The organism is Dickeya dadantii NCPPB 898 (assembly GCF_000406145.1).
Classification (GTDB): Bacteria; Pseudomonadota; Gammaproteobacteria; order Enterobacterales; family Enterobacteriaceae; genus Dickeya; species Dickeya dadantii.
Genome location: NZ_CM001976.1, coordinates 128528 through 184595, shown reverse-complemented (window position 1 = coordinate 184595; position 56068 = coordinate 128528). Strand labels below are relative to the sequence as shown.

57 protein-coding genes and 1 pseudogene (1 of these 58 only partly in view) are annotated in these 56068 nt (G+C 55.9%); 22 read left to right on the top strand and 36 right to left on the bottom strand.

All coding sequences use genetic code 11. The features are described 5' to 3' along the window. The 12 genes from DDA898_RS21855 to DDA898_RS01210 all read right to left on the bottom strand — a co-directional run. Nucleotides 1–8 carry the start of a hypothetical protein gene (locus DDA898_RS21855; RefSeq protein WP_071604486.1) on the bottom strand. Its footprint begins 634 nt before the window's first position, so 8 of the gene's 642 nt are visible here — the first part of the coding sequence; it begins with the start codon at nucleotides 6–8; its stop codon lies off the left edge, out of view. Nucleotides 9–11: 3 nt separating this feature from the next. After that, nucleotides 12–1010 (bottom strand): ImmA/IrrE family metallo-endopeptidase, encoded by a 999-nt coding sequence (locus tag DDA898_RS01245; RefSeq protein WP_038909951.1) that lies wholly within the window; start codon nucleotides 1008–1010, stop codon nucleotides 12–14. 433 nt (nucleotides 1011–1443) lie between these two features. Beyond that, nucleotides 1444–3498 (bottom strand): replication endonuclease, encoded by a 2055-nt coding sequence (locus tag DDA898_RS01240; protein WP_038909949.1) that lies wholly within the window; start codon nucleotides 3496–3498, stop codon nucleotides 1444–1446. Beyond that, nucleotides 3495–3782, bottom strand: a complete 288-nt coding sequence (locus tag DDA898_RS01235) for a hypothetical protein (RefSeq protein ID WP_038909947.1) — start codon at nucleotides 3780–3782, stop codon at nucleotides 3495–3497. The genes DDA898_RS01240 and DDA898_RS01235 overlap by 4 nt, the downstream gene beginning before the upstream one ends. Beyond that, entirely contained in the window at nucleotides 3779–4693 is a 915-nt protein-coding gene (locus tag DDA898_RS21850) for a DNA cytosine methyltransferase (protein WP_071604485.1), read from the bottom strand. The genes DDA898_RS01235 and DDA898_RS21850 overlap by 4 nt, the downstream gene beginning before the upstream one ends. After that, nucleotides 4693–5529 (bottom strand): DNA adenine methylase, encoded by an 837-nt coding sequence (locus DDA898_RS01230; RefSeq protein WP_050570150.1) that lies wholly within the window; start codon nucleotides 5527–5529, stop codon nucleotides 4693–4695. Before DDA898_RS01230 ends, DDA898_RS21850 begins: the two co-directional genes overlap by 1 nt. Then, nucleotides 5526–5750, bottom strand: a complete 225-nt coding sequence (locus tag DDA898_RS01225; RefSeq protein ID WP_038909946.1) for a TraR/DksA family transcriptional regulator — start codon at nucleotides 5748–5750, stop codon at nucleotides 5526–5528. Before DDA898_RS01225 ends, DDA898_RS01230 begins: the two co-directional genes overlap by 4 nt. Beyond that, on the bottom strand, nucleotides 5750–5980 hold the full coding sequence (locus DDA898_RS01220) for a DUF2732 family protein (protein ID WP_038909945.1): 231 nt from the start codon (nucleotides 5978–5980) through the stop codon (nucleotides 5750–5752). The genes DDA898_RS01225 and DDA898_RS01220 overlap by 1 nt, the downstream gene beginning before the upstream one ends. A 71-nt stretch (nucleotides 5981–6051) precedes the next feature. Further along, entirely contained in the window at nucleotides 6052–6381 is a 330-nt protein-coding gene (locus DDA898_RS01215; protein WP_038909944.1) for a hypothetical protein, read from the bottom strand. A 12-nt stretch (nucleotides 6382–6393) separates the two neighbouring features. After that, complete coding sequence (locus DDA898_RS23420; RefSeq protein ID WP_015855488.1) at nucleotides 6394–6549, bottom strand: hypothetical protein; 156 nt, start codon at nucleotides 6547–6549, stop codon at nucleotides 6394–6396. Nucleotides 6550–6662: 113 nt separating this feature from the next. Next, nucleotides 6663–6869, bottom strand: coding sequence for a hypothetical protein (locus DDA898_RS21845; RefSeq protein ID WP_071604484.1), 207 nt, complete (start codon nucleotides 6867–6869; stop codon nucleotides 6663–6665). Between the two features lie 10 nt (nucleotides 6870–6879). Continuing rightward, entirely contained in the window at nucleotides 6880–7152 is a 273-nt protein-coding gene (locus DDA898_RS01210; RefSeq protein WP_015855490.1) for a Cox family DNA-binding protein, read from the bottom strand. Between the two features lie 254 nt (nucleotides 7153–7406). On the opposite strand from DDA898_RS01210, the gene DDA898_RS01205 reads away from it, so the two are divergent. The 4 genes from DDA898_RS01205 (at nucleotide 7407) to DDA898_RS01190 (ending at nucleotide 9836) form a co-directional block, all read left to right on the top strand. Then, entirely contained in the window at nucleotides 7407–7871 is a 465-nt protein-coding gene (locus tag DDA898_RS01205; protein ID WP_038909942.1) for a hypothetical protein, read from the top strand. A gap of 133 nt (nucleotides 7872–8004) precedes the next feature. Then, on the top strand, nucleotides 8005–8232 hold the full coding sequence (locus DDA898_RS22965; protein WP_107768417.1) for a hypothetical protein: 228 nt from the start codon (nucleotides 8005–8007) through the stop codon (nucleotides 8230–8232). 260 nt (nucleotides 8233–8492) lie between these two features. Then, complete coding sequence (locus DDA898_RS01195) at nucleotides 8493–8786, top strand: helix-turn-helix domain-containing protein (RefSeq protein WP_038912374.1); 294 nt, start codon at nucleotides 8493–8495, stop codon at nucleotides 8784–8786. A 66-nt stretch (nucleotides 8787–8852) separates the two neighbouring features. After that, a complete protein-coding gene (locus tag DDA898_RS01190; protein WP_038909940.1) occupies nucleotides 8853–9836 on the top strand; it encodes a phage integrase in 984 nt (327 codons plus the stop codon). Nucleotides 9837–10111: 275 nt separating this feature from the next. Here the strand turns inward: DDA898_RS01190 and cpxP are convergent, their stop codons facing one another. Beyond that, nucleotides 10112–10672 carry a cell-envelope stress modulator CpxP gene (gene cpxP / locus DDA898_RS01185; protein WP_038909939.1) on the bottom strand — a complete coding sequence of 187 codons (561 nt, stop codon included), beginning with the start codon at nucleotides 10670–10672 and terminating at the stop codon, nucleotides 10112–10114. A gap of 210 nt (nucleotides 10673–10882) precedes the next feature. Here cpxP and cpxR point away from each other — a divergent pair, with 210 nt between their 5' ends. The 4 genes from cpxR to DDA898_RS01165 all read left to right on the top strand — a co-directional run bounded on the left by cpxR (nucleotide 10883) and on the right by DDA898_RS01165 (nucleotide 16152). Beyond that, a complete protein-coding gene (gene cpxR / locus DDA898_RS01180) occupies nucleotides 10883–11581 on the top strand; it encodes an envelope stress response regulator transcription factor CpxR (protein WP_013315868.1) in 699 nt (232 codons plus the stop codon). 16 nt (nucleotides 11582–11597) lie between these two features. Then, nucleotides 11598–12971: an envelope stress sensor histidine kinase CpxA gene (gene cpxA, locus DDA898_RS01175; protein ID WP_013315867.1), complete on the top strand. Its 1374-nt coding sequence runs from the start codon at nucleotides 11598–11600 to the stop codon at nucleotides 12969–12971. 236 nt (nucleotides 12972–13207) lie between these two features. Continuing rightward, on the top strand, nucleotides 13208–15409 hold the full coding sequence (locus tag DDA898_RS01170) for a PA5441 family protein (protein ID WP_038909937.1): 2202 nt from the start codon (nucleotides 13208–13210) through the stop codon (nucleotides 15407–15409). Then, nucleotides 15379–16152, top strand: a complete 774-nt coding sequence (locus DDA898_RS01165) for a DUF3142 domain-containing protein (protein WP_038909936.1) — start codon at nucleotides 15379–15381, stop codon at nucleotides 16150–16152. The genes DDA898_RS01170 and DDA898_RS01165 overlap by 31 nt, the downstream gene beginning before the upstream one ends. A gap of 35 nt (nucleotides 16153–16187) precedes the next feature. Here the strand turns inward: DDA898_RS01165 and DDA898_RS01160 are convergent, their stop codons facing one another. Both DDA898_RS01160 and DDA898_RS01155 read right to left on the bottom strand, forming a co-directional pair. Next, on the bottom strand, nucleotides 16188–16760 hold the full coding sequence (locus DDA898_RS01160; protein ID WP_038909934.1) for a P-loop NTPase family protein: 573 nt from the start codon (nucleotides 16758–16760) through the stop codon (nucleotides 16188–16190). 54 nt (nucleotides 16761–16814) lie between these two features. Beyond that, entirely contained in the window at nucleotides 16815–17279 is a 465-nt protein-coding gene (locus tag DDA898_RS01155) for a tRNA (cytidine(34)-2'-O)-methyltransferase (protein WP_013315863.1), read from the bottom strand. A 170-nt stretch (nucleotides 17280–17449) separates the two neighbouring features. On the opposite strand from DDA898_RS01155, the gene DDA898_RS01150 reads away from it, so the two are divergent. Next, the gene (locus tag DDA898_RS01150; RefSeq protein ID WP_038899995.1) at nucleotides 17450–17734 is read left to right on the top strand and encodes a DUF2756 domain-containing protein; all 285 of its coding nucleotides are present in this window, start codon (nucleotides 17450–17452) and stop codon (nucleotides 17732–17734) included. Nucleotides 17735–17807: 73 nt separating this feature from the next. Here the strand turns inward: DDA898_RS01150 and DDA898_RS01145 are convergent, their stop codons facing one another. The 7 genes and pseudogenes from DDA898_RS01145 to DDA898_RS23530 form a co-directional block, all read right to left on the bottom strand. Beyond that, nucleotides 17808–18764: an AEC family transporter gene (locus DDA898_RS01145; RefSeq protein ID WP_013315861.1), complete on the bottom strand. Its 957-nt coding sequence runs from the start codon at nucleotides 18762–18764 to the stop codon at nucleotides 17808–17810. Between the two features lie 205 nt (nucleotides 18765–18969). Next, the gene (gene ugpQ, locus DDA898_RS01140; protein ID WP_038909933.1) at nucleotides 18970–19719 is read right to left on the bottom strand and encodes a glycerophosphodiester phosphodiesterase; all 750 of its coding nucleotides are present in this window, start codon (nucleotides 19717–19719) and stop codon (nucleotides 18970–18972) included. After that, on the bottom strand, nucleotides 19716–20792 hold the full coding sequence (locus tag DDA898_RS01135) for a sn-glycerol-3-phosphate import ATP-binding protein UgpC (RefSeq protein ID WP_038899993.1): 1077 nt from the start codon (nucleotides 20790–20792) through the stop codon (nucleotides 19716–19718). The genes ugpQ and DDA898_RS01135 overlap by 4 nt, the downstream gene beginning before the upstream one ends. Before the next feature lie 6 nt (nucleotides 20793–20798). Further along, nucleotides 20799–21647, bottom strand: a complete 849-nt coding sequence (gene ugpE, locus DDA898_RS01130; RefSeq protein ID WP_013315858.1) for a sn-glycerol-3-phosphate ABC transporter permease UgpE — start codon at nucleotides 21645–21647, stop codon at nucleotides 20799–20801. Between the two features lie 41 nt (nucleotides 21648–21688). Next, nucleotides 21689–22576: a sn-glycerol-3-phosphate ABC transporter permease UgpA gene (gene ugpA, locus DDA898_RS01125; RefSeq protein ID WP_013315857.1), complete on the bottom strand. Its 888-nt coding sequence runs from the start codon at nucleotides 22574–22576 to the stop codon at nucleotides 21689–21691. Between the two features lie 99 nt (nucleotides 22577–22675). Further along, nucleotides 22676–23995, bottom strand: coding sequence for a sn-glycerol-3-phosphate ABC transporter substrate-binding protein UgpB (gene ugpB / locus DDA898_RS01120; protein ID WP_038909932.1), 1320 nt, complete (start codon nucleotides 23993–23995; stop codon nucleotides 22676–22678). 352 nt (nucleotides 23996–24347) lie between these two features. Continuing rightward, a pseudogene (locus DDA898_RS23530) lies at nucleotides 24348–24485 on the bottom strand (serine hydrolase domain-containing protein); the annotation flags it as partial. A 553-nt stretch (nucleotides 24486–25038) separates the two neighbouring features. Between DDA898_RS23530 and DDA898_RS01115 the strand changes: the two are divergent. The 4 genes from DDA898_RS01115 to DDA898_RS01100 all read left to right on the top strand — a co-directional run bounded on the left by DDA898_RS01115 (nucleotide 25039) and on the right by DDA898_RS01100 (nucleotide 33485). Then, the gene (locus DDA898_RS01115; protein ID WP_038899991.1) at nucleotides 25039–26721 is read left to right on the top strand and encodes a methyl-accepting chemotaxis protein; all 1683 of its coding nucleotides are present in this window, start codon (nucleotides 25039–25041) and stop codon (nucleotides 26719–26721) included. Nucleotides 26722–27187: 466 nt separating this feature from the next. Beyond that, the gene (locus tag DDA898_RS01110; RefSeq protein WP_038909931.1) at nucleotides 27188–28849 is read left to right on the top strand and encodes a methyl-accepting chemotaxis protein; all 1662 of its coding nucleotides are present in this window, start codon (nucleotides 27188–27190) and stop codon (nucleotides 28847–28849) included. 823 nt (nucleotides 28850–29672) lie between these two features. Continuing rightward, the gene (locus DDA898_RS01105) at nucleotides 29673–31301 is read left to right on the top strand and encodes a methyl-accepting chemotaxis protein (protein ID WP_038909929.1); all 1629 of its coding nucleotides are present in this window, start codon (nucleotides 29673–29675) and stop codon (nucleotides 31299–31301) included. 564 nt (nucleotides 31302–31865) lie between these two features. Further along, nucleotides 31866–33485: a methyl-accepting chemotaxis protein gene (locus tag DDA898_RS01100; protein ID WP_038909928.1), complete on the top strand. Its 1620-nt coding sequence runs from the start codon at nucleotides 31866–31868 to the stop codon at nucleotides 33483–33485. 98 nt (nucleotides 33486–33583) lie between these two features. Here the strand turns inward: DDA898_RS01100 and DDA898_RS01095 are convergent, their stop codons facing one another. Beyond that, nucleotides 33584–34501 carry a hypothetical protein gene (locus DDA898_RS01095; RefSeq protein WP_038909927.1) on the bottom strand — a complete coding sequence of 306 codons (918 nt, stop codon included), beginning with the start codon at nucleotides 34499–34501 and terminating at the stop codon, nucleotides 33584–33586. A 759-nt stretch (nucleotides 34502–35260) separates the two neighbouring features. Here DDA898_RS01095 and DDA898_RS01090 point away from each other — a divergent pair. After that, on the top strand, nucleotides 35261–36898 hold the full coding sequence (locus DDA898_RS01090; protein WP_038909925.1) for a methyl-accepting chemotaxis protein: 1638 nt from the start codon (nucleotides 35261–35263) through the stop codon (nucleotides 36896–36898). Between the two features lie 130 nt (nucleotides 36899–37028). Here the strand turns inward: DDA898_RS01090 and DDA898_RS01085 are convergent, their stop codons facing one another. The 6 genes from DDA898_RS01085 to DDA898_RS01060 form a co-directional block, all read right to left on the bottom strand. Then, a complete protein-coding gene (locus DDA898_RS01085) occupies nucleotides 37029–38213 on the bottom strand; it encodes an aminotransferase-like domain-containing protein (protein ID WP_038909924.1) in 1185 nt (394 codons plus the stop codon). Between the two features lie 70 nt (nucleotides 38214–38283). After that, nucleotides 38284–38985 (bottom strand): high-affinity branched-chain amino acid ABC transporter ATP-binding protein LivF, encoded by a 702-nt coding sequence (gene livF, locus DDA898_RS01080; RefSeq protein ID WP_013315848.1) that lies wholly within the window; start codon nucleotides 38983–38985, stop codon nucleotides 38284–38286. A gap of 6 nt (nucleotides 38986–38991) precedes the next feature. Then, a complete protein-coding gene (gene livG / locus DDA898_RS01075; protein WP_013315847.1) occupies nucleotides 38992–39762 on the bottom strand; it encodes a high-affinity branched-chain amino acid ABC transporter ATP-binding protein LivG in 771 nt (256 codons plus the stop codon). Further along, nucleotides 39759–41033: a high-affinity branched-chain amino acid ABC transporter permease LivM gene (locus DDA898_RS01070; RefSeq protein WP_013315846.1), complete on the bottom strand. Its 1275-nt coding sequence runs from the start codon at nucleotides 41031–41033 to the stop codon at nucleotides 39759–39761. Before DDA898_RS01070 ends, livG begins: the two co-directional genes overlap by 4 nt. Further along, nucleotides 41030–41956, bottom strand: a complete 927-nt coding sequence (livH, locus tag DDA898_RS01065; protein ID WP_013315845.1) for a high-affinity branched-chain amino acid ABC transporter permease LivH — start codon at nucleotides 41954–41956, stop codon at nucleotides 41030–41032. The genes DDA898_RS01070 and livH overlap by 4 nt, the downstream gene beginning before the upstream one ends. 78 nt (nucleotides 41957–42034) lie before the next feature. Beyond that, nucleotides 42035–43147: a branched-chain amino acid ABC transporter substrate-binding protein gene (locus DDA898_RS01060; protein ID WP_038899982.1), complete on the bottom strand. Its 1113-nt coding sequence runs from the start codon at nucleotides 43145–43147 to the stop codon at nucleotides 42035–42037. Between the two features lie 403 nt (nucleotides 43148–43550). On the opposite strand from DDA898_RS01060, the gene panM reads away from it, so the two are divergent. Next, on the top strand, nucleotides 43551–43988 hold the full coding sequence (gene panM / locus DDA898_RS01055; RefSeq protein ID WP_013315843.1) for an aspartate 1-decarboxylase autocleavage activator PanM: 438 nt from the start codon (nucleotides 43551–43553) through the stop codon (nucleotides 43986–43988). Between the two features lie 118 nt (nucleotides 43989–44106). Here the strand turns inward: panM and rpoH are convergent, their stop codons facing one another. The 4 genes from rpoH to ftsY all read right to left on the bottom strand — a co-directional run bounded on the left by rpoH (nucleotide 44107) and on the right by ftsY (nucleotide 48315). Beyond that, entirely contained in the window at nucleotides 44107–44964 is an 858-nt protein-coding gene (gene rpoH, locus DDA898_RS01050) for an RNA polymerase sigma factor RpoH (protein ID WP_013315842.1), read from the bottom strand. 360 nt (nucleotides 44965–45324) lie between these two features. Next, complete coding sequence (ftsX, locus tag DDA898_RS01045; RefSeq protein WP_038909923.1) at nucleotides 45325–46296, bottom strand: permease-like cell division protein FtsX; 972 nt, start codon at nucleotides 46294–46296, stop codon at nucleotides 45325–45327. After that, the gene (gene ftsE, locus DDA898_RS01040) at nucleotides 46286–46954 is read right to left on the bottom strand and encodes a cell division ATP-binding protein FtsE (RefSeq protein WP_013315840.1); all 669 of its coding nucleotides are present in this window, start codon (nucleotides 46952–46954) and stop codon (nucleotides 46286–46288) included. The genes ftsX and ftsE overlap by 11 nt, the downstream gene beginning before the upstream one ends. A 5-nt stretch (nucleotides 46955–46959) precedes the next feature. Continuing rightward, nucleotides 46960–48315, bottom strand: coding sequence for a signal recognition particle-docking protein FtsY (ftsY, locus tag DDA898_RS01035; protein WP_038909921.1), 1356 nt, complete (start codon nucleotides 48313–48315; stop codon nucleotides 46960–46962). 310 nt (nucleotides 48316–48625) lie between these two features. Between ftsY and rsmD the strand changes: the two genes are divergently transcribed. After that, entirely contained in the window at nucleotides 48626–49249 is a 624-nt protein-coding gene (rsmD, locus tag DDA898_RS01030) for a 16S rRNA (guanine(966)-N(2))-methyltransferase (RefSeq protein WP_013315838.1), read from the top strand. Further along, complete coding sequence (locus tag DDA898_RS01025) at nucleotides 49239–49520, top strand: DUF1145 family protein (protein ID WP_038912373.1); 282 nt, start codon at nucleotides 49239–49241, stop codon at nucleotides 49518–49520. The genes rsmD and DDA898_RS01025 overlap by 11 nt, the downstream gene beginning before the upstream one ends. 60 nt (nucleotides 49521–49580) lie before the next feature. On the opposite strand, the gene DDA898_RS01020 is transcribed toward DDA898_RS01025, so the two are convergent. Beyond that, a complete protein-coding gene (locus DDA898_RS01020) occupies nucleotides 49581–49907 on the bottom strand; it encodes a DUF1820 family protein (protein ID WP_038909920.1) in 327 nt (108 codons plus the stop codon). A 271-nt stretch (nucleotides 49908–50178) separates the two neighbouring features. Here DDA898_RS01020 and DDA898_RS01015 point away from each other — a divergent pair, with 271 nt between their 5' ends. After that, nucleotides 50179–50808, top strand: a complete 630-nt coding sequence (locus DDA898_RS01015; RefSeq protein WP_038909919.1) for a lysoplasmalogenase — start codon at nucleotides 50179–50181, stop codon at nucleotides 50806–50808. Nucleotides 50809–50890: 82 nt separating this feature from the next. Here DDA898_RS01015 and tusA read toward each other — a convergent pair whose 3' ends face one another. Further along, nucleotides 50891–51136, bottom strand: a complete 246-nt coding sequence (gene tusA, locus DDA898_RS01010; protein ID WP_013315834.1) for a sulfurtransferase TusA — start codon at nucleotides 51134–51136, stop codon at nucleotides 50891–50893. Nucleotides 51137–51745: 609 nt separating this feature from the next. Between tusA and DDA898_RS01005 the strand changes: the two genes are divergently transcribed. Together DDA898_RS01005 and DDA898_RS01000 are read left to right on the top strand one after the other, a co-directional pair. Then, nucleotides 51746–52417 (top strand): 7-cyano-7-deazaguanine/7-aminomethyl-7-deazaguanine transporter, encoded by a 672-nt coding sequence (locus tag DDA898_RS01005; RefSeq protein WP_038909917.1) that lies wholly within the window; start codon nucleotides 51746–51748, stop codon nucleotides 52415–52417. Nucleotides 52418–52602: 185 nt separating this feature from the next. Beyond that, the gene (locus tag DDA898_RS01000) at nucleotides 52603–53166 is read left to right on the top strand and encodes a DcrB family lipoprotein (protein WP_033111504.1); all 564 of its coding nucleotides are present in this window, start codon (nucleotides 52603–52605) and stop codon (nucleotides 53164–53166) included. 55 nt (nucleotides 53167–53221) lie between these two features. Here the strand turns inward: DDA898_RS01000 and DDA898_RS00995 are convergent, their stop codons facing one another. Further along, on the bottom strand, nucleotides 53222–54445 hold the full coding sequence (locus tag DDA898_RS00995; RefSeq protein ID WP_038909916.1) for an MFS transporter: 1224 nt from the start codon (nucleotides 54443–54445) through the stop codon (nucleotides 53222–53224). Nucleotides 54446–54650: 205 nt separating this feature from the next. Between DDA898_RS00995 and yhjD the strand changes: the two genes are divergently transcribed. Further along, on the top strand, nucleotides 54651–55637 hold the full coding sequence (gene yhjD / locus DDA898_RS00990; RefSeq protein WP_038909915.1) for an inner membrane protein YhjD: 987 nt from the start codon (nucleotides 54651–54653) through the stop codon (nucleotides 55635–55637). Nucleotides 55638–55682: 45 nt separating this feature from the next. Then, nucleotides 55683–55886, top strand: coding sequence for a 2-hydroxymuconate tautomerase family protein (locus DDA898_RS00985; RefSeq protein ID WP_038909913.1), 204 nt, complete (start codon nucleotides 55683–55685; stop codon nucleotides 55884–55886). Nucleotides 55887–56068: the final 182 nt, after the last annotated feature.

Here is a 56068-nt window from a genome sequence, read left to right as displayed (position 1 = left end):
ACAATCACGTATCATTCCCCGATAAGATTTTCCAGAATATTTAGATCATCTTCATTGATGCTTTCTAAATCTATTCCCTTTTTCATCATATCCTTGATGAAGTTCTGATCGGTGGGGTGTCCGTTACAAATAGCCTTCACGGCATTTACTGCCACCCCCCAGTGTCCCATAACAAAACCGTAATTCAAGGCAATATGGGTAGGGTCAACACCTCTTTCGCTGCCAAATTTTTTTGCCGCATTTGCCAGTTGAGGCGCTTTTAAAAAGCGTCCTGTAGGTACAATGCGAAGAGATTTTTGTCCAGAAAGGACTTGAAACGCAAACTCATTAGCTTCTTTTTCAATATCACTAGTTGAGGCTGACTCAATCTTCTCATCCACATGACATTGTCCATTTTCAGCATTTAAATGCCCTTTCGCAATATGCCCCAACTCATGCGCCAAATCAAAAAGCATATACCCATACTTTTGAGGTTGGGTTAATATAATTACTGGTCTTCCGCAACTCATTAAAGCTAAACCAGCCATTTTCTTAGCACCACGAGGGAATTTCTTAAGATATATAACAGGAATTCCCACTGAGTGACAATATTCAACCAAATTCCCAAGTGAAACCCATGGATTACTTTCCATCGTATCTTTTCTGATTAGTTCTGGATCTAGAACTATCTGCGGGTCATATGGTTTTTTAAAATTCGATGCAACAATTTTTGCAGCAGTATAAGCAATTGCAGTCGCTATATCTAAATCATCATCAGCAACATTATTCCGATGCTTAAATTTATGATTTCCACCAAAATTAAAACAAATCCCTTCGCTCTCATCCTTAAGGCTTTCAGGTAAAATACTAAACATTCGAGCCAAGTGCAGGCTTGCGTACTGACGCCCCGAAGGGGTATCAGCCAATCGCTCATCCCACCATTCAGGCAATAAGCTCCTGATGTACGACAGGTTGAAACCAGCGCTTTGGAATTTATTATATATGCTTCTCATATGATTAGTATCGTTCATGAGAGCCTCCAGACTACATGTGTGTGAACAAAATGCCATAATGTCTTACCTATATTTATGGCATAAAAATCGTGCGTACTATAGGGAAAAAAGATCGAAAACGCATCTTTTTTTGTTCTAAGGTACGTATACAATCAAAGGGAAAAACAAAGAACCATCAGATCTCATTCACTTAGTAACCACAAGAGTACCCTGTACTTCTATCTCACCCCCAACACTCCATGCTCCTTGCTTACCAGTCATAGTACTGAGATAAAAATATATTAATATTTTCAGTTACTTACATACGTCCTCGCAAAATCAGTCGATTGCCTAACCAGTAATAATCAAATAAACATTTTATTTAGTCAGCTAACTTTTACTAAAAAATAATATTAATATTTTTAATAAATAATCATACTATTCAAATATATCACCAGCATTCAATAAATTATTACTCCCAATTCCACCCCGGCCACAGCTCGCAATCCCCTGTCTGGCCTACTTCCTCCAGCCTACCGTTAACCATTTTCAGCGCCCTGCCCTCGCTTATTGCCAGATTGCAGCCACGAATCAGCACATCGACCAGCCCCGGATCAGGCGGAAAACCGCGTAAGCGCAACAGTTCCGATAATCGCCGCCGTAGGCCCGACGTACAGTTATTGACAGAACTCCAAGCGGCGGCGGGGCCGCCAGAAACCCCGGCCCCCGCTGACGCGGCGGCCTGTTTCGGGACAATCTTCCATTCCACCGTTCGAGTGATGATCGCGGAGCGCTCCCCTAATAATGGCGAGTACACCCCCTGAACCTTTTGCACGTCTTCGGCGTACTGATTGGCACGCTCGGTCACTTCATAAGACAGGCGCACCACCAACTCATCACGCGAGACTAACGGCCCGCCCTGCGCCTGTGTGTATGCCGCCCAGTCGCCTACATCTGCCGCCGCCAGTACCGCATCCATCGCCGCGTTATCCAGTTGCTTATCACCCAGGCGACGCAACTCGCGGTAAACCGTCACCGGCGCGCCACCGATTTGCTGAAATTGCCGGATACGCCAGCGCGACGCCCAGGCAGATACCGCCTTTGCCATGTCGCGCAGGTTTTCCCCGGTTTCCTCGTCGGCCTCGCCATCCAGTGCGTAACCGTCGATATTCTTGCTGATGTACTTGGCGATATAACCCGTAGCACTGCCTTTTTCCGGGTCAATCGGTTCATAGTGGAAGCGGGCTTTTTGCGCCTTTTCACTGTTCAGCTCGCCGGAGTCTTCCCGGCGGGCGTGATACGCCATGATGTCACGCACCTGTTCAATGTGCTCCGGGCGCATGAATAACAACAAATGCCAGTGCGGCGTACCGTCGTGATGCGGTTCGACGACACGGAAGCCGAACACGCTAATCTCTTCGCGTGACAGCTCCGCCCGGATACGCGCCCACACACCGCACAGGTATTTCTGTGTGTCGCGTGGGCTGGCACCGCTCCACTGCTCAACGAACCCGCCGCCACTGTGTACAGCGTGATACCGTGACGGCGCGGTGATGGTGTAAAACTCTCCGGCGCAGCCCATTTCCTGCGCCAAATCCTCAAAGCCGCGCATTCTCACCATCAGCTCACAACGGCGGATTGCCGGGTTGGCGTTGCTGGCATTAACCATGTCATCCAGAGAAACACGGTTACCCTCTTCATCTTCCAGATCAAACGCCTTGAAAAACTCCCGGTTACGCCGTTTCTGCTCTTTCCATTCATCCAGCGTGGAGCGGGAAACATAGGGTGACGCCGCCTTTTGCACCTGGCCGACCGCGATAGCCATATGCTCCCGCTGGATATCGCGGCGGCGTTTTAGTCGCGCCCGCCACCACTCCGGTGACATCATGCGTAACAGGCCGGATTCGGCTTTCTCGGTGGATAACGGGCGGCGGCCTTTGGTGAATTGCGCCCAGTAAGGCGGTTGTGTTCCGGCCTGCAAGGTCAGCAAGCCAAGGTGGCGAAACGACAGCAGGGTAATATACCTGTCCGTCAGATTTCCAGTGTTTCTGATGCGGTTTTCGGTGTAGTCACGTAACGATGCGGCCATAAAGTCGGCAACCTGTTGCGATAAGGCGCGGATGTTGTCACGGTCATAAACCGGCATCTTTTCCAGATCATCGCAGAACGGGAACGGCAGATCTCCCGCCGCACGCTGTTGCGTCTGGTATCGTTCGGTAACGGTGCGCAGGCGTGGCAATACGCTTTTCCCCAGGGTACGGAGTAAAAACGTATTGGCCCGGCGGCGGCCGGTGTGCTCATCAGATTTAAACAGCTTTTCATAACGCTGGCCGAAATACTTCGCCAGATAATCCGGCATTCCGGCCAGGTACTGCTGACGCCAATAATGATCAACCTTATTCAGGTGCCACAGGCTGCGCTCAACGAAACTCAGCCCGGCAGGCTCGCCGGGGGAAAACTGCTCACGCTGCCATTCCCTGACAGCGTGATACGCGCCGTTATGTTCAGGGACATGTAAATCAATCACTCACAAACCCCAGCACCGATCCGTATAGCAAACACGTTTACCGGTTTATCGCCAAAATGCGGATGTGTGATCGTCTGCATTTCATAGCCAAGCCAGGGCAGGATCAGGCGGCGTGACATATCAGAACGAGCCGGATAGCCCCATGTAATCACCAGTTGCTCATAATCCCGACCAATGAGCCGACGCCGCCAGTAGGCATTGTCCAACCGGTATTCAAATGGCTTCATCCCAGCCTTCATTGCGGCGAAATATTCCCCCATCACCGCGAGTTGCAGAATGCTCACAGACAACCCCCTATGGCCTCAACAACCCGGCACATAGCAACGGGGGGTACAGCATTACCCGCCATATTGACTGTCAGGCGGTGGCTGTCTGGCGTGATATACGATGACGAAAAAGACATTGCGGCCAATACCTCGCGCTTTGTCACCATCCGCATACGATCACCATCCACCACTGCCCATCTATCGCGGGTTGTAATTGTGCCTATCGGCCTGTCAATTGAGCGGCCCGATTTTGTATTTCCGTAGTAGCTGAAAATGAATCGTTCACCGAACTGACGGCGACCGTTTTCGATGCGTGCTAGCGTCGATATTGCACGACCCGGACGGTTTATCTGTGACCATCTTCCGTCATCAAAATCAATGAATGTGGTGGCAGGGACGTGACTGAGGCGAGGCAGGTCGAGCGAAAGTGGGGAGCGACTGCGAGTGCAGATCAGAAACAATCGGACGCGATTCTGAGGAACACCCAGATCGGCACAATCAACAACATGTGGCGATAACGCATAACCCAACGCCGCCATTGCCGCCGCCCATGCTGGATACAACGCCCAATTTAGAAATTCAGGCACATTCTCAACAATCACTGCTGAGGGCTTGTGATATTCGGCTGCGGACACAACAGCCCACGCTGTCGAGCGACTCGCATCATGCTGCGGATCACCCGCTGTTTTTCCGCGTGCCCGGCTATGCCCCTGGCAGCAAGGGGAAGCCATCATCAGGTCATGTGCCGGGACAGAACTCCAGTCAGCCTGATGCAAGTCCTGACAAACGTGGATTGCATCGGGATGGTTTAAACGATGATATTCAACGGCAGCGGGCCAGTGATTAGCAGCCCATACCACATGCGCTCCTGCCATACGCGCGCCGGTTGATGAGCCGCCGAATCCAGCGAAGAGATCGATAGCCCTCATTATGCGGCACCTCGCTGCCCATGCACCGGCAGACGCTTAGCAATAATTTCCCCAGCTTGTTTGCTTTCCCCAGCCGCAACGCCGACGCTACGCGGTGCGGTGAAGCGGCAGATATCAAACCGGTGGTAAAGGCTGTGCGCGTGGTGAGTGTCGCTGTTTGATGCGATGACAGGGATCCCGCGCTCGGCCAGGCGTGATAACGCGCTGCACAGGTCATACTGATCGTTGTGGGTGAAACCATCGGTGTGATAACTGGTGAAGCTGGCCGTTGGCGTTTGCGGGATGTATGGCGGATCGCAGTACACCACATCGCCGGGGTGAATCAGTTGCAGCGTTTCGCCAAACGCGGCGCAGATGAATTTTGCACGGCGGGCTTTTTCGGCAAATGCCTGAATCTCGGCCAGTGGAAAATAAGGCGATGCATAATGCCCGTAAGGAACGTTAAACCCACCGGCGCGGTTATAGCGACAAACGCCCCGGTAACCGTGCCGGTTCAGATAAAGAAACAGTGCTGCTGAGGTGGTGCGATTCTCTTTGCTACGATTAAATACCTGCCGGAAGCGGTAATAGCTTTCTGCTGTATTCGCAGTGCGAAACAGACCTTCGGCGGTATCAATAAAATCCTTCACATCCTCTTTGATGACCTGATACAGGTTAATCAGGTCGGGATTGATATCGGCGATCAGGTATTCCGGGTAATCGGTATTCATCATGACCGCACAAGACCCGGCGAACGGTTCCACCAGACGGTCGCCGGCCGGTAAATGCTCGCGCAGGATATGCATCACGCGGGCCTTGCTGCCGACCCATTTCAGCGGTGTGGCGATAGTGCTCATAAAGCCCCCCGATAGTGTTTGTTTTTCAGTTCAGCATCACCCTGGCAGTACACGCACAGACGCACACCCGGAACGGCCACGCGGCGGGCTTCGGGGGGCGGTGCGTCACAGCTTTCACAGACGGATGCAGAAACGGCATAGCCCGACTGTTGCCGGGCCTTCTGGATTTGCGTTTCGCGGATGAACGTTTCGCGCTCTTGAGCTATGTCCATTGAGTCCATCAGCTCAGCCCCTGAGCGGAGTGCTCAAAACGTTCTGATTCCTGGCGTATAAGTTCCACCACTTCGGCGGCAGAGAGGTCGCGTTGTTGAGCGCGGACAGCAAGCGCAGCAAGGCGCAGTGAGAAGGAAAAATGCTGGTCTTTGCGTTCCTCCAATCGGGCCTTTTTCAGCAGCTCGACCAGTGCGCCATCAGCGGCGACGGTCATAGTTTTTACTTCGGCATTTTTCATTACGGTTTCCTTTTTTCAGGTAATACGAATCCCTGCCCGATAAAGGGCATTTATTCGTTGTTATGGGTTAATTAATGAATAGGTGACTGGCTCGGCTTATTGGGTGTGCCGTTTTGATTACTGGTTTTCAGAAAATCATCCGGGCCAAATAGCGCAGTTTCATCGCAAATAGACCGGATGCGCTTAATTGCCCCCCAAATAGCGGCGCGCTCTTCCGCCGTAAACTGATGCCATGAGTAATTGACATGGCGCGACTTCAGCTTTGGCTTTGCGGAAAAAAGGATAATCTCACGCGTTTCCAGTGCAGCACGCTCCCAAAATGACTGAGCGCGGGATTCACCTTTAAACACGATATCCCTGCAACGCTGTATCCATTTCTGATGATCGACAGATTGAGACATGCTCCCTCCTGATTACCGATTAAACGCCCCTTTCGGCGGGTTCCAACGGCGGCCATCCGGCCGAATAATGATGCCTTGCTTGCCCTCTCCGTGGCGTATTTCTGGTTTGATACGGCTTTCTGTCTGTTGCTGCCAGAGGAAAGGCGCAATTGAGATTGGTTTTTGCATTGATCCTCCTATTGGTAACCGCCCACAGATAGACGGTTGCAAATAGGTGCCGGGATATTTAGCCACGCCCGGCCGTGGTTTCTCTGGTGTTGTTTTTATTCTTTATCGCTGCACTATTGATATACGCTGTTATGTAAGCTGTCGATATAACCGGTAGCTAATGCCAGCGCATCAAATAAACCGTAAGACTGCCCTTCCCTGCTAACGCGATATCGCTTAATTGAGTTTGTGATTGTTCTTGGATATTCAACAACTGAAAAGCCACGATATATACTGGTGTGCTTACTCAGGCGAATAACAGCAAATTCCTTTTTAACCATAATTATTCACCTATAACCCCAGCCATAATAACCATGCGTCACGCTGTTCTTTCGGCCTGTTCATAAAGGCATCGCGCATAGCACGGTTAAATTCCGGGATATAAACCCAATTTTCACCGCGACGAGGATTAGGGTTTTCAGGATTCACCCACGGAATAAGCGGCAATTTTCCATTATCAACCATGCCTTTCACTGCCGCTTCCGACTTACCGATCAATTCCGCAAATTTCTGATACGGAACAGCATCAACCGGATAGCGAACCTCATAAACGCGTTCACTCATCACAACCCTCGCTTTTCATTTTGCGTTATTGAATATGTACCGGGATTTTTAGCCACGCCCGGCGCGTGCGCTGTGGTATCCTCGCTACGCCCACACGTTCCAGCCAGAACGGGCATAACACCAACTACAGAGGACGAGTCATCATGCTTAGCACTGCATCTTCCGCAGAACAGGACACCGACAATTTTCACGTTCCACCCCGTCCCGCCCCGAAGCCTACAAAGAAGGGCGGATACCAATAGCCAGGAGTCCATATGAACGAGCAACAAATTCACAATATTCGTTTCGAACTTGCCTATAGTTACCAGCTTGAAAAAATTACAGAGGTTTTTAATCGACGTATCGATAAGCTGCTCTGCCTTATTCAGTTTTTCCTCGGTAGCGCTGTTGTAACTGAACACGGTTCCGGTTTGTTGCTCGGCATCTTAATTGCAATCATTTCGGCGCTACTTTTTACACTCAAGCCCGGAGAAATAACCGGAGGTGCGAAACAGCAGGCACAAAAATATCGAATTCTCCTTGATGATCTCGACACCAGTGATATTGAAATCATTAAGCAGAAAAAGTATGTAATAGAACAAACCGATAGCCCACACCCCTATTCACTATGTGGCCCCGCCTATCATCGGGCAGCTGTTATGCTTGGCCTTCCGGCTAATAGCAAATTGACGCCTATGGAAAAGCTATTTTCTTTCTTTTGCGGCGGCATCCCTCGTTAACCACCCGCAGAAACTATTAGCCATTTATCTATTTTAATTAAATTCATGCCGGGATATTTCACCACGCCCGGCGCGTGGTTTTTGTGGTAGATTTCAAGTGCCAACAATCAACCAACCACACAAGGAAAATAACGTGACAAAGAAACGTACCGTCATTCCCACCTATAAAGTGCGCTGCAATACCTTTGATAATCTTATTGAGATTGAATTTTCTGTTCCTGATGACCAGATTGTTGCGATTCGGCTAAATGCCAATCAATCGCGCGAGCTGATTGCTCAACTAAATCATCATTTAGATGAATCAATGATTTGTTCTTTCGTGTATCCAACAAAAAAGAACGTACTGGCGCTGCGGGTCTGAGTAGCGCCTTCGCTAACCCTCGCCTTTATCTCAAGAGTTACGGCATACGTATTAATTACGGGTGATTCCGCTGTAACTTCAGCTTCCCGCACATCGTCTTCCTTCATCCTCTCCCCCTCACCGTGATACTCTCTTTCGATCACCAACCGCTTACATCTGCTTTCAGTTGCTTATGTTCGCGGTTGGTTTTTCGCGCCTCAAAAGGTTTTCAACTGAATACCTTTTGAGTGGAATATAGTCTTCACATGGGAACCATGTCAATGGATATAGCTCAAAAAATCAAATTGATAAGAAAGGCTGAGGGACTTACACAAATAAAATTTTGTGAAATCAGTGGTATAGCGTTAAGCACTCTAAAAAACTACGAAGGCGGCCATAGGGAACCTGGACTGCAAGTGGTGTTACAAATAACAAATACAAAGCAGTTCCAAAAATACACACTGTGGTTGATGACGGATAAAACAGCACCGGAAGCTGGTCAGATCGCACCGGCCCTCGCACACATTGGGCCAGACGAAACAAAATCTCACCAATCAAACCAGAATATTGGGTAAATATTTACATAAGTTACATCTTTGATATTGCGTATCAGGATGATGACTACATCGGAGAGTGTTCTTATGGCAGTTAAGAAACTCGATGATGGTCGCTATGAAGTGGACATTCGCCCGATCGGACGTAACGGAAAACGCATCCGGCGGCGGTTTGAAAAAAAGACAGAAGCGGTAGCCTTCGAACGCTACACGCTGTCCAGAGCGGACAAAAAAGAGTGGCAGCACGGTTATGGCGTTGAACATCGCCAGCTCAGTGAACTGGTTGAATTGTGGTGGCTTTACTACGGCCAGAATTTGAAGAATGGTTTGATAGAAAAGCGTCATCTGAAACGGACAGCGGCCCAGATGGACGACCCGGAGATATGCCGGATAAACAAGCGCTCAATTCTGGAGTTCCGTACCCGGCGATTATACGACGGTATCAGCTCTTCAACGGTCAACCGAGACATCTATCGGCTTTCCGGAATGTTTTCGGCACTGATAAAGCTGGAGATCTACACTGGCGAGAATCCCTTAAAGGAATTGCCACCATTGCCAGAAAAGCAGCCAACAGTCACCTTCCTGACGGAATCGGAGATTGCGCGCCTGCTGGATACAATGGAAGACGATCAGTACCGGTTGGCTGTGCTGTGCCTGAGCACCGGCGCAAGGTGGGGAGAAGCCAGCACATTACGGGCTGAACAGGTGATGCATAACCGGGTGACGTTTACCGAAACCAAGAACGGTAAAAACAGAACCATTCCGATATCGGAAGAGGTTACGCGGATCATCAAAACCCGCGAAACCGGAAAGCTGTTTAAAGTGGACTACTCGGCATTTTGCGAGCAAATCAAAGCGGTAAAGCCCGATATTCCGAAAGGCCAGGCATCACACATACTGCGGCACACATTTGCCAGTCATTTTGTGATGAACGGGGGAAATCTGGTGGCATTACAGCAGATTTTAGGTCATGCCAGCATTCAGCAAACCATGACTTACGCGCATCTTGCACCGGACTATCTGCAAAACGCTATAACACTCAACCCATTACGGGGGAAAATAGCGGTTTAGGATCGTCCACATAGTGTCCACACTTGCGGAAATTGGCCCGTTTTTGACCACTTTTTAACCGCTTGCAGTTGCTTGTGATTGCTTAACATGCAGTTGTTTTTAAAGGATTTTCCAGAAATTCCGCAAAAAAAAGCCCTCCATCAAGGAGGGCGAAAGACAGGGATGGTGTCTATGGCAAGGAAAACAGGTTACTTCTTTACACACTACTCTCAGCACTACTCTCACTACTCGGAAAAACGCGCATTACTCGGTACTATCATTACTCGGTACTATCATTACTCAGTACTATCATCCTGCCCCTGACGGGACAGTTCAAAATTCTGGCTACGTGATCCTGACGTCGACATCTGCTGCCGCACGCTCTGCATCGCCTGTTCATGTTTCTGGTCCAGAATCGATTTCTGCTCCGGCGTCAGCATGTTGTACATCTGGTTGCTCACCCGGGCTATCTCCACCTGGCGCGCAATCTGTGCCTGAACCATTCTGGCGACTTGCGCCTGCACCGCCGGAGCGTCGAATTTTTCCGCCGTCACCAGCCGATGCATAATTTCCACATCGTTTGTGTCATAGACTGGTTGCTCATGGCGAACTTGCCGCATCAGGTCACGCATTTGCTGGCGCTGATGTTCAGTCAACTTCACACCGTCAAACATACCCTGCTGACTCTCTTCGCGTTTCATGGCAGAGTCATCGCGATAACAGTTCCCCAACTCGGGGGCCTTGTTTTCGGCGGATAAATTATTTTCGCCGGGTAAACTGTTTTCGGTCGCCACCACGGTGCCGGTTACCAACATCAGCAGTGAAGCAAAAGATAACGTGATGATGGTGCCCCGCATCAATGACTCCTTTGTGTTCACATACTGTATTCACATACTGTACTCACGTACGTCTTGTGTTTGCGTACGGTGTGACGTGTACTGTTTGGCGAATCGATGGACTTAGTCTAATTGCCTTGCTGCAAACATGCGTCAGACGATGTAAAACTACGTAAAGTCATGGAATAACGGCGATCTATGACGTATTTTGCCCGTGGAGGTAGGTAAATCATGAATAAAATCCTGTTGGTTGATGACGATCGCGAGCTGACATCCCTGTTGCGGGAATTGCTCGAAATGGAAGGCTTTAACGTCGTTGTCGCCCATGACGGCGAACAGGCGTTAAGCGTGCTGGATGATTCGGTTGACCTGTTATTGCTGGATATCATGATGCCGAAGAAAAACGGCATCGATACACTCAAGGAAGTGCGTCAGCGCTACCAGACGCCGGTGATCATGCTTACCGCCCGCGGCAGCGAGCTGGACCGCGTGCTCGGCCTGGAGTTAGGCGCGGATGACTATCTGCCTAAACCCTTCAACGATCGCGAGCTGGTCGCCCGTATCCGCGCCATTCTGCGTCGCTCCAACTGGACCGACCAACAACAGGCAGGCGAAGCCAGCGCACCGACTATCGAGGTGGATGCACTGCGGCTTAATCCGGGCCGTCAGGAAGCCAGCTTCGACGATGAGGTGCTGGATCTGACCGGCACCGAATTCACGCTGCTCTATCTGCTGGCGCAGCGTCTGGGTCAGGTGGTATCGCGCGAACACCTCAGCCAGGAAGTGCTGGGCAAGCGCCTGACGCCGTTCGATCGCGCCATCGACATGCATATCTCCAACCTGCGGCGCAAATTACCTGAGCGCAAGGATGGGCTGCCCTGGTTTAAAACCTTGCGCGGCAGAGGATATCTGATGGTTTCCACCGCATGATTCGGGTTGCCGCTGTATGATCAACAGTCTTACCGCCCGAATCTTCGCCATTTTCTGGCTGACGCTGGCACTGGTGCTGATGCTGGTGCTGATGTTGCCCAAGCTGGACTCCCGGCAGCTCACGCCCTTGCTGGAAAACGAACAACGGCAGGGGCTGATGCTGGAGCAGCACATTGAAGCCGAGCTGGCGAGCGACCCGGCCAACGATTTGTTATGGTGGCGGCGTCTGTTTCGCGTCATCGAAAAATGGGCGCCGCCCGGCCAACGCCTGCTGCTGGTTACCAGCGAAGGGCGCGTAATTGGCGCCCAGCGCAATGAAATGCAAATGGTGCGTAACTTCATCGGCCAATCCGACAGCGCCGATTTCCCGCAGAAGAAAAAATACGGCCGGCTGGAATTGCTGGGGCCATTTTCCGTACGCGACGGCGAAGACAGCTACCTGATGTACATGCTGCGCCCCGCCAGCAGTCCGCAATCCGATTTTATCAACCTGCTGTTCGACCGTCCGCTGTTGCTGCTGATCGTCACCATGCTTACCAGCTCGCCGCTGTTGTTGTGGCTGGCCTGGAGTCTGGCGAAACCGGCACGCAAGCTGAAAAACGCCGCCGACGAAGTGGCGCGCGGTAACCTGAAACAACATCCGGAATTGGAGTCCGGCCCGCAGGAATTCCGGGCGACCGGCTCCAGCTTTAACCAGATGGTGAGCGCGCTGGAGCGGATGGTGACGGCGCAGCAGCGTCTGTTGTCCGACATTTCCCATGAGCTGCGCACCCCGCTGACCCGTCTGCAACTGGCGACCGCGCTATTACGCCGCCGTCAGGGCGAAGGCAACGAACTGAACCGCATCGAAACCGAAACCCAACGGCTCGACGGCATGATCAACGACCTGCTGGTGCTGTCGCGCAACCAGCACAAACATGAGCTATCGCGGGAAGAACTACAGGCGGATGAACTGTGGAACGATGTGCTGGACGACGCGCGCTTTGAAGCTGAGCAGATGGGTAAGACGCTGGAGGTGTTATCCCCTCCGGGCCCCTGGCCGTTGTTCGGCAACCCAACCGCGCTCGACAGTGCGCTGGAAAACGTGGTGCGCAATGCGCTGCGTTACTCGCACAGCCGTATCGCCGTGTCATTCTCGGTCGATGCGCAGGGCGTCACCATTGTCGTTGGCGACGATGGCCCCGGCGTCAGCCCGGAGGATCGGGAGCAGATTTTCCGGCCGTTCTATCGCACGGATGAAGCGCGCGATCGCGAGTCCGGCGGTACCGGTCTGGGGCTGGCGATAGTCGAAACCGCCATTTCCCAGCATCGGGGCTGGGCCAAAGCCGATGAAAGCCCGCTGGGCGGTTTGCAGCTCACGCTCTGGCTGCCGCTCTATCAACGCAGATAGTCTGTCTTTTCGGGCGCGGCCCTCCGCGCCCGCCGTCACATCCATGCCGTCAACCGATTGAGTTTTTTCCCTGCTCGGGTAGAGTGTGAACCTGTGCCGCAGGGCGAATGGCCGCGAGAAATCGTGCGCGCAGCCTCGCCGGCAAAAGAAATTATCCCTTCAGTCATGCATGAACCTGCACATGCCTGATGGAATAAGTTCTTGATGTTGCCTGACACACTGCACAGGAAAAGGACATGAAAGGATTAGCCTTACTGGCTGGATTCATCGCTACGCTGGTACAGATGCCGGCATACGCTTCCGGCGATGGCGTATGCGGTTTTTCCGATGCCGATTGCGGTATGCCCGCGCTTCCCTACCTTCTGCCGGATAACGACACCCGCACTAATCTGGTGCTGCTGCAAAGCAGCCGTAATCATATTCCTCTGCCGATCCCCCAGCCGGAGCCGGACCAAACCCGTTCCCGCGTCGACCCGTTCACCGCTTACCGTGTGATGGGGCTGGCCGCCACCGAAGATAACAGCGCCAGCGCGAAAACCGACACGCCGGCCGACCCCAGCGCGCCTTCAGACGACAAAGCCGACGAGGAGAACACCTCGCTGCTGCAAAAAGCCACCCAGTTGCATTTTCCGGATGCCGAACTGGGCAAGCTGCGCGACCTGACGCCGGTTGATCTGGACGGACGCTGGGTTTCCAACGATCTCACCACGCTGGAGAGCTTTTTCGATCTGCTGCTGGCGGACAAGGAACTCAACGATGCCCAGCGCACCCAATTAGCGTTGGTGCGGATGAGAATACTGTCCAGCGAATACGGCGTCAGCGACGCCAATACCGATCTCGCCGGCGTACCGGACGCAGGCCACGCCGGCGAGCTGCGCCGCTACCTCGCCAGCGCGGTGGCATTTTATGAAGGGCAGTTGGATCAAGCGGACAAAGGCTTCCAGCAGTTGTTGTCGGCCAGCCAGCCGTGGGTGGCGGAAACCGCCCGTTATATGCTGATTCGGGTATCGATTAATCAGGCGATGAAAGACGCGCAGGACGAATACAACATGTTCGACCCTCGCAAGATGGACAAGGCCGCCGGGAAACAGGCGGCTCAGCGTGTCGATGAGTACCTGAAGCAGTATCCGCGGGGAAAATACGCCGACTCGGCCGAAGGCCTGTACCGTCGTGCCGAGTGGATCAGCGGCGACACCGTCGCGTTAGCCAGTCACTTTAGCCAGGTGCTGGCATCCGCCAAAAGCGTGGATCAGTTGCAAGCCATCGGCAATGAAATCGACAACAAGCTACTGGAAGACAACCAGTTTGTGAGCTCGGCCGATACGCCGATCCTGATGCTGGTACAGGACATCAAACGCCTGCGCAGCCCTGACGGCTGGATGACGCTACCTGCCCTGACGCAGGAGGAAATCACCCGTCAGCAACCGTTGTTTGAAAAAGCGGGTATGCAGGAAGAGTTTCGCTATCTGCAGGCGGCGTTTCAGTATTATCAGCAGCGGGACTATGCCGCGGTGTTGAAAACCCTGCCGATGACGACGGCGGAAGACATCACCAACGTCACCGCCTTCAGCAGTCAGGTACTGCGCGGGCTAGCGATGCAACGGCAAAAACAGTGGGACGACGCGGAAGCGCACTGGCGCCATCTGCTGATGTTGAAAACCACCTATACCCAGCAACAGTTCCTGCAACTGATGCTGGCGCAAACGCTGGTGGACAGCGGCCAGCCGGGACGGGTCTTCACGCCGGAAAGCCCGGTCAAAAACCTGCGTTTTCGCTCCGCCATACTGAAAGTCAGCGCCGATGCCGATCTGTTGCACCGGCAGACCGGCCCTCAGCAAACGCATGAAGAACGCGCCATCGCCTTGCACACATTACTGACCAAACAGCTGACGCACCGCGATTACGCCGGTTTTCTCAAAGACAGCGCATTGCTGAAAACCATCGCGCCGCTGAACAGCACTGAGAACATGAGCTGGAACGAGGAAGACCTGACCGTATTCGGTTGGGACGGCAGCGACACCGAAGAGGGGTATGAATGCCCAACCCTTCAGGAAACGGTCACGACGCTGAACCAGAACGCCAATGACGCCCACGCCCTCAACTGTCTGGGCGAGTTCGTCCTGCGTACCGGCAACGGCGTCGGATTCGACTGGGGCGAAAGCAATATGCTCAACGGCCTGACGGATGCCGCCTCCTACTATCCGGGCAAGGAATCCAATCGCCTCGACAACTACATGCAAGTGATCGCCGACGCGAAAGCTCCGCCGGAAGACAAGAGTTACGCGCTTTACCGCGCCATCTACTGTTATGCGCCAAGCGGTTACAACGACTGCGGTTCGCAGGATATCAGCAAGGAAACGCGCAAGGCGTGGTTCCGGCAGCTCAAAGCGGACTTTAAAGGCAGCCAATGGGCGCGACAGCTCAAATACTACTGGTAGTCCGTTATACCGTTGTACTGACGAGCCTGTTGTGCCTGAGCGTTACGGCGCACAGCGCCACCGTTAACGCCGCCCGCTATCACGCCTTCTGGCTGTGGGCGGCAGTGCAACCGCAACCGGTGCTGTCTCAGGCCGATACGCTTTACCTGCATCAGGGGGAAATCGCCCGTCGCGGCGGCCAGGTCGTGTTTCTGCGCCAGGGGATCCCGGTCAGCGCGCTGCCGGTCAGGCATCTCTGGCTGTCGTTTCGGGTTTCCGAACTGCGCCTTGGCGAACCGGAACTACGGCGCCTGCTGCAACTGCGGCAGCGCTGGGCCGCCGCCGGCAACCGGGTCGACGGCATCCAGATCGATTTCGACGCCAAAAGCTACCACCTGTCGCACTATGTCGCCTTTCTGCAAATGCTCCGCCAACGGTTGCCGCCCGACTGTCGTCTGAGCGTTACCGGGCTGCTGGACTGGGCTAAAACCGGCGACGTCCGGCAACTCAATCGTCTGGATGGGGTAGTGGATGAACTGGTGGTGCAGACTTATCAGGGGCGGCGTACGGTGGAAAATTACGCCGCGTATCTGCCGGCGCTAATGAACCTGACGCTGCCGTTTCGTCTCGGGCTGGTGCAACACGGTAAGTGGGATGAACGGTGGCAGCGGCGGCTGGCGGCGTCGCCGTTCTACCGGGGCGAGGTGGTGTTCCTGCTCAATCCGATAGCGGCACGCCGCTCCCCCATCCTGCAACAACGTTAATGCTCTGCAACAGCGTGATGCCGTGCGCCGGATGGTCAGTCGTCCGACAAAATCCCGGCCATAAAACGCTCGATGTCCTCACGGCTGTGCAGCATTATGCGCTGTGGTACCACCATGCGCTGTGACACCACCATGCGCTGCGATGGTGCCTCTGGAACGCACTGCTCAAACACCCGCTGATGCCCGCTGAACGAACTGTTGCTCTGGCGCTCCCGGTACTCGCCCGCCCAGCGCAGCAACTCGGCCAACGCCGCTTCATCGCCGCCCCGGCGCAGCCCGCGCTGACGAATATTGTTCAGGCATTCATCCACCGGAATATCCAGCCAGATCAACGCCGTAGCCTGCTGCACCACTTCCTGCATCAACCAGCCGTAAACCCCTTCCATGATCCAGCATTCGGCCTGCGCCAGTTCCCGTGCTTCGGCTTTAACCAGCTCCCGCTCGCGCGCTTTGCCATAGCCGCCCGGTTCCCAGTTGATCAGATCCAGGTCGATGGCGGGAGCCTGTAGCCGGGCCGCCAGTTGTTCCGCCAGCCAGCTCTTTCCCGAACCGCTGTTGCCCATGATCAGGGTGCGTCGCAGCGCAGAAGCAGGTATCGAACGGGTCATCACATGCTCTCCTGTTGGTCGTTCCGATGGGTTGATCATGACAGGCGTGGCGCGTCAGCGCCGGCCGCCGAATCCATTCTGCCGCCAGGCCTCGTAACTGATGATCGCCACCGAGTTGGACAGATTCAAACTGCGGCAGTTGGGCTCCATCGGGATGCGGATACGGCATTCCGGCGCGAAGCCGTTGCGAATATCATCCGGCAGACCAGCGGTTTCAGAGCCGAACAGCAACACATCGCCCGGCTGGTAGTCGGGTTCGTCGTAAGGGCGGCTGCCTTTGGTGGTGCAGGCGAAAATCCGACGCCCCGCCACCGCCTGCAGAAAATCCTGATAGTTGCGATGACGGCTGACGCTCGCCAGATCGTGATAGTCCAGCCCGGCGCGGCGCAGCTTTTTTTCCTCGAAATCGAAGCCCAGCGGCTCGATCAAGTGCAACGAACAGCCATTGTTGGCCGCCAGACGGATAATATTGCCGGTGTTGGGCGCAATCTGTGGCTCATAGAGCGCGATATGAAACATGATAAGGTCAGGTACGAAAAAAGGTGGGCGCCAGTATAGCCTATTCCGCCCCCGCGCCCCAGCCACGGTCGGCGCTGCGAATCATCCGATGTGTGGACGCAGGCCGGGACGACGCCCCGATTAACCGCTAGAATAAAGCCATATCCGACAGCCGTTTCCCCGGAGGAATCATGAAAATAATATCTCCCCTGATGTTGCTCCTGAGCCTGCCTTTACTGGCGCAGGCCGCCACACAGCAGATATCGCCCCAGCAGCAACAGTTTGAAAACGGCATCAGCAGCCAGAAGCGGCTATTGCAGGACATGCAGCAAAACCAGGCGCTGCAACAACAGCAACTGAATAGCGACATCCAGCAGCGCAGCCGTGAACAACAGCGCCAGTTACAACAGCAACTGGAACAGAATCGCCAGCGCATCCAGCAATCCGCGCCGGGCAATACCAACCGAAGTTACTGATTTAGCGACTGTCGCCGAACGTCTGGCTTATGCCCCTCAGTCATGGAGCAAGGGCTGACGGGGTTTGGATAGGCTATACCCTCACGCCCATCAGCGTCAGAATCAGCGGCGTGGTAACCGCCGCCAGCGCGGTCGACATCAACAGGCTGGCGGCGACCGGGCCGCCCAACACATTGAATTGCCGTGACATCAGGTAAATATTGACGCCCACCGCCATCGATCCCAGCAGCACCACCACCCGTGTTTCCATCTCCGGCAGGCCCAGCGCGACCGCCAGCACCCACACCACCAACGGCTGCACCACCAGCTTGATGAGACAAATAGCGACGCTGATTTGCCAACCGTCGCGAATACGGTATTCCGCCAGCCCCATGCCCAGCGCCACCAGCGACAGCGGCACGCCGATCTGGCTCAGCATACCGATAGGCTTATCGATGCTATCCGGCAGCGGCAGCCCGGTGAGGCTGTAAAACGTACCGGACAGAATGCCGATGATCAGCGGGTTTTTCAGCACGCCGAGCGCGGTTTTGGTGAACCCCTGCATCGACAGCGAACCGTTGCGCGCCCACTCTACCGAGACGGTGACCAGCGTCCACAGAATCAGGCCGTTGAACACCAGCACCAGCGCCACGGACGGAATCGCCTGCGGGCCGAGCATCAGGGTGGCGATCGGCAGACCAAGCATCACGTTGTTGGAGAAAATCCCGCTGAGCGAGAACACCGAACCGGAGACGCCATCCAGCCGAAACACCCGGCTGGCGACAATCCGACCAAGCACGAACACGATGAGACAGCTGCCAAAGAAGGCGATCAGCAGCCGGGCGTCCACCGCCGGCCGTTTGGAGAAATCGCACATCATACGGAACAGCATGGCGGGCAACGCCACTGAAAACACGAATTTGGTCAGCGCATCGGTCACCGTGGACGGCCAGCGGCCAAAGCGGATCAGGGCATACCCCAACGCAATCAACACAAACAGCGGCAATGAAAGAAAAATCTGGTGCCAGAGAGAAAGAATAAACGTGGGCATCGCCCTTCCTTAAAAAAACGCGCAGATCACCGGGCGAAGGCTGATGGCTTGTCACGGCGGCGGGGCAAAGCCCCGTCGGGAGCGGGCCGAACGGCCCAAGGTCATACAGGAAACGCCTGACGAAACACGCCGGTTATCGGCCGGCGTGGCGCGTTTGTCGGAACAGACGACATTCAGCCGGCGCTAAGTTTAATTAGCATTAATTTCAACTCGCATTAAATTGCGGTCCAATCAAATCTATCCGGTCCGTACAGATGCAGTCAACGCCCCACAGCAACAGGTTGCGAGCGCGATCGGGTTGATTGACGGTATACACCAGAATGCGCAGCCCGGCGTCTTTCAGCAGCCTGACGCGCGCCTCATCCAGCAGTTGGTGATTAAGGTGAATCGACACGCAGCCAAGGCGTGCGGTCAGGGTGCGCCAGTCGTCATCCCACTCATCCAGCAGCAGACCGCGCGGCAATTCCGGCGCGGCCTGTTGCGCCGCTTCCAGTGCCGCAACCGAAAACGACGACAGCAGCGGCGCGACAGGATGGTTCTGCCACAGCGCGCGCGCGGCCAGCGCCACCACGCGGCCGGTCTGATCCTCACAGCCGGTGGTCGGTTTGATCTCTATATTGGCCGCCATGCCATACTGCGCGCAGCGCTTCGCCACTTCAGACAGCAGCGGCAGACGCTCGCCGCGGAACTGCCGGCTGTACCAACTGCCGACGTCCAACCCGACCAGTTTGTCCCACGGCAGGTCACCCGCCACGCCCCAGCCGTTGCTGGTGCGTTCAAGCGTGTCGTCGTGCAGCAGGAAAATCTGCCCGTCCTGCGACAGCTTGGCGTCGAACTCGATCATCCGGTGACCGTGGTGCGCGCCGACATCAATCGCCGCCAGCGTGTTTTCCGGTGCCAGAGAACCGCCGCCGCGGTGGGCGACGATAGCGGGATAAGGCCAGTTCGGGGTCATGCTTCCATCCGTAATCCGCTTTGCGAATCAAATATATGCCAGGACGCGGCCGGCAGAGTGAGCCACAGGGTTTCCCCCACCGCCGGACAATGCTCGTGCGACAGACGCACCACGATATTCTGCCCCGCCCATTTGCCGTGCGCCAGATTATCCGCACCCAGCAGTTCCAGCGTCTCCACCACCAGCGGCACGCCGCCGGCGTCGGCGGTGGACTGCAAAATGTGCTCCGGGCGCATACCCAGCGTCACCGCGCGCCCCTGCCATTCTGGTTTGGCGACCGGCAGCGGCAGCGAGAAATCCGCCGAAAGCGCGACCCGGCTGCCGTCCATGCTCACCTGCCCGGCCCACAGATTCATGGCCGGCGAGCCGATGAAGCTGGCGACGAACAGCGACGCCGGTTTGCGGTAAATCTCCGCCGGCGCGCCGATCTGCTCGGCCACGCCTTTGTTCATCACGATCACCCGGTGGGCCAGCGTCATCGCTTCCACCTGGTCGTGAGTGACGTACAGACTGGTGGTTTTCAGTCGCTTGTGCAGCTGTTGCAGTTCAAGGCGCATCTGCACCCGCAGCTTAGCGTCAAGGTTCGACAGCGGCTCGTCAAACAGGAACACAGCCGGCTCGCGCACAATGGCGCGACCCATCGCCACGCGCTGGCGCTGACCACCGGACAGCTCGCGCGGCTTGCGATTGAGCAACGGTTGCAACTCCAGAATCCGCGCCGCTTCTTCCACCCGCTGGCGAATCTGCGCTTTGCCGAAGCCGCGAATTTTCAGGCCGTAAGCCATGTTGTCGTAAACGCTCATGTGCGGGTAGAGCGCGTAGTTCTGGAACACCATCGCAATACCGCGATCTTTCGGTTCCTTGTCGGTGACGCGTTCGTCGCCGATATAGATATCGCCGCTGGTGGTTTGCTCCAGGCCCGCCACCATGCGCAGCAATGTAGATTTGCCGCAGCCGGACGGACCGACCATCACCACGAATTCGCCGTCCGCCACGTCGAGATCAATCGGCTGAATCACCTGAGTCTTGCCGTCATAGGATTTGGTGACGGCCTGAAGTTTTAAACATGCCATAAGATTTTATTTCTCACTATCAACCAGACCGCGAACAAACCAGCGCTGCATCAGCAGCACAATCAACAGAGGCGGCAGCATCGTCATCAGCATCGCCGCCATCACCTGATGCCAGGGCGTAGCGGTGTCGCCGGTGGCGATCATGCTCTGAATCCCGGCTACCGCCGTGCCCAGATTGGGGTCGTTGACGATCAACAGCGGCCACAGATACTGGTTCCAACCGTAGATAAAGGTGATGACAAACAGCGCCGCCAGATTGGTTTTGGACAACGGCAGCACCATGTCGAAGAAAAAGCGCATCGGGCCGGCGCCGTCGATACGCGCCGCCTCCAGCAGTTCGTCCGGCAGCGTCATGAAGAACTGGCGGAACAGAAAAGTGGCGGTGGCGGACGCCATCACCGGCAGCGTCAACCCGACATAGCTGTTGGTCATGCTGAGATGGGAAATCACCTCGACCGTCGGAAAAATTCGCACTTCCACCGGCAGCATCAGGGTGGAGAAAATCATCCAGAAGAACAGGTTGCGGCACGGAAAACGGAAATAGACGATGGCGAAAGCCGACAGCATCGAGACGCTGATTTTGCCGACGGTGATCGCCAGCGCCATCACGAAGCTGTTGAACAGCATCAGGCCGAACGGCGCGCTGTTGTTGTCGCCCACGCCGTGCCGCCAGATATAGGTCATGTTTTCCCACAGGTGCCCGCCGGGGATCAGCGACATCGGCACCTGCGACATCTGCTCCTGACTCAGGGTGGCGGCGATGAACGCCACGTACAGCGGGAACAGCACCGCCAGAATGGCGACCACCAGCATGGCGTGGCTGAATATATCCAGCCCGCGTCGATTCTCAATCATTCGGTTCCCTGTCATTGTGAACTTGCTCATTGTGAACTTGCTCATTGATAGTTCACCTTACGCTCGACAAAGCGGAACTGAATTACCGTCAACACGGTCACCACCAGCATCAGCACCACCGACTGCGCCGCCGAACTGGAGAGATCCAAACCGGCGAAACCTTCGCGGTAAATCTTGTAGATAAGCGTAGTGGTGGCCTGCACCGGCCCACCGCCGGTGGCGGCGTCGATCACCGGGAAGGTGTCGAAGAAGGCGTAGGTCAGGTTGACCACCAGCAGGAAAAAACTCACCGGCGAAATCAGCGGCAACACCAGATTGAAGAACCGGCGCACCGGCCCGGCGCCGTCAATCGCCGCCGCTTCGATCAACGAGCGGGGAATAGACTGCAACGCGGCCAGAAAAAACAGGAAGTTGTAGCTGATCTGCTTCCATACCGACGCCAGCACCACCAAAAACATCGCCTGACCGCTGTGCTGGGCGTGGTTCCAGTCGTAACCCCACTGGTGCAGCAACCAGGTGATCAACCCCAGGCCGGGGTTAAACAGAAACATCCACAGCACCGCCGCCACGGCGGGCGCCACCGCGTAAGGCAGAATCAGCAGCGTCTGGTACAGGCGGCTGAAACGCAGGGTGTAATCCACCAGCGCGGCCAGAAACAGCGACACGATCAGCCCCGACGCCGCCACCAAAAAACTGAACAACAGCGTGGTGTAAAACGAGCCGAGGTAATAGCTGTCGTGAAACAGGTTGGTGAAGTTGTCCAACCCGACAAACTGACTGGAAAGACCGAACGGGTCTACGCTCTGCACCGAGTACCAAAGCGCCTGCCCGGCGGGCCAGAGGAAGAAGATCACCGTGATGGTCAGTTGCGGCAGCACCAGCAGATAAGGCAGCAGGCTGCGGCCAAAAACAGGACGGGAAGCAGTCATGCAAAATGCTCTCAGAAAACAGGATTCTCAGAAAACAGTCCTCTGAGAAAACAGAGTTCTCAGAAAGGGGTGGCCGAATCCCTTCGGCCCGGAATACGGTTACTTGTTCGCTTGTTCGAAGCGGCGCAGCAGCGCGTTGCCGCGTTCCACAGCGGCATCCAGCGCCTGCTGCGGGGTTTTCTTGCCGGTCCAGACGCTTTCCAGCTCTTCGTCCACGATGGTGCGAATCTGCGGCATGTTGCCCAGACGCAGCCCCTTGGTGAACGGCAGCGGTTCTTTGTTCAGCATCTGACGGGTGGCGATGTCGGCGCCGGGGTTCTTGTCATAGAAACCCTGCTGTTTCGTCAGCTCGTAAGCGGCGGTGGTGATCGGCAGATAACCGGTCTTCTGGTGCCACTCGGCGGCGATTTCCGGCGTAGACAGGAACTGCATAAACTCAGCCACGCCTTTGTAGGTGGCGGCGTCTTTGCCGTTCATCACCCACAGGCTGGCGCCGCCGATAATGGCGTTCTGCGGCGCGCCTTTCACGTCGGCGTCATACGGCATCATGGCTACACCGTAGTTGAACTTGGCGTACTGACGAATATTCGCCAGCGAACCGGATGACGCGGTGGTCATGGCGCAGTCGCCGTTATAGAACTTCTCGGTCGGCTCGTCTTTGCGGCCGTAGTAGGTGAAGTCCCCTTTCTTGTTCATGTCTTCCAGCATCTGAATATGCTTGACCTGAACCGGTTTGTTGAACTCCAGCACCGCATCAAGACCGTCGAAACCGTTGTTTTTGGTGGCGATCGGCAGGCCGTGCCAGGCGCTGAAGTTTTCAATCTGAATCCAGCCCTGCCAGCCGCTGGCGTAACCGCACTTCATGCCGGACGCGCGCAGTTTGGCGGTGTATTCGGCCATCTGCTGCCAGGTTTTCGGTGGCTGCTCCGGGTCCAGACCCGCTTTTTTGAAGGCGTCTTTGTTGTAGTACAGCACCGGCGTAGAGCTGTTGAACGGCTGAGACAGCAGGTGGCCGGTCTTGGCATCAGAGTAGTAACCGGAAACGGTCGGCACGAAAATTTTCTCATCGTACGGCACGCCGGCGTCTTTAAAGACCTGATACACCGGTTTGATCGCCTTGCTGGCCATCATGGTGGCGGTGCCCACTTCATACACCTGCAGGATAGCCGGCGCATTACCGCTGCGGAACGCCGCAATCCCGGCCGCCAGACTCTGCTCGTAGTTGCCTTTGTACACCGGCACGATTTTGACGTCGCTGTGTGTCTGGTTGAAACGGTCAGCCAGAGAATTGACAGTCTTACCCAGTTCCCCTTCCATCGAATGCCAGAACGGGATTTCGGTAACGGCCTGCGCCTGTGCGCTGGCGGCTAAGGCCATAATGACAACGGCGGCGGTTTTACGGATAGCGTGCTGAAACATGCTGTCTCCTGAGATCATGTGGGTGCTGATCATTGCGGATGCTGATCATTGTGGGCGCGATGAGCGAAAAAGCGCGTTTTATGTTCGGCAGGTAACATGACACGCCCGGATGACAGAAAAATAACTGCATCATGACAACCAGATGACAAGTGCATACGATTGCAGCGAACAGAAAAACCCGCCGCAAGTCGATACGATATGTGATTATTTTTTATAAAATAATCATGACGTTATAAAAAAAGAAAAGCCGTATTGCGCCAGGATGATAGCCGGAATAAATAGACGGGAACGCCCACAAAAATACGGACTGCACATCAGCGCCGTACCCGATGCATGTTGTTCCCACCGTCGGTCAGTCTCTCTTCGCTAAATCCGTGAGTAGCGCAATCCCCAAATAGTTACTCCAGTTAAAGGCGTTTTGCAGTACGGCAATCGCATTGCCATTTTGCTTATCAAAGCCGATAAAGCTGGCATACCCGCCGATATATCCCGGCGCCGTGCATCCCGCAGGAACCCTTTGCCATAGCAAACCGCAGCGTAATCGGTACTATTCGCGCCGTCCGCTCGCTTCGGCGGATTAGTTTGTCTCTGTGCGCTTGTCGGCGTTTCTGCGCATTCCGGCGTGATGATGGATTATCCGGCTATCACCATCCCCCTTACGGCAAAAATGCGATCGTAATTGCAGAAATACCACCGAAAATTATTCTTTTGATGCTTTATCTGAAAAGTTTATATATTGCATTCGACAAACCAATTTCTATTCCTTACTCTTATTAGCCACTACGCTCCACTGTAAATTTCAATTACTTTCTTATCTTAATTATTGGAGTTAACTATTCTTGTTATCGGTTTATATAAGACTATTACCTCTCTATCTATTTACAAAATAATCGTAATAAACAGGAGATCTATCGGCTGACCAGCAAAATTTATTCACATGAAATAGAACTAACCCAAATTATACACACATAGAGCTATTTTCATTTTACCTCCTGGATGAGGTCCCGAATGAACGCATGGAATACACGACGTTAAGGACATCTATGAACGCGCTGAAAAAAACCAAACTGGGCACCATGCTGAGTGCCGGATTCGCCCTGGTCATCGTGATCGGCCTGCTGGTAGCAACATTCGGCCGAACCCAACTGGCAGGACTGGGGGACGACATCGACCACCTCTCCACCACCACGCTCACCAATATGATGTTGATTCAGGAAGCCAAAACCGGCTTCGATACCAATTCCCGTCTGGTGCGTAATATTGCGCTCAGTAACGACCCTGAACGCATCGCGCGTGAAAAGCAGTTGATCGACCGGCAAATCGCCCGCAACACCGAGGTGCTCAAACAGCTGTCGGAGCGGCTTGATACGCCGGAAACCCGCGACCAGCTGAACCAGCTGACGCTGGCGCGCCCCGCTTACCTGAAGGCATTCAATAATGCGGTTCAATTGGGTATTTCCGGCCAGTCAGAGCAGCGCGAGCAAGCTCGCGAACTGATTCTCAACGACATGCAAACCGCTCAGAACGGCGTGTTCAAAGCGCTGGACAACATGCTCGACTTCCAGAAAAAAATCACCATGAACGTGGTGGCGGATTCAATGCAGAACGCCCGTTCAGACGGCACATTAATGCTGGCGCTGGCGCTGGTCGCCGCGGTGCTCGGCGCGCTGACCGCCTGGCTGATCACCCGCACCGTCAAAGGCCAACTGGGCGGCGAGCCGGTTTACGCGGCGGCGGTTGCCCAGCGAATTTCCGACGGCAATCTGGCGTTTAACGTCGAACTGCGCGCGGGCGACGATCACAGCGTGCTGGCGGCCATGAACGACATGCGGGAAAAACTGGGGCAGATCGTCACTCAGGTACGCCAGAGCAGCGAATCCATCGCCACCGGCGCCAGCGAAATCGCCGCCGGCAGCACCGACCTGAGCCAGCGCACCGAAGAACAGGCCGCCAGCCTGCAACAGACCGCCGCCTCCATGGAGCAGATGAGTCAGACCATCCGCCAGAACGGCGATACCGTGCGCACCGCCACCAAACTGGCGCAGTCGGCCAGCTCGACCGCCGCCAAAGGGGGTGAAGCCGTCAACAATATCGTCCGCACTATGGAAGATATCTCCGTCAGTTCGCACAAAATCGGCGACATTATCAGCGTCATCGACGGTATTGCCTTCCAGACCAACATTCTGGCGCTCAACGCCGCGGTAGAAGCCGCCCGCGCCGGCGAACAGGGCCGCGGCTTTGCCGTGGTGGCGGGCGAGGTGAGAAATCTGGCGCAGCGCTCCGCTTCCGCCGCCAAGGAAATCAAGGAGTTGATCACGGCCAGCGTCGAAAAAGTGGAAACCGGCTCAACGCTGGTGAGCGAAGCCGGGTCCACCATTGACGAACTGGTGAAACAGGCGCGTCACGTAGCGGATTTGATTGGCGAGATCGGCGTGACTACCCACGAGCAGGAATCCGGCATTTCGCAGATTAACGATGCGGTTAACCAGCTCGATCAGGTCACCCAGCAGAACGCCTCTCTGGTGGAAGAGTCGGCTAGCGCCGCCGACAGCCTGAGCGACCAGGCAGCACGGCTGGTGGAACTGATGAGCATATTCAATATTCAGAATACCTTTAACCACCAAACCACCCTGCTGCAAACACCGGGAACCGGCCAGAAAAAACCGATGCCATCCAAACTGGCGCTGGCGAATAACGCCAGCAACAGCAACTGGGAACAATTCTGAGTTTATCTTTCCTCTGACCGCCACGGCTACGTGGCGGTATCTTCTGAATTCAGCCCCTGATAACCGAAACCTTATCAACGGCGGACCCCATTGGGATAAGCAACTATTTTAAAACACTGTCTATTACCCGACATTCATCGCCTTTCAACAGTCACACTCGTCTTTGTTGAAAAACGCTTTTCCCCAATTTTAAATATCGTCAACCGATATAAAGTCACGCGCATAACTATTATTAATAGCATAACTATTATTAAACGAGCATCACGAAGATGATAATAAAAAAATAAAACATTGATAATAAAAAACAAAAAATAAAACCAATTAATTCTTCACCTCTTAAGATATAACAAAGATTCATCAACTAAATTAATCCCCGAAATCACAAATAACCTGTCAGCATTTTTATTAGCTCTGTTTTATACGCACCGGTTTGTCGTGATTAAAAATAACACTTAGGGGATAAACCATGAGCATTATTAAGAACATGAAACTTACTACCATGCTCGGCACCGGTTTCGCCATCGTGCTGATTATTAGTTTCTTTGTCTCTACCTATGGGCAATTTCAATTGCGGCAGCAAAGCGACAATGTCAACGCATTAGCCGGCGATCAACTGGAAGGGCTACTACTGGTGCAGGAACTGAAAGATAACCTGAACAGCGTCGCGATTTCGATACGCAACCTGACGCTGTTTATCGCACCGGATCAGGTAGCGCAGGAAAAACAGCTGATTACGAAAACAATTACACGAAATAACGAAATTCTAAAGCGCATCGCCGAACTGGCGAGCACTCCCCGTGAAAAAGCGCTGTTTGATGTGATAGATCAGGCTCGTCCAGCCAGCCTCGCCGCCACGCAAAAAGCCTTGTCATTCATCCAGGATAACAAGCCGGATGAAACCAAAGCCGTCATCATGAATGAAGTGAAACCGGCTCAGGACACTTACTTCAAAGCCATCAACGACATGGTGAGCTACCAAAAAAGCGACACCCGGCGTTCGGCTGACGAGGCGGGCCAGTCCGCGAGCTTCGCCGGCATGCTGATGCTGACATTCGCCGGTATCTCGACGGTACTCGGCATCGCCATTGCCTGGTTGATTGCCCGCAGAATCAAAAAACTGCTGGGCGGTGAGCCTGCGTATGCCTCTGATATTGCCAGTCAGATTGCCAGCGGCAATCTGGCCATCAACGTCGAACTGCAATCGGGCGATACCACCAGCCTGTTGGCCGCCATGAATGATATGCGCGCCAGACTAAGCGGGATTGTGCAGCAGGTGCACGATAGCAGCGCGTCCATTTCCACCGGCTCCAGCGAAATTGCCATCGGCAGCAACGATCTGAGCCGCCGCACTGAGGAGCAGGCTTCCAGCGTACAGCAGACCGCCGCCTCTATGGAGCAGATTAGCCAGACTATCCGCCAGAATGGCGACACCGTACGCGAAGCCGCTCAACTCGCCAGCGCGGCCAGCCAGACCGCCACCAAAGGCAACGAAGTCGTACGCAACGTGATCACCACGATGAGCGACATCAGCACCAGTTCCCGTAAGATTGGCGACATCATTACCGTGATTGACAGCATCGCCTTCCAGACCAATATCCTCGCGCTCAACGCCGCGGTGGAAGCGGCCCGCGCCGGCGAACAAGGCCGCGGCTTCGCGGTGGTGGCCGGCGAGGTGAGAAATCTGGCGCAGCGATCCGCCTCCGCCGCTCGGGAAATTAAAGAGCTCATCACCACCAGTATGGAAAAAGTGGAAAGCGGCTCCCAGTTAGTGGCGCACGCCGGTGAAACCATGGTTGATATCGTCACCCAGGCGCAGCATGTCGCCAATCTGATTAGCGAAATCGGCGTCACCACACAGGAACAGGAATCCGGTATTTCGCAAATCAATCAGGCCATCACTCAGATGGACAGCGCAACCCAGCAAAACGCCGCGTTGGTTGAAGAATCCGCCAGCGCCGCCGACAGCCTGAGCGATCAGGCGGCAAAACTGGTGGAACTGATGAGCGTATTTACTATTCACGGCACGTTTAGCAAGACGTCGCCCCGGCAACAGTCACACACCTCGCCAGCACTAAAAAAACCGGCGCTGGCGAATAAAGGCAGTACCCACAACTGGGAACAGTTCTAAATTTCCCGTTCTCCTGACCGCCACGGTAACCGTGGCGGTTTCTTTTCGAATCCAGTCCTCCCTGACAAACCGCTTCCTGCGCCACCGATGAACCACAGAAAACAAGTGCCAAAGCGCCAGCACCCGGCTAAAACCAGCGACAGCACTGGCAACGGATAATGGCTACGGCTACAGTCCAAATAACCATACAAAGCATATTGCTTTAATAATGGCGAATAAATGTCATCAGTAAATATCAAAAGGAGCCATTTTTATATCACGATAATTTTCATACCATCACAAAATGCAGGTCTTTGATTGAGTATTTATTTTTTGTAACTTCCATTAAAAAATTGCTTCTAATTACGTTAGTAGAAAAGTCATTGAGTAATAAGAAAAACTTTTATCACGATTTGTCGACAAACACGTAAAAACCCTCCATACTGCAATTTGCTTAGGAAGAGCATTCATTTCGGGTATTAAAAACACCCGAGGATAATTTTTATACACTTCTCATCTTGATTAGTTTATATGCTTCTCATCTTGATTAGAATTATTAATCAATTAGTAAATTAACGGTCTAATACACACCTGCAGGCCAACCTTTCCCTGACGAAAAAATTTCGCCAGCGGTCTTGTTATTGCCTGAAACACGCTACGGAAGCCAATATCTATACCCAAAATAATTCGAATTGCAGAAAGGAGGCAGAGTTCAACGCGGCTTGCCACAGCCCTGAATGGGATGAAGCTGAAAAGGCCGATAACGAAACCAACGCACCTGCAACGCGAAGTATGACGGGTATATCAGGGATAAAAATAAATCTTATATAAAAAAGGTGACGTTATGCGTTTTTTTAAAGAAATGAAGCTAGGCTCCATGTTAGGCACCGGGTTCGCAATGGTAATCGTTATCGGTTTTCTGGTAGCGATTTATGGTCAGTTACAGTTACGGCAGCTCAGTACAAATATTCAGACGTTATCAAAAGAGCGGATCACCAATCTGCTGTTGATACAGGAATACAAAGATAATCTGAATATTGCCGCCCGGGTAATCAGAAATATTGCGTTGCTTTCCGATCACCAACAAATGATCGTTGAAAAACAGCGTCTCGATAACATGGCGCCCAGAAATGACGACATTATCGCCATCCTCCATAAAGTGGCAGTCACCCCTGAACAGCAGGCCCTGATAGCTCAGTTGGACCAAAACCGTCCTGTTTATGAGGATGCGGTAGGAAGAGCGATCGAGAAAGGGCTGGAGAATAAAGACGACGATGCAAGAAACTTGATCCTCACCGACGTGCGCCGCGCTCAGGAGAACATGTTCAAGGTTATCGACAGCCTGCTGGCCTACCAGAAGAGCGCCACTTCCACCACGGCTGACGACTCGGAATCACGAGCCAGCAACGCCGGTATACTGATGCTGTCGCTGGCGGCGCTGATTGCCGTCACCGGCAGTCTGATTGCCTGGCTGATTACCCGTCGCATCAAGGGGCAACTGGGCGGCGAGCCGACTTATGCCTCGCATATCGCCCAGCAGGTGGCACAGGGCGACCTGTCCGTCGATGTCATGCTGAAAACCCGCGACCACCACAGCCTGCTGGCAGCCATGCGTACCATGCGCGACAGCCTCAGCCATATCGTCAGTCAGGTGCGCCAGAGCAGCGAATCCATCGCCACCGGCTCGCAGCAGATTGCGATGGGCAACGCCGACCTCAGCCAACGCACCGAAGAGCAGGCCGCCAGCCTGCAACAAACCGCCGCCTCAATGGAGCAAATCAGCCAGACCATCCGCCAGAACGGCGAAACGGTGCGTGAAGCCGCCCAGCTCGCCACCACCGCCAGCGATACCGCCGCCAAAGGCAGCGAAGTCGTAAGCAATGTCATCCGCACTATGGGCGACATTACCGCCAGCTCGCGCAAAATCGGCGACATTATCAGCGTCATCGACAGCATTGCTTTCCAGACCAACATTCTGGCGCTGAATGCGGCGGTGGAAGCCGCTCGCGCCGGCGAGCAGGGCCGCGGCTTCGCGGTGGTGGCCGGCGAGGTGCGTTCGCTGGCGCAGCGCTCCGCCTCCGCCGCCCAGGAAATCAAAGAACTGATCACCGAGAGCATGGAAAAGGTGGAAAGCGGTTCGCAACTGGTCGGTCACGCGGGCACCACTATGGACGATATCGTGACGCAGGCGCGCCACGTCGCCGATCTGATCAAGGAAATCGGCGTCACGACGACCGAGCAGGAATCCGGCATCAGCCAGATTAATCTGGCGGTTAACCAGCTCGATCAGGTCACCCAGCAGAACGCCGCACTGGTGGAGCAGTCCGCCAGCGCCGCCGACAGCCTGAGCGATCAAGCCCGCCATCTGGTGCAGTTGATGAATGTATTTGTGGTCGCGGGAAATAACCGGCAAGACGAGCACGCCGCGTATCCTCCCCGGGCCGATTTACGTCTGGCGCTGACATCAGGCTAATCCACCGTTCTGATTAATACCGTGGGGAAGCGGAAAACGCATTCCATTTCCCCATAAAGACGCCGTATACCCTAAATAATTCGAGTTGCAGTAAGGCGGCAAGGGAGTGAATCCCGATGAGCTTACTCGGGTAAGTGATTCGGGTGAACGAACGCAGCCAACACACCTGCAACTTGAAGTATGACGGGTATATACCCTGAATTATTCGCGTTGCGCTGACCCCATTTTCCGCCGGTGCATACGCGTTCATCGGCCATAATGTTTAATGGCGTTAAATGCTTTAGCGGATGATATTTTTTATCAGTTAATAATAGCCTGCTTTTATATTCCGCCCAGCCTTCTGCATGTTGTCACGGTAAACAAATGCATACATTTTGTTAAAAAGTTAATTAACTAAAAAATCATTTCGCTACCCACCGCTAACAGGTTGAGATCAATTCGCCATAGATTGTTTCGGCAGAGTCTTTCCGCCGGCACCCATCATTGACCAATACACACAGTTCGCTTCACACCAGGGATGCGAATCTATTGATGACAGCAATACCCAATAGAATAAGGCACATAATGCAGATACTAAAAAATATGAAGCTCGGCGCGATGCTCGGATCCGGTTTTATACTGGTCATCCTGATCGGTTTTATCGTCGCGATTTTCGGGCGCAGCCAGCTAATTCATGTGGGCAATAATCTGGATTACCTGTCCAATATTCGCCTGAATAACCTGATCGCCATGCAGGAAATTAAAGACAATCTGAATGCGGCCGCCCGCATTATTCGGGAAAGCGCCATACAGACCGACGCCGCTCACCTCGCTCAGGAAAAGCACGATCTCGAACAGCTCATCGACCGTAACAACGACTTACTCAGGCAGTTGGATGAAAAACTGAAGCTGAAAAAATCACGCGAATTACTGGCGCAAATTAATCAGGCGCGCCCGCCTTATTCCAACGCGGTGCGAAAAGTGATTGAACTGAGCCTGTCCGGCCAGCAGGAGCAAGCCCGCGCGCTGATTCTGGGCGACCTGCTGACCACGCAGACCACGCTGTTCAACGCCATGGACACCATGATCACCGAACACAAAAACGACACCATCGCCATGTCTCAGCGTTTCATGGCGGATGCCAGCTATTCCGGCACCCTGCTGTTGATCGTAACCGCTATCAGCGCCCTACTGGGCGCGCTGGTGGCCTGGCTGATCACCCGCCGGGTGAAAGGACAACTGGGCGGCGAGCCGACCTATGCCTCGCATATCGCCCAGCAGGTGGCGCAGGGCGACCTGTCCATTGATGTCATGCTGAAAACCAGCGACCACCACAGCCTGCTGGCCGCCATGCGCACCATGCGCGACAGCCTTAGCCATATCGTCAGTCAGGTACGCCAGAGCAGCGAATCCATCGCCACCGGCTCGCAGCAGATCGCCATCGGCAACGCCGATCTCAGCCAGCGCACCGAAGAGCAGGCTGCCAGCCTGCAACAAACCGCCGCCTCAATGGAACAAATCAGCCAGACCATTCGCCAGAACGGCGATACGGTGCGCGAAGCCGCCCAGCTTGCCACCACCGCCAGCCAGACGGCCGCCAAAGGCAGCGAAGTGGTGAGCGACGTCATCCGCACCATGGAGGAGATCACCAGCAGTTCACGTAAAATCGGCGATATTATCAGCGTTATCGACGGCATTGCTTTCCAGACCAACATTCTGGCGCTGAATGCGGCGGTGGAAGCCGCTCGCGCCGGCGAGCAGGGCCGCGGCTTCGCGGTGGTGGCCGGCGAGGTGCGTTCGCTGGCGCAGCGCTCCGCTTCCGCCGCCCGGGAAATCAAAGAACTGATCACCGAGAGCATGGAAAAGGTGGAAAGCGGTTCGCAACGCGTCGGCCATGCGGGCGTCACGATGGAAGAGATTGTTTCTCAGGCCCATCATGTCGCTGAATTGATTAAGGAAATCGGAGTGACCACCACCGAGCAGGAGTCCGGCATCGGCCAGATCCATCAGGCGGTCAGCCAGCTCGATCAGGTCACCCAGCAGAACGCCGCGCTGGTGGAGCAGTCCGCCAGTGCCGCCGACAGCCTGAACGCTCAGGCCGGTCATCTGGTGCAACTGATGAATGTGTTCGTACTCGACGGTCACGCCGCTCAGCCTCAGTGTTCACACGGCGGCGACTGGCGTCTGGCGTTGGCGTCACGCTAACCTACGGCGCAAGCGGTACACCGAGCAAGTCATCGGGGAGGAGGAAAGAATGCCGACTCCCCGAATCATTGCACGCCGCCGCGCTGCACGCCTGACTGTCAGACCTGCACATCAATCGAGACATTACCCGCTGGGCCGACAGACAGATCGACGCTGATGTCCGCCCCGCTTCCCGTCATGTTCATCGACTGAACCGTCTTCTCAATATCGGCAATAGATTGATTGATAGCCTGAATCTGCTTCTGGGCTTCTTTGTCGTCATTTTTGCTGGCATTTTTCACCATCGCGAGCAGCGATTTCAGCTCGCGAACGGCGTCCTGTACCAACTTCGCATCCATCCGGCGCTGCTGCGACCCGGCTCCCCGCTCGGTAATTGCAGCCACCACGTTCTGCAATTGCTCCGCCTCCTGCGCGGATGCCTCCTCACCGCTTTTTGCCACCGGCGACGCGCCGACAGCCTGGTCTTCGCCCCCCAGACCATCGGATTCGGCAGACGCGTTCTCACCTGCGGCAGACACGGACATCGCCCCGGACAACGCAGAAGCGGAAGCATCGCCGACGCCATTGGCAACGGCGCCGGACGAGCCTTCCCCGCCCGCGGTTCCGGCATTAGCCACGCCGTTTCCCCCGCCGTCATTCAAGGTTTTCGCCGCCTGGCCCAGCTCTGCGGCCAGTTGGCGAATCTCGCGCAGTACGCCGGGAGGAACCGACTGACCGGGCGACATCATCATCATCATCTTCAGCATCTGGATGCGCCGTTTGATTTCTTCGATGCGCCCACGAGCCAGATCCTGTTTAGACTCGTTAATTTTGCTCATATTGGTCCGCATTGCGCTATCAATCCGCTTACGGACCTCGTCGCTGAATTGCACCAGCACGGAGGTGACCGACGGTTGTTCCTGAGAAGCATCGGCTTGCGCGCCGGCACGAGCCGTACTACCGGCGTCGTTATCGGTCCTGGCATTCTGCGCTGACGTACCCGCGGCAGAACGGTTGAAAGAGATGGGAGAAGTCATCGGAAATCCTATGCAGTGCCGGTAATGGTCCATCAGCAAAGACGAAGAGCCTGGGAGGTGTAATCACGCGCCATCAGGCAGAGTCTTTCTGACATATATTGAAACATAACGGCACCGCGCCCGCCGCCTTTAGGCCTGTGGTCTGTTAAAACATAAATATATGTGAACCGTCAGGCGATGCCATACACGTGGTTGGGCGTGCTCGCCGGGCCGAGTCAGGTCACCCGAGCGCCTCCCGGCCTTGTCGACAAAAAATACACCGGGAGGTGATTAGACAAACGGCAAAACGCCGCTCATAGTCAAATGAGTAGTTCAAATAATCATCGCTTGTCGCTGCCGTTCGGATAGAACGGCGCGGTTCGACAAGCCTGAATCCAGGCTGCACCCGCATGATGCGTAACGTATGCCTAAGCCAGCATCCATTCTTTTTGCTCTCGCCCGCTTGAGCGAGGGTCCAGCACCAGACCAAAGAGTAGCGTGGCGGTGTCCTTTAACGGGCGTGCATGGTACATGCGTCTGCGCCTCGTCATTGAACGCAAACATTCAGCGCTCGCGGAGCCAGTTTAAGACCGCAGGCAGATGTTGTCGTTGAGTGCCGGGGCGACCAACCTGCAACAAAAACATCGGAAAAAAGGGTCACAACCCAATAAATAACGGGCATGTCAGGCCTTAACCGTGATAGCGACGGCGGCGTGATCCCCCTTTCGTTCTGGCATCGCCGTCGTGCACGCGGGCGTCTACACACAGGCAAGAAAGATTATGAACTTATTCAAAAAGATGAAATTGGGCACGCTGCTCAGTATTAGTTTCGCCGCCGTCATTATCATTGGCTTTCTGGTCGCCAGTTTCGGTCGTTTTCAATTGCACCAGTTAAGCGGAAATATCGAAACGCTCGCGCAAAACCGATTAGTGAAACTGGTACTTATCCATAACTACAAAGACAATATTAATATCGTCGCCAACGCCATTCGAAATATGGTCATGATGACCGATCAGGCGCAAATGGCAGCGGAAAGTAAACGCATCAGGGAAACCATTGATAAAAGCACAGAGATCATCAATACATTCAGCAGTATGACCGTTTCCCCAGATGCGAAAGTATTATTGAAAAATCTGGAAAGCGTACGGCCTGAAAATATTCAGGCATTGAAAAAGGCTGAAGCGCTGGCATTGGAAAACCAGGATGAAGAGGCAAAAGCGGTTATTCTGAATGAATTCCAGCCGGCGCAAAATAAAGTCTTCGACGCCATTGATGATATTATCAATTATCAGAAAAACGCCACCGCCGACCTGGCGCACAGCTCGGAACAGCGGGCGGATAGCGCCGGGCAAACCATGCTGACGCTGGCGCTCATCGCTATGGCAATAGGCTGTCTGGTGGCCTGGTTTATCACCCGACAGGTGAGAAGCAAGCTGGGCGGCGAACCAGCGGATGCCGCCAGCATCGCCCAGCAAATCGCACAGGGCAACCTGATCACGACCATCCCAATACGGGATAAAGACAACAGCAGCGTGCTGGCCGCCATCGACCAGATGCGCGGCGGGCTGATCAACATCGTCGAGCAGGTCAGTCAGAGCAGCCATGCGATCGCCTCGGGCGCCAATGAAATCGCCGCCGGCACGAATGACCTCAGCCAGCGCACCGAAGAGCAGGCCGCCAGTCTGCAACAAACCGCGGCGTCCATGGAGCAAATCAGCAACGCGGTCAGCCATAACGTCGAAACCATCAGGATGGCGGCTGAGCTGGCCAACGCCACCAGCCAGACGGCATCAAAAGGCAATCAGGTCGTGGGGGACGTGGTCGCTACCATGGCGGACATCACCCAAAGCTCACATCAAATCGTCGAAATTATCAGCCTGATCGACAATATTGCCTTCCAGACCAACATCCTGGCGCTGAACGCCGGGGTCGAGGCGGCTCGGGCGGGCGAAGAAGGCAAAGGCTTTGCGGTCGTCGCTCACGAGGTGCGTTCGCTGGCGCAGCACTCCGCCTCCGCCGCCCGCGAAATAAAATCGCTGATCATCGAAAGCGTGAAGAAGATCGAAACCGGGGCAGATCGGGTCAATCTGGCGGGCAGCACCATCAGCGAACTGCTGGAGCAATCCCGTCAGGTGGCGCAACTGATCAACGAGATAGGCATCACCACCAACGAACAGCAGCAAGGCATAGCGCAGATTAACACCGCCATCGCTCAACTGGATCAGGTTACCCACCAAAATGCGGCGCTGGTTGAAGAATCCGCCTGTGCTACCGACAACCTGAATCATCAGGCGGCGCATCTGGTGGAGGTCATCAGCGTGTTCGTGGTGGACGACGTGATTTCCCGCAAGCGGCTGGACACCGCGGACGAGCACTCGTTAGTACCGGTCGCCGGCCAGCAGTTGGCTACGCATTAGGGCAGATGTCCATGGCCGACATCAATGGGATGAGCGCCTTAAGCAGGGAGAGAACGTTAGCAGAATGGAGGCAATCCGTACCTTGTCTCGCTTGAACAACCGCTGCCGAAACGGCAGCGGTCATCGCTGGTTACAGCGCGCGACGCAGGCGGGCAACCGCCTCGTGCATCTGCTCTTCGGTCGCGGTGGCGAACGACAGGCGCAGCGTTGACTGGTCCGGATTATCGGCAAAGAAGAACTCGCCGGGCACGAACACCACGCCCTGCGCCAGCGTTTTTTGCAGCCAGGCGGTGGTATCGAACGGCTGACGGAAACGCGCCCACAGGAACATGCCGCCTTTCGGCTGATTGAAGCTGATCACATCGCCCAGCTCACTGACCATCAGTTCGGACAGCAGTTCGCCTTTCTGGCGATAAGCCTGACGGATCTTGTCAATCTGCGCCGGCAAGCGCCCGGTACCCAGATAGTATTCGACGATAGTCTGCGACAGCGAGCTGGCGTGCAGATCGGCGGCCTGTTTGATGATCGCCACTTTATGCAGCAGCCAGTCGGGCAGAATCGCCCAGCCCAGACGCAGCCCCGGTGCCAGGATTTTGGAGAACGACGAGGTATACACCACGCGATCGGCGTGCCCGGCCTCTTTCGCCAGTTGATAAAGGGTGGCGTGGCGTTCTTCGGTGAAACGCAGTTCGCCGTACGGGTCATCTTCCACGATCAGGAAATCGTGGCGGGCGGCCAGCGCCACCAGTTGACGGCGACGCGCGTCGCTCAGGGTCACGCCGCTGGGGTTGCCGAAGTTCGGCACCAGATAGACGCCTTTGATGCGCGTGGTTTCCAGCAGCGCGGCCAGTTCGTCCACCACCATGCCGTTTTCGTCGGACGACACCGACATTACCTGCGCTTCCGCCAGTTCCAGCGTCTGTAACGCCGCCAGATAGGTCGGGCGCTCTACCACAAAGATATCCTGCGGGTTGGTGATAGCGCGCATCACCAGATCCAGCGCCTGCTGGGAACCGGCGGTGACCACGATGTCCTGCGCCTGCGTGTGAACGCCACGCAGCGCGCACAGCTCGGCGATACGCTCACGCAGCAGCGGGCTGCCTTCGGTCAGGCCATACTGGAACGCCGATTTCGGCTGTTCGGTAATCGCCAGTTGGGTCGCTTCATTCAGTCCCTGGAAATCAAACAACGCATCAGAAGGAATGCCGCCCGCCAACGAAATCACCCCGTCCATTTTGCTGTGTTTGAGCAATTCACGAATCGCGGAGCTTTTCAGGCGCGCCATACGCTGCGCCAGTAACCCATCCGTTGACATGTCGAATCTCACTTATTTTTTTGAAAGGATGATAGAAAAACGGGCCGGTGAAATCCGGCCCGGGAAGATTTTAACCGCCAAGGTAGGCAGAACGCACGGCTTCGTTAGCTAACAAAGCATCGCCGGTGTCTTCCAGCACCACGCGACCGTTTTCCAGCACGTAGCCGCGATCCGCCAGACGCAGCGCCTGATTGGCGTTCTGCTCCACCAGAAAGATGGTCATGCCTTCTTCGCGCAGCTGCTGGATGGTGTCGAAAATCTGCAAAATGATGATCGGCGCCAGCCCCAGCGACGGTTCGTCCAGCAACAGCAAACGCGGCTGGCTCATCAGCGCACGGCCGATAGCCAGCATTTGCTGCTCACCGCCGGACATGGTGCCCGCACGCTGGATGCGGCGCTCATACAACCGCGGGAACAGGTCGTACACGCGCGCAATGCGCTGCTGATATTGCTCGCGGCTGGCGAAAAATCCGCCCATCGCCAGATTCTCTTCCACCGTCATGCGGGAAAATACCCGGCGGCCTTCCGGCACGATGGCGATGGCTTCGCGCATGATGCGCGCCGTCTGCCAGTCGGTAATGTCCTTGCCGTCGAAAACGATCGACCCTTCCGAGGCGCGCGGCTCGCCGCACAGTGTCCCCAACAGGGTGGTTTTGCCCGCACCGTTGGCGCCAATCAGCGTCACGATTTCGCCCTGATTGATATGCAGGCTGACCTGATGCAGCGCCTGGATTTTGCCGTAGTGCGCAGAAACCTGATTCAATGACAACATAACGTTTTATCCTTCCCCCAGATACGCACGGACCACATCCGGGTTATTACGAATTTCAGCCGGGGTGCCGTTCGCCAGCGGCGTGCCCTGATTCACCACGTAAATCCGGTCCGAAATGCCCATCACCAGCTTCATGTCATGCTCGATCAACAGCACGGAAACCTGGTGGTTGCCGCGCAGGTCGATAATCAGCTCGTTAAGCTCTTCCGTCTCTTTCGGGTTCAGCCCGGCGGCCGGTTCATCCAGCATCAGCAGTTCCGGGCGGGTCACCATGCAGCGGGCGATCTCCAACCGACGCTGCTGGCCGTAGGCCAGATTCCCCGCCTGACGGTTTGCCAGCTCAAGTAAGCCCACCCGCTCCAGCCAGACGGCGGCGCGCTGCTGGGCATCGGCTTCGGCGCGGCGAAACGCCGGCGTCTTCAGCAGACCGGCGAACACGCCGCTCTTGAGGTGCTGATGTTGCGCCACCAGCAGGTTTTCAATCACCGTCATCTCACGGAACAAGCGCACGTGCTGGAAGGTGCGCACCACGCCCATGCGGGCAATCTGCTGGCCCGGCAAACCTTCAAGATGCTGATCGCGCAGCAAAATGGTGCCGCCGGTGGGGCGGTAGAAACCGGTCAGGCAGTTAAACACGGTGGTTTTACCGGCGCCGTTGGGGCCGATCAGCGACACGATCTCGCCCTGATGCAAATCCAGCTCGACGTTGTTGACCGCCAGCAGGCCGCCGAAGCGCATCATCAGGCCCCGGACCGACAATAATGGCTGCGTGCTCATGCCTGCTCTTCCTTCTTCTCAACCTGCAACTTGATCTGCGTACGCTTCATCGGTAGCAGCCCCTGCGGGCGCCAAATCATCATCAGCACCATCAGAGCGCCCAGCAGCAACATGCTGTATTCGTTCAGGTCACGCATCAACTCGCGCGATACCACCAGCAGAATGGCGGCCAGAATCACCGCAAACTGCGAGCCCATTCCGCCCAGCACCACGATGGCCAGCACGAAGGCCGATTCGACGAAGGTGAAGGATTCCGGGCTGACGAACCCCTGACGGGCGGCGAACAGCGTACCGGCGAAACCGGCGAACGCCGCGCTGATGGTAAACGCGGTCAGCTTGATTTTAGTCGGGCTCAGGCCCAGCGAACGGCAGGCGATTTCGTCTTCGCGCAGCGCTTCCCAGGCGCGGCCCAGCGGCATGCGCAGCAAACGATTGATGACGAACAGCGTCAGCAACACCAGCAACAGCGCCACCATGTACAGGAAGATGATGCGGTCGCTGGGGTCGTAGGTCAGGCCAAAGAAGTGATGGAAGGTATCCCAACCGCCTTCGCGCGGCGAGCGGCTGAACTCCAGGCCGAAAAAGGTCGGCTTCGGAATCTGACTGATGCCGTTCGGGCCGCCGGTAAAACCGGTGTTGTTGAGCAGCAGGATACGCACGATCTCGCCGAACCCGAGGGTGACGATCGCCAGATAGTCGCCGCGCAGCCGCAGCACCGGGAATCCCAGCAGGAAACCGGACAGCGCCGCCGTCAGGCCCGCCAGCGGCAAACACTGCCAAAAGCCGAGGCCGTAGTAGTGACTCAGCAGCGCATAGGTGTAAGCGCCGATGGCGTAGAAACCGCCGTATCCCAGCACCAGCAGACCGGACAACCCCACCACCACGTTCAGGCCAAGACCCAGAATGATGTAAATCATGGTCAGCGTGGCGATATCCACCGTACCGCGCGACACCACGAACGGCCAGGCAACGGCGGCGATGATCAGCGCCAGCGCCAGCAGTTTCTGCCGCGGCGTACTGCCGTCAAAACTCGGCAGCACCAAGCCGGGGCCGGACACTTTCTTCGCCCCCTGCGCCAGCACGGGACGCAGCAGTTGAAACAGGAACACCAGCACACAGGCGGCGATAATCCACATCCAGCGCACTTTTTCCGCGCCGTGCACCACCAGTTGAGTCCCATCCAGACTCAGTTGCATGCCCATCACGAACGTGGCCAGCACCAGCAGCACCAGCGCCGATACAACGGCATTAACCAGCGTGTGCAGTTTCATACTTTCTCCACCTCTGGACGGCCCAGAATCCCGGTCGGCATCACCAGCAGCACCCCAATCAGCAGCGCGAAGGACACCACATCCTTATATTCGGTGCTGAGGTAGGCGGAAGTCAGCGCTTCGGCGATCCCCAACACCAGACCGCCAATCATCGCCCCCGGAATACTGCCGATACCGCCCAGCACCGCGGCGGTAAACGCTTTCATCCCGGCCATGAAGCCGATATAGGGGTTAATCACGCCATAGAACTGGCCCAGCAGTACCCCGGCCACCGCCGCCATCACGGCGCCGATGACGAAAGTCAGTGAAATCACGCGGTCGGTACTGATGCCCAGCAGGCTGGCCATTTTCAGGTCTTCCGCGCAGGCGCGGCAGGCGCGCCCCATGCGGGAGTAGCGGATAAACAGCGTCAGCGCCAGCATCGCCAGGAAAGTGACAATCCAGATGGTGAGCTGCATGGAAGAGAGCGTGGCGGCGAAGCCGTTGCTTTCGCCCAGTACCCACTGGCCGTGGATCAAGCTCGGCAGCGCCACGTCGCGCGACCCTTGCGTCAGGCTGACGTAGTTCTGCAGGAAAATCGACATACCGATGGCGGAAATCAGCGCGATCAGTCGTTTGGAATTGCGCACCGGCTTGTAGGCCACGCGCTCAATGCTCCAGCCGTAGGCGCTGGAGATCACCACCGCCGCGATGAACGCGACGCCAATCAGCAACCAGCCGGCGTCAATGCCCATCATCATCAGGGCGGCAATCACGATAAAGGAAACATAGCTACCGATCATATAAACCTCGCCGTGGGCGAAGTTTATCATGCCGATAATGCCGTAAACCATGGTGTAGCCAATGGCGATCAGCGCATAGGTGCTGCCCAACGTTACGCCGTTGAACATCTGCTGAAGGAAATAGAGGAACTGCTCGGACATACCTTAACCTTAGACATTGCCCCCGCAGCCTGACGGCTGAGGGGGCATCGGTATTGGGAGTATTACGGATTCGGTCAATCACTTCACGGGAGAGGAAGTACCGTCTGCGTGCCACTCGAATACGCCAAATTCAAACCCTTTCAGGTCGCCTTTTTCATCCCAGCTCAGCGGGCCCATCACCGTGTCCACGGACTTGGCTTTCAGGTCGGCCGCCAGCTTGGCCGGCTCGGTGCTGCCGGTGCGTTGCATCGCGGTGGTCAGCGACTGCAGCGCGGCGTACGTGGTCCACACGAACGGGCCGGTCGGATCCAGTTTCTTGGCTTTCAGCGCGTCCACAATCGGCTGGTTGGTCGGTACCTGGTCATAACGCTTCGGCAGCGTTACCAGCATGCCTTCAGACGCCGCGCCCGCGATGTTGGACAGCGACGAGTTGCCCACACCTTCCGGTCCCATGAACTTGGTGGTCAGGCCGGCCGCGCGCGCCTGACGCAGAATCTGCCCCATTTCCGGGTAGTAACCGCCAAAGTAGACGAAATCGACGTTCTCTTTCTTCAGGCGCGCCACCAGCGTGGAGAAGTCTTTATCCCCGGCGGTCACCCCTTCGAACAGCACCACGTTAGCCTTGGATTTTTTCAGGCTGTCCTGTACGGCGCGGGCCAGGCCTTCGCCATACTGCTGTTTGTCGTGCACCACGGCGATGCGCTGCGGTTTCACATGTTCCAGAATGTATTTCGCGGCGGTCGGGCCCTGATCGGAATCCAGACCGGTGGTGCGCATCACCAGCTTGTAGCCACGGGTAGTGAGGTCAGGCGCGGTGGCCGCCGGCGTAATCATGATCACGCCTTCATCCTCGTAAATGTCGGATGCCGGCTGCGTGGACGACGAGCACAGATGGCCGATCACGTAGTGAATACCGTCGTTGATCACCTTGTTGGCGACGGCAACCGCCTGTTTCGGGTCGCAGGCGTCATCGTATTCGACACCCACCAGTTTGTTGCCGTTCACTCCCCCTTTGGCATTGATGTCGGCAATCGCCTGACGGGCGCCGGTAAACTCCATATCGCCGTACTGCGCCACCGGGCCGGACATGGCTCCGACGATCGCGACCTTGATATCCGCAGCGTTAACCGTATGGCTCATCGCCGCTGCCAGGCATCCCACCAGCAACGCTTTACCTTTGCTTAATTTCATCCGTTTTACCCCATCTGTCATTTTTGGATATTGCTATAATTATTGTCATCAACCGTCGTTACTTACACTTTTTCATAAGTAATAACGAGTTAGGCTCTATTATAAGCAATAGTTTGTAATAAGACTTTATTATTCATGACATTAAACAGGAGTTTTATGCTGTAAATCAACTGGGATTCTCAGTAAAACACGGCGCAAACAGCATAAAACACCGCTCTTAAAATCCGTATTTTGTTTCAAAAATAGTCAGTTATGCTGGTTTTACCACTGAGGAATAATTGATTACTCGAAAAATTAATGGCAGAGAAACCTTTTTCCCTGATAACCGTATAGAAAAAGTTACACAACCCTTTTTCTACAGGCTCACTACAATATTCTTAAGAATCAACAGGAGCACCCGCGTATGAGACTCTCGGTTGAACGCCTCACAAAAATCAGCGAACAAGACAGGCATGATCTGGCTTTCATTTGGCCACACCAGAATTTCGACGCACTGGAACGCGACCTGAACCATGAACACCGCCTGTTTGCCGCTCGCTTCAACGATCGCTTACTGGCGGGCGTCATCGTCGAAATCGACAACAACAGCGACAGCGCGGAATTGACCGACCTGCAAGTCAGAACCTCCACCCGGCGGCATGGCGTTGGTAAATATCTGGTGGAAGAAGTGCTGCGCGCCTGCCCCGACGTTAAGGAATGGTGGCTGGACGCCGCCGACCATGCGCTGGTCAGCGAAGCGGTGATGGACACATTCATGCAGTCCTGCGGTTTCTACCCGGTGTCCGGCGGCTGGGAATATGTCGTTAATCAGGAAAAGGAAATGAACAGGGAAGAGAAGTAGTGGCATGCCGTAGGGCATACGGCAATAAAAAACCCTTCGGGTGATAAAACAAAACGACCGGGCGGCTTGCAGCTGTCCCGGTCGTTTACGGTGGATAAGGCGTTAGTAGCGGCCTGCGTTATGCTTCAATGGCCGCCCGCAGCTTCTTCATGGCATTCTTTTCCAGCTGACGTACACGCTCAGCGGACACGCCGTAATGATCAGCCAGTTCCTGCAACGTGGACTTATTGTCGTCATCCAGCCAGCGGGCGCGGATAATATGCTGGCTGCGCTCGTCCAATCCTTCCAGCGCATAGGTCAACTTGTCCGCCGCATGGGTTTCCCAGTTGTCCTCTTCAATGCCATCGGCAAAGTCGGAAGATTTGTCCTGCAGATACAGCATCGGCGCCATCGGCTGGCCCGGCTGCGCGTCATCTTCCGGCGACGGGTCAAACGTCATGTCCTGCGCGGCCATGCGGGATTCCATTTCACGGACATCCTTGCTGGTCACACCCAGTTCGCGCGCCACCAGTTCCACTTCGTCCTGATTAAACCAGCCCAGACGCTGCTTGGTTTTACGCAGGTTGAAGAACAGTTTGCGCTGTGCCTTGGTAGTCGCCACCTTGACGATACGCCAGTTACGCAGTACGTATTCGTGAATTTCGGCCTTAATCCAGTGTACGGCGAACGACACCAGGCGCACGCCTACTTCCGGGTTGAAGCGGCGCACCGCTTTCATCAGGCCGATGTTGCCTTCCTGAATCAGATCCGCCTGCGGCAGACCGTACCCTGAATAGTTACGGGCAACATGAATAACGAAACGCAGGTGTGAAAGAATCAGCTGCTTGGCGGCGTCCAGATCCCCGTGATAATGCAGTCGTTCAGCCAGCGCCCGCTCTTCCTCCGCCGTCAGCATCGGATAGGCATTGGCGGCACGAATGTACCCTTCCAGACTGCCCTGGGGAACTAAGGCGAAAGTTTGCATATCTTTGGTCATTCCACCCCTCTCATAGATCATTCATATCGTTGCGCATCATCGAACAGCATACCGATATTTGTCGCACCTTCTGTGCCTAAAAACAGAACTACTGTACCTAAAAACAGAACTACTGTGCCCCAAAACCGGATTATCGCTATTTCTGGATTAACTCTGGTTAGAGTGTGATTGGCTGCACAAGTTCCACTTTTTTAACCATCTTATTTTACCTGTCAAGATGGATGTCGTGGGGTGCAGCAGGCTGGCGAGTGATGAAGGAAGGTTGCATCGAAGACGCTGGCAATACGCTTCCCTCGCTGCTCGCCGCTATCACGAAGGAAGAGTATACCAGAAAACGCCCGGGCCGGACGTCAATACAGATTATTCCGGTGTAAAACGGCGTAAATGTTGTACCGTCGCCAGCCAGGCGGCCAGCCAGCCAATCATCACGGCGATCAGGATCAGCAACAGCGTCTCATCCCAACCCAGCCCGCGCACCGTAAAGGTAGTGCCGAACACCGCCGCCACCTGCACCACCGCGCCCGACAGTTTCCACACCAGCGCCTGCGACAGGATCAACGACAGCACCGCGCCGCAAAACCCCAACAGCGCGCCACCATGCAGGAACGGCCGCAGAATGAAACCGTCGGTGGCACCGATCAGCTTCATCACATTGATGGTGTCGCGACGGCTGAAAATACTCAGCCGCACACTGTTGCCGATAACCAGAAATACCGCCACGACCATCAGAATACCGATAGTCGCTGCTATCTGGCCCACCAGCCCGGTCAGCGCCACCAGACGGGAGAACCAACTGTCGTCCATACGCACCTCATCCACCCCCTGAACGGCGGCGATACGATCGCGCAGCGTATTGAGCGTCTGGTTATTTTGAAAACCCAGTTTCGGCGAAACGACCGCCACCGCCGGCAGCGGATTCTCCTCCAGCATATCCAGCGCGCCGCCAAAACCGGACCAGTTGCGGAATTCACCCATCGCCTCGTTGCGGGACAGGTAATTCACCTTGTCCACGCCCTCTTCCGCCTTAATTTTGCCAATCACCGCTTCGGCGGCGTTGTCATCAAGCGACTTGTCCAGATACACCGTCAGTTGCGGCGTCGGATACCACTGCGACGCCGCCTGACTGACGTTTTTCCACACCAGATAACAGATGCTGGGCAACGTCAGCGAAATGGCGATCACCATGATGGTCAACAATGTTGCCAGCGGCTGGCGCAGCATATCGCGCAGGGTGTTGGCCCAGGCATAACGCCACTGTTCCTGCCAGCCGCCCTGCAAAGAACGGGCTTTGGTTTTTCTTCCGGCTCGCTGCGCGCGGGTATTATTCGCCATCGTGACCTCCCAACATGCGCCCCTGCGACAACGTCAGCACCCGGTAATGGCGGCGGGCGATAAGCCCGGTGTCGTGCGTAGCCATCAGCACCGTGACACCCACGCGGTTAAACTCTTCGAACAGGCGCAGAATGCCCTCGGACAGCGCCTCATCCAGGTTACCGGTCGGTTCGTCCGCCAGCAGCACCGCAGGCTTGTTCACCACCGCGCGGGCGATACCCACGCGCTGCTGCTCGCCGCCGGAGAGCTGAATCGGGTAACTGCGCGCTTTGTCGAGCAGCCCGACTTTATCCAGCGCCGCCGACACCCTACGGCGGATATCTTCGGCGCTGGCGCCGGCGATAATCAGCGGCATGGCGACGTTTTCATACACCGTGCGATCCATCAGCAGATGGTGATCCTGAAAGATCATGCCGATCTGGCGGCGCAGAAACGGCACCTCGCTTTTCTTCAGACGACTGATATCGTGACCGCCAAACAGGATGTGGCCCGCGCTTGGGCGCTCAATCCCGCAAATCAGTTTCAGCAGGGTACTTTTCCCCGCACCAGAGTGACCGGTCAGAAACACCATCTCGGCCGGGCGGATATGAAAATCCACCCCCTGCAATGCCTGACGACCGCCGAGATACGCCTTACTGACCTGCTCAAACCGAATCATCCGTTTTAATCCTCACGGGCAAACAGGGCTTCAATAAAATCATCCGCCTTGAACGGCCTTAAGTCATCAATACTTTCCCCCACCCCGATGTAACGGATGGGAATGCCAAACTGATCGGCGATGGCGAAGATCACCCCGCCCTTGGCGGTGCCGTCCAGTTTGGTCAGCGTGATGCCGCTCAGCCCGACCGTTTCATTAAACAGTTTGGCCTGGCTGACGGCGTTCTGACCAGTGCTGGCGTCCAGCGTCAGCATCACTTCGTGCGGCGCGTTTTCGTCCAGCTTCTTCATTACGCGCACGATCTTCTTCAACTCTTCCATCAGGTGCGATTTATTCTGCAACCGCCCGGCGGTATCGGCGATCAGCACATCGACGCCGCGCGCCCTGGCGGCCTGCAGCGCATCGAAAATCACCGAGGCGGAATCCGCGCCGGTATGCTGAGCCACCACCGGCACATTATTGCGCTGGCCCCACACCTGCAACTGCTCCACCGCCGCCGCGCGGAAGGTATCGCCCGCGGCCAGCATCACCGACTTGCCCTGCGCCTGATACTGCCGCGCCAGCTTGCCGATGGTGGTGGTTTTACCTACGCCGTTGACGCCCACCATCAGAATGACGAACGGCGTTTTGCTGTCGATATCCAGCGGCGCGTCCACTTTCGCCAAAATGTCGCTCATTTCCGCTTTCAGCAACGCGATCAGCGCTTCGGCGTCTTTCAGTTGCTTGCGGCTGGCATGCTCGGTCAGCCGATCGATAATTTTCCGGGTGGTTTCCACCCCGACGTCGGCAATCAGCAGTTGTTCTTCCAGCTCGTCAAACAGATCGTCGTCAATTTTCTTGCCGCGGAACAACCCGACGAATCCGGACCCCAGATTCTGACGGGTTTTAACCAGACTGCGTTTCAGGCGGGCGAAAAAGCCCTCTTTGGTCGGGCGTTCCTGCTCCTGAGACACCACCGGCGCAGCCGGAACAACCACCGTTTCTGGCTCGAGCTCGACATCGTCCTCCGCGACAGTATCTGTCTGTGGTTCAGCATCTGCCGTCGGCTCAGCGACGAGCGCTACCGTTTCCGGCGGTTCGACCGGCGTCGGCGGTATCTCTGCCGCTGTCTCAGTCGGCTGCGATTTCGGTGCCGGCGTTTCCCCGGTTTCAGCCTGCGTGGCTTCAGCCAACGTGGTTTTGTTCAGCGCCGGCGGCTCCGGCGCTTCATCGCTCGTATTTTGCGCCGGTTCCGGGGCAGCGGGCGTTGCGTCATCCGCCTGCGGCGCTTCCGGGGCCGGTTGCGGTTGTTCGGTTTTATCCTCGTCCTGGCGTCCTAACCCCAGCCAGGAAAAAAATCCGCGCTTTTTCTCTTTCGCCATCGTGTAATTGCGCTCCTGCCACCCAGTGCGGCTGATCAATAACCAATAGAAGTCAATAAAACAACGAGTTTAACACTTTCCCGCCGCCAGCAACACGCGCCGGACCACCGGAGAGAGCGACAATCTCCGTAACCAGGTGTGTCAAACTCAGGCTATGTTCACTGATATGTCCACTGATTTGAGGGATTTTTCCGCGTCGTCTCCCATTAACTGCATCTTTACATTTGCTACACCGGCTGGCGCCGTTAGAATAACGCCTCATTAAATCCGGCGGCCGCCGCCGGTACTTTATTTCAGCAAAATGCAGGCTATGGTAAAACATCAAGCGACATCCGCACCCGGTCAAATCCGCATCATTGGCGGTCAGTGGCGCGGCAGAAAACTCCCCGTGCCGGACAGCCCCGGTTTGCGCCCCACCACCGACCGCGTACGTGAAACCCTGTTCAACTGGCTGGCGCCGGTGATCCAGCAATCACGCTGTCTGGACTGTTTCGCCGGCAGCGGCGCTCTGGGGTTGGAAGCACTGTCGCGTTATGCCGCCCATGCCACGCTGCTGGAAGCCGAACGCAATGTGGCGCGTCAACTCACGCAAAACCTGTCGCTGCTGCGGGCCGATAATGCCGAGGTCGTGAATGCCGATACGCTGCAATGGCTGGCTAAACCGGCTTCGGCACAGCCTTACGACGTGGTGTTTCTCGACCCGCCGTTTCGTCGCGGCCTGCTGGACGACACGCTGCGGTTGCTGGAAACCGGCGGCTGGCTGGCGCAGGAAACCTGGATCTATATTGAAACCGAGGCGGAAAACCGCACGCTAGCCATCCCGCCCACCTGGACGCTGCACCGGGAAAAAACCGCGGGGCAGGTTTCCTACCGTCTTTATATTCGCCACGCATCCGACGCGGCCTCAGGAGGCAACGATGAGCATCTGGATTAACCTTGGCCGGCTACTGATGTTGGGCATATGGGGATTTTTGATTATGAACCTCATTCACCCCTTTCCCCGCCCGTTGAATATCTTCATGATTCTGGCGATGGGGTTCATGCTGCTGATGCACGGTGTGCAGTTCCTGCTGCTGAAAGCGAGCCAACCCAAAGACGCGCCGCCGCTCAGCGGGCTACTGCAATTACGCATCTTCCTGTTTGGGGTATTTGAATTGCTGGACTGGCAGCGCAAGCAGCCGACGCCGCCGCGTAAACGGCGTTAACCGGCAGGCTCGCAATCAGGGAAAACGGCGGCGCGATACCGCAAAGCGCCGCCAGGCCGGTCAGGTTTTTTTACCCGGCAGAGAAGGAAAATGGGTAACGTTGTCGCCCAGTTCCGAAATCCGCGCGCTATCACGTTCGCGCCCGGTCACGGCGTCAATACGAATGACCGCCTGCAGCGGAATATAGCTGCGGTCGACGCCGGCAAACTCCGTTTTCAGTTTTTCCGTAGTCGGGTCAACCAGTACGGTGGACGGGTTGTCGAAAACAAAGTCGGCGATTTCAATAAATCCGAACAGATTGCTCTGCACCAGCTCGCGCACATACAGCTGATAGTTCTTACCGTTATTGATGAACTGGATGCGGTAAAGTACGGGTTCATTGCTCATTTAAAGGTTCGTCTCCTCCGACAGACCGCCGGGTATCATTATTCCGTCACAAAAACTGGCCGCTAACATAGCATGAAGCACGACGACCCGCAGCCCTGTGCGGGCGGGAGACACGCCACCGGAGCGGATCCGCGTCAGCCCGACCCTGGGATCCGCCTATACTTAGGCTGGCGGTGCCCGTTGGAATGACCAACATAGCCGGGTAAGTCAGAAAGAAAAGACGCGCCGCATGGCGGGGTTCCGCCCGATTCACCACGTTTAAGGACACTGTATGCTCTGGTCTTTCATTGCCGTATTTTTTTCCGGCTGGCTGTATGTCGATGCCAGCTACCGTGGCCCGGTCTGGCAGCGCTGGCTGTTTAAACCCGTCACCCTACTGTTGATGATGCTGATGGTCTGGCAGACGCCGATGCTCGGCATTCCCGGTTATCTGGTGGTGCTGGGTCTGGCCGCCACGCTGGTCGGCGACGCGCTGATGCAGCTCTCCGGCGACAGGCTGCGATTCGCGCTGTCGACCTACCTGGCGTCGCACTTGCTCTATACCATCAGCTTTTTCGCCTCGCGGCCATCGCTGGGTTTTTTCTGGCCGCTGCCGCTGACGCTGCTGATTCTGTCGGCGTTGCTGCTGGCGCTGCTGTGGTCCCGGCTGGAGGCCGAACGTCTGACGGTCACGGCGCTGGTGCTGGTGACCGCATTCATGGCGTGGGTGGCGGGGGAGCACTACTTCGCGCTGGGCAACGAATCCAACTTCTCGCTGCTGCTGGGTACGCTGCTGTTATTTGCCGGTCACGCCATCTGGCTGGTGAATCACTTCCGCGTTAACTTCCGCGCCCATCAGGCGCTGGTCGCCATCTGCTATTTTGGCGGCCACTTCCTGATAGTACGTTCGCTTTACGTATAGTACGTTCACTTTATATAGTACGTTCGCTTTACGTCTGGCGGCGACGTCCTCCCGCACTGGCCGGAGGGCCGTCAGCCGCTGGTTACGCACCCTTGCGCAGCAGGTAACGATAAGGCAATTGCTCGGTCATCTGCGCCAGCAGCTCATGCTCCATATAACGGCAAAAACCGGGGATATCGCGGGTGGTCGCCGGATCGTCGGCGAGAATCAGCAGGGTTTGCCCGGCGTCCATCTGGCGCACCGTCTTGCGCACCATCATTACCGGCTCCGGGCAGCGCAGTCCCTGAGCATCCAGGGTACGGTCCGGATTGGCGAAAATATCGGTCATTCAGCGTCTCATTACGATTGTCGAACACATTGCGGCTTAGTTTACCCTTCCCGCAAAGAGGGGCAAGCCGCACGGTCTGGTCGGCCCCAATCAGCGTCGAATAACGCAGGCCCAGTAAAACAATCCGCCCTTGCGGGGTGGCCTGACTGGCCGCGCTTCGCGTCGCCGGACTGTGTATCAGACCACGATGCGCCCCCTCCTCCGCTTTGATCGCGGTCAGTTAAACCGGCACCAGCAACACGCATAATCGGGGCATCGGCTAACCATTGCAAAGCCGCAACAACGCGGTATGATGCCGACACGTTAGCGTTAAAAAGACGCATATAACCCAAATAATTCGAGTTGCGTTGTCCCTTCAAGGGCAAGGCGAATGGCGAGCCTTGTAACGCAACCGAATGAATCTCCGGGAGCTTATATAAGTAAGTGACCGGGGTGAGTGACGACTCTGCCGGAAGCAGAGTTGAACGCAGCGTGCTGCGGCCCAACAGGGGTGAGCCTCATGGATGGGACGAGTATGCGGCCAATGCAGCTGCAACGTGAAGTATGACAGGTATAACGAGGCAATTTGTCTGGGTTCCCTAACCCCAATAACCAAAAAAAGGTCACATTATGTTTCAGTTTTCCGCACAACAGCGGCTGACAGCGCTGTGCTGGCTATCTCTCTTTCACATCCTGGTGATTATCTCCAGCAACTACCTGGTTCAGCTGCCGATTACGCTTTTCGGCTTTCACACCACCTGGGGCGCATTTACTTTCCCGTTCATCTTCCTGGCTTCCGATCTGACGGTGCGGATTTTCGGCGCCCCGCTGGCGCGCCGCATTATTCTGACGGTGATGGTGCCGGCGCTGGTCGCGTCGTATCTGGTTTCCTCCCTGTTCTATAAGGGCGAATGGCAGGAATTTAGCGCACTGAGCCAGGTGAACCCGATGGTGGCGCGTATCGCCGCCGCCAGCCTGATGGCCTATTTGCTGGGCCAGATTCTCGACGTGCAGGTCTTCAACCGCCTGCGCCGGCTCAAAGCCTGGTGGGTGGCGCCGGCCGCTTCCGCCGTGCTGGGCAACCTCAGCGATACGGTGGCGTTCTTCTTCATCGCCTTCTATCGCAGCACGGATCCGTTCATGGCCACGCACTGGATGGAAATCGCCACGGTGGATTATTTCTTCAAGATCGCCATCAACCTGATTTTCTTCCTGCCGATGTACGGCGTACTGCTTAACATGGTGCTGCGCCGCCTGAGCCAGCCGGGGAGCAACGCGCCATATCAGGATCAAACCGCCTGATACGCGGTTTTCACTCATAAAAGGGTTTCGGAATAACCGGAAAATTGCCTTCCCCAGCCTGATTCGGGTGCAAGACAGGGAACGTGATAACAAAACGCTTGTTTTTACGTCCCGAATCAGGTGCCATAGCGCCACTTCTGTTTTTGTTCGTGATGTTTTTGTTCGTGATTAAAGAAAGGATACCCATGCCAAATTTAGCGAAATATATCGGTATTGGTCTGCTGGCCGCCACGCTGGCCGCCTGCGACGGCAACAGCGATAAGAAAACCAGCGCACCGGCCGCCAGCCCGGCGGCGGAGAAAACCACAGCGCAGAACGTGTCCCTGCTCTCCGGCAAACTGACCTTTACCCTGCCGGACGGCCTGAGCGACCAGAGCGGCAAACTGGGCAATCAGAACAACAACATGCACGTCTATGCGGATCAGAGCGGCCAGAAAGCCATCATCGTGATTGTGGGTGATGACACGCCGCTGGATCTGCCGGCATTGGGTCAGCGTCTGGAGCAGCAGCAACGCGGGCGCGATGCCAACCTTCAGGTACTGGGCAACAAAACCGCCGAGATCAACGGCCATCAGATTCAGCAGTTGGATAGCGTCCTGACCAGCAACGGGCAGAAGGCGTTCTCATCCATCGTGCTGGCCAAAGCGGACAGTCGTCTGCTGACGCTACAAATCACGCTGCCGGCGGATAACCTGCAGCAGGCGCAGGCCGACGCCGGCAAGATCATCAACACGCTGAAACTGAACTGATCCCGCCACGGGTTCTTCGTCATCCCGCCGGCAACGGCTGTCGGCGGGATGACACTCACACCGCTTTCGCGTCGCGCCCTCCGCGCTGATACAGACGCACCGTCAGCAACAATCCGACCAGCGCCAGCCCCGCCGCCGCCAGATAAATGGCATCGATATCGGTATAGGCCATCATCACGCCGGCCGCCGGCCCAACCACCCCCAGCGATAAATCAAGAAAGATGGTGTAAGTCGCCAGCGCGCTGCCCTGATTCTGTGCCGACACCGCCTTGACCGCCACCACGCCCAACGCGGGAAACACCAGCGAAAACCCGGCGCCGGCGAAAAATGCGCCTGCTTCCGCCATCAACGGGTGCGACGCCAGCCACACCAGCAGCAGACCGGCGCTTTCCACCAGAAAGCAGGCCAACGCGACCCGCAGGCCGCCGAAACGGTTAATGACATTCGGAAACAACAGCCGGGTGCCGACAAAGGCGCAACTGAACAGGCTCAGGGTCAGCGCGGCGCCGTCCCACTGACGGCTGGCGTAAAACAGGGTGATAAACGTCGAAATCACGCCGAACCCGGCGGACGCCAGCGACAAAATCACGCCGTACAGCCAGACCTTGCCGAGTACTTCGCGAAACGGCAGCTTCTTGCCCGGCGTTACCGTCACCGCTGGGCGGGGCAACGCCAGCAGAATCGCCGCGCCGGCCACCAGCACGATCACGATAGCCAACAACCGCAATCCGCCCAGATGATAAATCCACACCCCCAGCGGCGCGCCAATCGCCATCGCGCCGTAGGTCGCCACGCCGTTCCACGAAATCACCCGGCCGATATGCAGCGACCCGACCACGCCGACGCCCCACAGGGTTGCGCCGGTGCCGGCGAAGCTCTGCCCGATGCCCAGAACCAGGCGGCCGACGCACAGCAGCACCAGCGCCAGCACCGGCGAGCCGTCATTCCAGGCCGCCAGCGCATAAAATACGCCGCTCAACAACACCCCGGACAGCCCGAACACCACCACCTGCTTCGGCCCTTTCTCATCCGCATGGCGACCGGCTCGCGGGCGACTGAGCAGGGTAGAAAAATACTGTAAGCTGATCACCAAACCGGCCCAGAATGCGCTGAACCCAAGGTGCTCATGCACATAGCCCGGCAACACCGCCAGCGGCAACCCGATATTCAGGTAGCTGGCAAAGTTAAACATCACTACGGACATGATGCGCAAATTCAGGCGTAAGCCGCCGGGAGAGGGTTTCGGCGGCGTAGACACAGGCGGTGTGGAAACTGGCATGGAAGAATCGGCTCGCTTACGGGTCGCGTCGACGGGCGAACGCGGCGGACAATGTTGAGATTCTGAGTATAAACAAGACATTTGCGTCTTTCAGCACCAATTCGCGCGCGCCGCCATCCGACTTTGGCCTCTGTGCCTTTACGCTTATATAACAGGGCCGCGCCTGCGTTATACTCAGCAGGATCCGTCGCTCAGGAGAGATTGCATGCCTGTGAAGCCCAACCAGCCACGCCCATCGACCAAACAGGACACGCCATCCGGCGCTTCCCGTCAGCGATTCGGGTATGTAACCGGCTGGCTGCACCGCATCAGGTCGGTGCCCGCTATCGCCCATTTTATCCGCGCAGGCGACCGTTTTAACGACCGGATGGGCAACCAGTTCGGCGCCGCCATCACCTACTTTTCGTTTCTGTCGCTGATTCCGATTCTGATGGTATCGTTCGCCACGGCGGGGTTTGTGCTGGCCTCCAACCCCGACCTGCTGACCGGCCTCATCAACCGTATCGTCAACAGCATCAGCGACCCGAGCCTCGCCCGCACCCTGAAGAATACCGTTAATACCGCGGTGCGGCAGCGTACCACCGTCGGGTTGACCGGTTTGCTGATCGCGCTCTATTCCGGCGTAAACTGGATAGGCAACCTGCGGGAGGCGATTCACGCCCAGTCGCGCGATGTGTGGGAACGCCAGCCGCACGAGGAAGAGAAAATCTATCTGCGCTACCTGTGGGATTTTCTGTCGCTGATCGGGCTGCTGCTGGCGCTGGTGATTACGCTGTTTCTCACCTCGGTGGCCGGTAGCGCGCAGGCGACGATCGTCCGGGCTCTGGGCCTGAACGGCATTGATTGGCTGCGCCCGGTGATGACGCTGATCGCGCTGTCCATCTCTATCTTCGCCAACTATCTGCTGTTTTTGTGGATACTGTGGGTACTGCCGCGTCACAACCCCCGGCGTGGCCCGTTGCTGCGCGGCACGCTGATGGCGGCCATCGGCTTCGAAGCGCTGAAATTCGCCATGACGGTGGCGCTGCCCGAACTGGCGACATCGCCTTCCGGCGCCGCGTTTGGCTCCGTCATCGGTTTGATGACGTTTTTCTATTTCTTTGCCCGCCTGACGCTGTTCTGCGCCGCCTGGATCGCCACGGCGGACCCGAAAACCGATATCAATACGCAGGCGCCGCTGCCAGGCGCCTGACAACTTCCATGGCCTAATCACATGGCCTAATCAACAGGAGCGACCATGCCTTTCGTCAACATCCGCATCACCAAAGACGGCGCTACCGCCGAACAAAAAAAGCAGCTGATTGCCGGCGTAACCCAGTTGCTGGTGGATACGCTGGGAAAAAATCCGGCCACCACCGTGGTCATCATTGATGAAGTGGAAACCGACAACTGGGGTATCGGCGGAGAGAGCGTCACCGAACGCCGCCAGCAGGCGTCATAACCGGAAACACAACGTATTAATAGGCAATAGTCCCCTAAGGATCGGGATTACAACTGGTTTTCCCGATCCACATCATGAAAAAATAAAACATCGTTTCATCGCTATTGACTCCATGCCGTGTAATGTTGAGACTGGCGCTAGTTTCCGTTTGGTTCACCTTCTCTTTTTTACAGGTCAGCTGT

What these genes read in the sequence shown, in the direction of transcription:
- DDA898_RS01245 (WP_038909951.1), bottom strand. Translation starts at nt 1,010, where the DNA reads ATGAACGATACTAATCATATGAGAAGCATATATAATAAATTCCAAAGC.
- DDA898_RS21850 (WP_071604485.1), bottom strand. Translation starts at nt 4,693, where the DNA reads ATGAGGGCTATCGATCTCTTCGCTGGATTCGGCGGCTCATCAACCGGC.
- DDA898_RS01230 (WP_050570150.1), bottom strand. Translation starts at nt 5,529, where the DNA reads ATGAGCACTATCGCCACACCGCTGAAATGGGTCGGCAGCAAGGCCCGC.
- DDA898_RS01225 (WP_038909946.1), bottom strand. Translation starts at nt 5,750, where the DNA reads ATGGACTCAATGGACATAGCTCAAGAGCGCGAAACGTTCATCCGCGAA.
- DDA898_RS01220 (WP_038909945.1), bottom strand. Translation starts at nt 5,980, where the DNA reads ATGAAAAATGCCGAAGTAAAAACTATGACCGTCGCCGCTGATGGCGCA.
- DDA898_RS01215 (WP_038909944.1), bottom strand. Translation starts at nt 6,381, where the DNA reads ATGTCTCAATCTGTCGATCATCAGAAATGGATACAGCGTTGCAGGGAT.
- DDA898_RS23420 (WP_015855488.1), bottom strand. Translation starts at nt 6,549, where the DNA reads ATGCAAAAACCAATCTCAATTGCGCCTTTCCTCTGGCAGCAACAGACA.
- DDA898_RS21845 (WP_071604484.1), bottom strand. Translation starts at nt 6,869, where the DNA reads ATGGTTAAAAAGGAATTTGCTGTTATTCGCCTGAGTAAGCACACCAGT.
- DDA898_RS01210 (WP_015855490.1), bottom strand. Translation starts at nt 7,152, where the DNA reads ATGAGTGAACGCGTTTATGAGGTTCGCTATCCGGTTGATGCTGTTCCG.
- DDA898_RS01205 (WP_038909942.1), top strand. Translation starts at nt 7,407, where the DNA reads ATGAACGAGCAACAAATTCACAATATTCGTTTCGAACTTGCCTATAGT.
- DDA898_RS01195 (WP_038912374.1), top strand. Translation starts at nt 8,493, where the DNA reads ATGGATATAGCTCAAAAAATCAAATTGATAAGAAAGGCTGAGGGACTT.
- DDA898_RS01190 (WP_038909940.1), top strand. Translation starts at nt 8,853, where the DNA reads ATGGCAGTTAAGAAACTCGATGATGGTCGCTATGAAGTGGACATTCGC.
- cpxP (WP_038909939.1), bottom strand. Translation starts at nt 10,672, where the DNA reads ATGCGGGGCACCATCATCACGTTATCTTTTGCTTCACTGCTGATGTTG.
- cpxR (WP_013315868.1), top strand. Translation starts at nt 10,883, where the DNA reads ATGAATAAAATCCTGTTGGTTGATGACGATCGCGAGCTGACATCCCTG.
- cpxA (WP_013315867.1), top strand. Translation starts at nt 11,598, where the DNA reads ATGATCAACAGTCTTACCGCCCGAATCTTCGCCATTTTCTGGCTGACG.
- DDA898_RS01170 (WP_038909937.1), top strand. Translation starts at nt 13,208, where the DNA reads ATGAAAGGATTAGCCTTACTGGCTGGATTCATCGCTACGCTGGTACAG.
- DDA898_RS01165 (WP_038909936.1), top strand. Translation starts at nt 15,379, where the DNA reads ATGGGCGCGACAGCTCAAATACTACTGGTAGTCCGTTATACCGTTGTA.
- DDA898_RS01160 (WP_038909934.1), bottom strand. Translation starts at nt 16,760, where the DNA reads ATGACCCGTTCGATACCTGCTTCTGCGCTGCGACGCACCCTGATCATG.
- DDA898_RS01155 (WP_013315863.1), bottom strand. Translation starts at nt 17,279, where the DNA reads ATGTTTCATATCGCGCTCTATGAGCCACAGATTGCGCCCAACACCGGC.
- DDA898_RS01150 (WP_038899995.1), top strand. Translation starts at nt 17,450, where the DNA reads ATGAAAATAATATCTCCCCTGATGTTGCTCCTGAGCCTGCCTTTACTG.
- DDA898_RS01145 (WP_013315861.1), bottom strand. Translation starts at nt 18,764, where the DNA reads ATGCCCACGTTTATTCTTTCTCTCTGGCACCAGATTTTTCTTTCATTG.
- ugpQ (WP_038909933.1), bottom strand. Translation starts at nt 19,719, where the DNA reads ATGACCCCGAACTGGCCTTATCCCGCTATCGTCGCCCACCGCGGCGGC.
- DDA898_RS01135 (WP_038899993.1), bottom strand. Translation starts at nt 20,792, where the DNA reads ATGGCATGTTTAAAACTTCAGGCCGTCACCAAATCCTATGACGGCAAG.
- ugpE (WP_013315858.1), bottom strand. Translation starts at nt 21,647, where the DNA reads ATGATTGAGAATCGACGCGGGCTGGATATATTCAGCCACGCCATGCTG.
- ugpA (WP_013315857.1), bottom strand. Translation starts at nt 22,576, where the DNA reads ATGACTGCTTCCCGTCCTGTTTTTGGCCGCAGCCTGCTGCCTTATCTG.
- ugpB (WP_038909932.1), bottom strand. Translation starts at nt 23,995, where the DNA reads ATGTTTCAGCACGCTATCCGTAAAACCGCCGCCGTTGTCATTATGGCC.
- DDA898_RS01115 (WP_038899991.1), top strand. Translation starts at nt 25,039, where the DNA reads ATGAACGCGCTGAAAAAAACCAAACTGGGCACCATGCTGAGTGCCGGA.
- DDA898_RS01110 (WP_038909931.1), top strand. Translation starts at nt 27,188, where the DNA reads ATGAGCATTATTAAGAACATGAAACTTACTACCATGCTCGGCACCGGT.
- DDA898_RS01105 (WP_038909929.1), top strand. Translation starts at nt 29,673, where the DNA reads ATGCGTTTTTTTAAAGAAATGAAGCTAGGCTCCATGTTAGGCACCGGG.
- DDA898_RS01100 (WP_038909928.1), top strand. Translation starts at nt 31,866, where the DNA reads ATGCAGATACTAAAAAATATGAAGCTCGGCGCGATGCTCGGATCCGGT.
- DDA898_RS01095 (WP_038909927.1), bottom strand. Translation starts at nt 34,501, where the DNA reads ATGACTTCTCCCATCTCTTTCAACCGTTCTGCCGCGGGTACGTCAGCG.
- DDA898_RS01090 (WP_038909925.1), top strand. Translation starts at nt 35,261, where the DNA reads ATGAACTTATTCAAAAAGATGAAATTGGGCACGCTGCTCAGTATTAGT.
- DDA898_RS01085 (WP_038909924.1), bottom strand. Translation starts at nt 38,213, where the DNA reads ATGTCAACGGATGGGTTACTGGCGCAGCGTATGGCGCGCCTGAAAAGC.
- livF (WP_013315848.1), bottom strand. Translation starts at nt 38,985, where the DNA reads ATGTTGTCATTGAATCAGGTTTCTGCGCACTACGGCAAAATCCAGGCG.
- livG (WP_013315847.1), bottom strand. Translation starts at nt 39,762, where the DNA reads ATGAGCACGCAGCCATTATTGTCGGTCCGGGGCCTGATGATGCGCTTC.
- DDA898_RS01070 (WP_013315846.1), bottom strand. Translation starts at nt 41,033, where the DNA reads ATGAAACTGCACACGCTGGTTAATGCCGTTGTATCGGCGCTGGTGCTG.
- livH (WP_013315845.1), bottom strand. Translation starts at nt 41,956, where the DNA reads ATGTCCGAGCAGTTCCTCTATTTCCTTCAGCAGATGTTCAACGGCGTA.
- DDA898_RS01060 (WP_038899982.1), bottom strand. Translation starts at nt 43,147, where the DNA reads ATGAAATTAAGCAAAGGTAAAGCGTTGCTGGTGGGATGCCTGGCAGCG.
- panM (WP_013315843.1), top strand. Translation starts at nt 43,551, where the DNA reads ATGAGACTCTCGGTTGAACGCCTCACAAAAATCAGCGAACAAGACAGG.
- rpoH (WP_013315842.1), bottom strand. Translation starts at nt 44,964, where the DNA reads ATGACCAAAGATATGCAAACTTTCGCCTTAGTTCCCCAGGGCAGTCTG.
- ftsX (WP_038909923.1), bottom strand. Translation starts at nt 46,296, where the DNA reads ATGGCGAATAATACCCGCGCGCAGCGAGCCGGAAGAAAAACCAAAGCC.
- ftsE (WP_013315840.1), bottom strand. Translation starts at nt 46,954, where the DNA reads ATGATTCGGTTTGAGCAGGTCAGTAAGGCGTATCTCGGCGGTCGTCAG.
- ftsY (WP_038909921.1), bottom strand. Translation starts at nt 48,315, where the DNA reads ATGGCGAAAGAGAAAAAGCGCGGATTTTTTTCCTGGCTGGGGTTAGGA.
- rsmD (WP_013315838.1), top strand. Translation starts at nt 48,626, where the DNA reads ATGGTAAAACATCAAGCGACATCCGCACCCGGTCAAATCCGCATCATT.
- DDA898_RS01020 (WP_038909920.1), bottom strand. Translation starts at nt 49,907, where the DNA reads ATGAGCAATGAACCCGTACTTTACCGCATCCAGTTCATCAATAACGGT.
- DDA898_RS01015 (WP_038909919.1), top strand. Translation starts at nt 50,179, where the DNA reads ATGCTCTGGTCTTTCATTGCCGTATTTTTTTCCGGCTGGCTGTATGTC.
- tusA (WP_013315834.1), bottom strand. Translation starts at nt 51,136, where the DNA reads ATGACCGATATTTTCGCCAATCCGGACCGTACCCTGGATGCTCAGGGA.
- DDA898_RS01005 (WP_038909917.1), top strand. Translation starts at nt 51,746, where the DNA reads ATGTTTCAGTTTTCCGCACAACAGCGGCTGACAGCGCTGTGCTGGCTA.
- DDA898_RS01000 (WP_033111504.1), top strand. Translation starts at nt 52,603, where the DNA reads ATGCCAAATTTAGCGAAATATATCGGTATTGGTCTGCTGGCCGCCACG.
- DDA898_RS00995 (WP_038909916.1), bottom strand. Translation starts at nt 54,445, where the DNA reads ATGCCAGTTTCCACACCGCCTGTGTCTACGCCGCCGAAACCCTCTCCC.
- yhjD (WP_038909915.1), top strand. Translation starts at nt 54,651, where the DNA reads ATGCCTGTGAAGCCCAACCAGCCACGCCCATCGACCAAACAGGACACG.
- DDA898_RS00985 (WP_038909913.1), top strand. Translation starts at nt 55,683, where the DNA reads ATGCCTTTCGTCAACATCCGCATCACCAAAGACGGCGCTACCGCCGAA.